This window comes from Actinomadura rayongensis (genome assembly GCF_009831215.1).
Taxonomy (GTDB): domain Bacteria; phylum Actinomycetota; class Actinomycetes; order Streptosporangiales; family Streptosporangiaceae; genus Spirillospora; species Spirillospora rayongensis.
The window spans coordinates 57,672-113,336 of record NZ_WUTW01000011.1 but is presented as its reverse complement, the minus strand read 5'-3'; the positions used below and the strand labels follow the sequence as shown (position 1 = coordinate 113,336).

General features: G+C 72.2%; 56 protein-coding genes, 1 tRNA gene and 1 pseudogene (1 of these 58 cut by a window edge). 24 read left to right on the top strand and 34 right to left on the bottom strand.

The annotated features are described in order from the left end of the window. A protein-coding gene (locus GQ466_RS29845) for an FAD-dependent monooxygenase (protein WP_337193679.1) crosses the window boundary here: on the bottom strand, positions 1-1,415 show its 5' portion. 103 nt of this gene lie to the left of the window's left edge; 1,415 of the gene's 1,518 nt are visible here — the first part of the coding sequence; the start codon lies at positions 1,413-1,415; its stop codon lies beyond the left edge, outside the window. A 98-nt stretch (positions 1,416-1,513) separates the two neighbouring features. Here GQ466_RS29845 and GQ466_RS29840 point away from each other — a divergent pair, with 98 nt between their 5' ends. Beyond that, positions 1,514-1,972, top strand: a complete 459-nt coding sequence (locus GQ466_RS29840; RefSeq protein ID WP_202421311.1) for a nuclear transport factor 2 family protein — start codon at positions 1,514-1,516, stop codon at positions 1,970-1,972. Here GQ466_RS29840 and GQ466_RS29835 read toward each other — a convergent pair. The 15 genes from GQ466_RS29835 to GQ466_RS29765 form a co-directional block, all read right to left on the bottom strand. Further along, on the bottom strand, positions 1,965-2,363 hold the full coding sequence (locus tag GQ466_RS29835) for a pyridoxamine 5'-phosphate oxidase family protein (RefSeq protein ID WP_161106417.1): 399 nt from the start codon (positions 2,361-2,363) through the stop codon (positions 1,965-1,967). The two genes, GQ466_RS29840 and GQ466_RS29835, sit on opposite strands and share 8 nt — an antisense overlap. A 23-nt stretch (positions 2,364-2,386) precedes the next feature. Further along, the gene (locus GQ466_RS29830; RefSeq protein ID WP_202421310.1) at positions 2,387-3,871 is read right to left on the bottom strand and encodes a DHA2 family efflux MFS transporter permease subunit; all 1,485 of its coding nucleotides are present in this window, start codon (positions 3,869-3,871) and stop codon (positions 2,387-2,389) included. A gap of 119 nt (positions 3,872-3,990) precedes the next feature. Continuing rightward, positions 3,991-5,754 carry an ATP-binding protein gene (locus tag GQ466_RS29825; protein WP_161106437.1) on the bottom strand — a complete coding sequence of 588 codons (1,764 nt, stop codon included), beginning with the start codon at positions 5,752-5,754 and terminating at the stop codon, positions 3,991-3,993. 5 nt (positions 5,755-5,759) lie between these two features. Beyond that, positions 5,760-6,290, bottom strand: a complete 531-nt coding sequence (locus tag GQ466_RS29820) for a flavin reductase (RefSeq protein ID WP_161106416.1) — start codon at positions 6,288-6,290, stop codon at positions 5,760-5,762. Next, positions 6,287-7,582, bottom strand: coding sequence for a cation:proton antiporter domain-containing protein (locus tag GQ466_RS29815; protein WP_161106415.1), 1,296 nt, complete (start codon positions 7,580-7,582; stop codon positions 6,287-6,289). Before GQ466_RS29815 ends, GQ466_RS29820 begins: the two co-directional genes overlap by 4 nt. Beyond that, on the bottom strand, positions 7,579-8,715 hold the full coding sequence (locus GQ466_RS29810) for an FAD-dependent monooxygenase (protein ID WP_161106414.1): 1,137 nt from the start codon (positions 8,713-8,715) through the stop codon (positions 7,579-7,581). Before GQ466_RS29810 ends, GQ466_RS29815 begins: the two co-directional genes overlap by 4 nt. A gap of 1 nt (position 8,716) precedes the next feature. Next, entirely contained in the window at positions 8,717-9,655 is a 939-nt protein-coding gene (locus GQ466_RS29805; protein WP_161106413.1) for an aromatase/cyclase, read from the bottom strand. A gap of 32 nt (positions 9,656-9,687) precedes the next feature. After that, the gene (locus GQ466_RS29800) at positions 9,688-10,470 is read right to left on the bottom strand and encodes an SDR family NAD(P)-dependent oxidoreductase (protein WP_161106412.1); all 783 of its coding nucleotides are present in this window, start codon (positions 10,468-10,470) and stop codon (positions 9,688-9,690) included. Then, a complete protein-coding gene (locus tag GQ466_RS29795; RefSeq protein ID WP_161106411.1) occupies positions 10,467-10,730 on the bottom strand; it encodes a phosphopantetheine-binding protein in 264 nt (87 codons plus the stop codon). The genes GQ466_RS29800 and GQ466_RS29795 overlap by 4 nt, the downstream gene beginning before the upstream one ends. Positions 10,731-10,733: 3 nt before the next feature. Continuing rightward, on the bottom strand, positions 10,734-11,963 hold the full coding sequence (locus GQ466_RS29790; protein ID WP_161106410.1) for a ketosynthase chain-length factor: 1,230 nt from the start codon (positions 11,961-11,963) through the stop codon (positions 10,734-10,736). Continuing rightward, a complete protein-coding gene (locus GQ466_RS29785; protein WP_161106409.1) occupies positions 11,960-13,207 on the bottom strand; it encodes a beta-ketoacyl-[acyl-carrier-protein] synthase family protein in 1,248 nt (415 codons plus the stop codon). The genes GQ466_RS29790 and GQ466_RS29785 overlap by 4 nt, the downstream gene beginning before the upstream one ends. A gap of 2 nt (positions 13,208-13,209) precedes the next feature. Then, positions 13,210-13,533, bottom strand: coding sequence for a TcmI family type II polyketide cyclase (locus GQ466_RS29780; protein ID WP_161106408.1), 324 nt, complete (start codon positions 13,531-13,533; stop codon positions 13,210-13,212). A gap of 12 nt (positions 13,534-13,545) precedes the next feature. Next, positions 13,546-15,021, bottom strand: coding sequence for an FAD-dependent monooxygenase (locus GQ466_RS29775; protein WP_161106407.1), 1,476 nt, complete (start codon positions 15,019-15,021; stop codon positions 13,546-13,548). Positions 15,022-15,102: 81 nt separating this feature from the next. After that, positions 15,103-15,291, bottom strand: a complete 189-nt coding sequence (locus GQ466_RS29770) for an acyl-CoA carboxylase epsilon subunit (protein WP_161106406.1) — start codon at positions 15,289-15,291, stop codon at positions 15,103-15,105. After that, positions 15,288-16,820, bottom strand: coding sequence for an acyl-CoA carboxylase subunit beta (locus GQ466_RS29765; protein WP_378186663.1), 1,533 nt, complete (start codon positions 16,818-16,820; stop codon positions 15,288-15,290). Before GQ466_RS29765 ends, GQ466_RS29770 begins: the two co-directional genes overlap by 4 nt. Before the next feature lie 228 nt (positions 16,821-17,048). Here GQ466_RS29765 and GQ466_RS29760 point away from each other — a divergent pair, with 228 nt between their 5' ends. Next, positions 17,049-17,240: a hypothetical protein gene (locus GQ466_RS29760; RefSeq protein WP_161106404.1), complete on the top strand. Its 192-nt coding sequence runs from the start codon at positions 17,049-17,051 to the stop codon at positions 17,238-17,240. Here the strand turns inward: GQ466_RS29760 and GQ466_RS29755 are convergent. Beyond that, the gene (locus GQ466_RS29755; protein WP_161106403.1) at positions 17,237-17,860 is read right to left on the bottom strand and encodes a TetR/AcrR family transcriptional regulator; all 624 of its coding nucleotides are present in this window, start codon (positions 17,858-17,860) and stop codon (positions 17,237-17,239) included. The two genes, GQ466_RS29760 and GQ466_RS29755, sit on opposite strands and share 4 nt — an antisense overlap. A gap of 200 nt (positions 17,861-18,060) precedes the next feature. Here GQ466_RS29755 and GQ466_RS29750 point away from each other — a divergent pair, with 200 nt between their 5' ends. From GQ466_RS29750 to GQ466_RS29740, 3 genes are all read left to right on the top strand, one after another. Beyond that, the gene (locus GQ466_RS29750; protein WP_161106402.1) at positions 18,061-19,728 is read left to right on the top strand and encodes an NAD(P)/FAD-dependent oxidoreductase; all 1,668 of its coding nucleotides are present in this window, start codon (positions 18,061-18,063) and stop codon (positions 19,726-19,728) included. A 470-nt stretch (positions 19,729-20,198) separates the two neighbouring features. Further along, on the top strand, positions 20,199-20,729 hold the full coding sequence (locus tag GQ466_RS29745) for a hypothetical protein (protein WP_161106401.1): 531 nt from the start codon (positions 20,199-20,201) through the stop codon (positions 20,727-20,729). Continuing rightward, positions 20,726-21,142, top strand: a complete 417-nt coding sequence (locus tag GQ466_RS29740) for a hypothetical protein (protein WP_161106400.1) — start codon at positions 20,726-20,728, stop codon at positions 21,140-21,142. Before GQ466_RS29745 ends, GQ466_RS29740 begins: the two co-directional genes overlap by 4 nt. A gap of 31 nt (positions 21,143-21,173) precedes the next feature. Here the strand turns inward: GQ466_RS29740 and GQ466_RS29735 are convergent, their stop codons facing one another. Continuing rightward, on the bottom strand, positions 21,174-21,899 hold the full coding sequence (locus tag GQ466_RS29735) for an XRE family transcriptional regulator (protein ID WP_161106399.1): 726 nt from the start codon (positions 21,897-21,899) through the stop codon (positions 21,174-21,176). A 592-nt stretch (positions 21,900-22,491) separates the two neighbouring features. On the opposite strand from GQ466_RS29735, the pseudogene GQ466_RS33215 reads away from it, so the two are divergent. From GQ466_RS33215 to GQ466_RS29720, 3 genes and pseudogenes are all read left to right on the top strand, one after another. Beyond that, positions 22,492-22,692, top strand: a pseudogene (locus tag GQ466_RS33215) (helix-turn-helix domain-containing protein); the annotation flags it as partial. 670 nt (positions 22,693-23,362) lie between these two features. After that, complete coding sequence (locus GQ466_RS29725; RefSeq protein WP_161106397.1) at positions 23,363-23,683, top strand: hypothetical protein; 321 nt, start codon at positions 23,363-23,365, stop codon at positions 23,681-23,683. Positions 23,684-24,080: 397 nt separating this feature from the next. Further along, positions 24,081-24,638, top strand: a complete 558-nt coding sequence (locus tag GQ466_RS29720) for an HD domain-containing protein (protein ID WP_161106396.1) — start codon at positions 24,081-24,083, stop codon at positions 24,636-24,638. On the opposite strand, the gene GQ466_RS29715 is transcribed toward GQ466_RS29720, so the two are convergent. Both GQ466_RS29715 and GQ466_RS29710 read right to left on the bottom strand, forming a co-directional pair. After that, complete coding sequence (locus GQ466_RS29715) at positions 24,631-25,107, bottom strand: NUDIX domain-containing protein (RefSeq protein WP_161106395.1); 477 nt, start codon at positions 25,105-25,107, stop codon at positions 24,631-24,633. The genes GQ466_RS29720 and GQ466_RS29715 overlap by 8 nt on opposite strands. A 1-nt stretch (position 25,108) precedes the next feature. Continuing rightward, a complete protein-coding gene (locus tag GQ466_RS29710) occupies positions 25,109-25,855 on the bottom strand; it encodes a helix-turn-helix domain-containing protein (protein ID WP_161106394.1) in 747 nt (248 codons plus the stop codon). Between the two features lie 165 nt (positions 25,856-26,020). On the opposite strand from GQ466_RS29710, the gene GQ466_RS29705 reads away from it, so the two are divergent. From GQ466_RS29705 to GQ466_RS29680, 6 genes are all read left to right on the top strand, one after another. Continuing rightward, positions 26,021-26,233 carry a hypothetical protein gene (locus tag GQ466_RS29705; protein WP_161106393.1) on the top strand — a complete coding sequence of 71 codons (213 nt, stop codon included), beginning with the start codon at positions 26,021-26,023 and terminating at the stop codon, positions 26,231-26,233. 151 nt (positions 26,234-26,384) lie between these two features. Beyond that, positions 26,385-26,570 carry a hypothetical protein gene (locus GQ466_RS29700; protein WP_161106392.1) on the top strand — a complete coding sequence of 62 codons (186 nt, stop codon included), beginning with the start codon at positions 26,385-26,387 and terminating at the stop codon, positions 26,568-26,570. Between the two features lie 13 nt (positions 26,571-26,583). Further along, positions 26,584-26,907, top strand: coding sequence for a hypothetical protein (locus GQ466_RS29695; RefSeq protein WP_161106391.1), 324 nt, complete (start codon positions 26,584-26,586; stop codon positions 26,905-26,907). Further along, positions 26,904-28,691, top strand: coding sequence for an FtsK/SpoIIIE domain-containing protein (locus GQ466_RS29690; protein WP_161106390.1), 1,788 nt, complete (start codon positions 26,904-26,906; stop codon positions 28,689-28,691). The genes GQ466_RS29695 and GQ466_RS29690 overlap by 4 nt, the downstream gene beginning before the upstream one ends. Positions 28,692-28,840: 149 nt before the next feature. Next, positions 28,841-29,041 (top strand): helix-turn-helix domain-containing protein, encoded by a 201-nt coding sequence (locus GQ466_RS29685; protein WP_161106389.1) that lies wholly within the window; start codon positions 28,841-28,843, stop codon positions 29,039-29,041. Between the two features lie 79 nt (positions 29,042-29,120). Continuing rightward, positions 29,121-30,299, top strand: coding sequence for a site-specific integrase (locus tag GQ466_RS29680; RefSeq protein WP_161106388.1), 1,179 nt, complete (start codon positions 29,121-29,123; stop codon positions 30,297-30,299). A 103-nt stretch (positions 30,300-30,402) separates the two neighbouring features. Here GQ466_RS29680 and GQ466_RS29675 read toward each other — a convergent pair. Further along, positions 30,403-30,476: transfer RNA gene (locus tag GQ466_RS29675), tRNA-Pro, on the bottom strand. 342 nt (positions 30,477-30,818) lie between these two features. Here GQ466_RS29675 and GQ466_RS29670 point away from each other — a divergent pair. Beyond that, a complete protein-coding gene (locus GQ466_RS29670) occupies positions 30,819-31,454 on the top strand; it encodes a serine hydrolase (protein WP_161106387.1) in 636 nt (211 codons plus the stop codon). A 187-nt stretch (positions 31,455-31,641) separates the two neighbouring features. Further along, positions 31,642-33,549, top strand: coding sequence for a SpoIIE family protein phosphatase (locus tag GQ466_RS29665; RefSeq protein WP_161106386.1), 1,908 nt, complete (start codon positions 31,642-31,644; stop codon positions 33,547-33,549). A gap of 3 nt (positions 33,550-33,552) precedes the next feature. On the opposite strand, the gene GQ466_RS29660 is transcribed toward GQ466_RS29665, so the two are convergent. After that, positions 33,553-33,987: a DUF6069 family protein gene (locus GQ466_RS29660; protein WP_161106385.1), complete on the bottom strand. Its 435-nt coding sequence runs from the start codon at positions 33,985-33,987 to the stop codon at positions 33,553-33,555. A gap of 91 nt (positions 33,988-34,078) precedes the next feature. Here GQ466_RS29660 and GQ466_RS29655 point away from each other — a divergent pair, with 91 nt between their 5' ends. The 3 genes from GQ466_RS29655 to GQ466_RS29645 all read left to right on the top strand — a co-directional run bounded on the left by GQ466_RS29655 (position 34,079) and on the right by GQ466_RS29645 (position 36,993). Next, the gene (locus tag GQ466_RS29655; protein WP_161106384.1) at positions 34,079-34,924 is read left to right on the top strand and encodes a helix-turn-helix transcriptional regulator; all 846 of its coding nucleotides are present in this window, start codon (positions 34,079-34,081) and stop codon (positions 34,922-34,924) included. Between the two features lie 114 nt (positions 34,925-35,038). Continuing rightward, a complete protein-coding gene (locus tag GQ466_RS29650) occupies positions 35,039-36,049 on the top strand; it encodes an aldo/keto reductase (protein WP_161106383.1) in 1,011 nt (336 codons plus the stop codon). Further along, positions 36,049-36,993 (top strand): quinone oxidoreductase family protein, encoded by a 945-nt coding sequence (locus GQ466_RS29645; RefSeq protein WP_161106382.1) that lies wholly within the window; start codon positions 36,049-36,051, stop codon positions 36,991-36,993. Before GQ466_RS29650 ends, GQ466_RS29645 begins: the two co-directional genes overlap by 1 nt. A gap of 1 nt (position 36,994) precedes the next feature. Here GQ466_RS29645 and GQ466_RS29640 read toward each other — a convergent pair whose 3' ends face one another. Beyond that, the gene (locus tag GQ466_RS29640) at positions 36,995-37,528 is read right to left on the bottom strand and encodes a peroxiredoxin-like family protein (RefSeq protein WP_161106381.1); all 534 of its coding nucleotides are present in this window, start codon (positions 37,526-37,528) and stop codon (positions 36,995-36,997) included. A gap of 69 nt (positions 37,529-37,597) precedes the next feature. Between GQ466_RS29640 and GQ466_RS29635 the strand changes: the two genes are divergently transcribed. The 3 genes from GQ466_RS29635 to GQ466_RS29625 all read left to right on the top strand — a co-directional run bounded on the left by GQ466_RS29635 (position 37,598) and on the right by GQ466_RS29625 (position 43,901). Beyond that, positions 37,598-38,245 (top strand): TetR/AcrR family transcriptional regulator, encoded by a 648-nt coding sequence (locus GQ466_RS29635; RefSeq protein ID WP_161106380.1) that lies wholly within the window; start codon positions 37,598-37,600, stop codon positions 38,243-38,245. Positions 38,246-38,357: 112 nt separating this feature from the next. Next, complete coding sequence (gene hrpA, locus GQ466_RS29630; RefSeq protein WP_202421307.1) at positions 38,358-42,290, top strand: ATP-dependent RNA helicase HrpA; 3,933 nt, start codon at positions 38,358-38,360, stop codon at positions 42,288-42,290. A 138-nt stretch (positions 42,291-42,428) separates the two neighbouring features. Further along, complete coding sequence (locus tag GQ466_RS29625) at positions 42,429-43,901, top strand: coiled-coil domain-containing protein (RefSeq protein ID WP_202421306.1); 1,473 nt, start codon at positions 42,429-42,431, stop codon at positions 43,899-43,901. Between the two features lie 15 nt (positions 43,902-43,916). Here GQ466_RS29625 and GQ466_RS29620 read toward each other — a convergent pair whose 3' ends face one another. From GQ466_RS29620 to GQ466_RS29610, 3 genes are all read right to left on the bottom strand, one after another. Then, positions 43,917-44,132 (bottom strand): hypothetical protein, encoded by a 216-nt coding sequence (locus GQ466_RS29620; protein WP_103562953.1) that lies wholly within the window; start codon positions 44,130-44,132, stop codon positions 43,917-43,919. A gap of 84 nt (positions 44,133-44,216) precedes the next feature. Next, positions 44,217-44,903 (bottom strand): hypothetical protein, encoded by a 687-nt coding sequence (locus GQ466_RS29615; protein ID WP_161106378.1) that lies wholly within the window; start codon positions 44,901-44,903, stop codon positions 44,217-44,219. A gap of 80 nt (positions 44,904-44,983) precedes the next feature. Beyond that, a complete protein-coding gene (locus tag GQ466_RS29610) occupies positions 44,984-45,499 on the bottom strand; it encodes a hypothetical protein (protein WP_161106377.1) in 516 nt (171 codons plus the stop codon). A 175-nt stretch (positions 45,500-45,674) separates the two neighbouring features. On the opposite strand from GQ466_RS29610, the gene GQ466_RS29605 reads away from it, so the two are divergent. Beyond that, the gene (locus GQ466_RS29605; protein WP_161106376.1) at positions 45,675-46,466 is read left to right on the top strand and encodes an ATP-binding cassette domain-containing protein; all 792 of its coding nucleotides are present in this window, start codon (positions 45,675-45,677) and stop codon (positions 46,464-46,466) included. A 265-nt stretch (positions 46,467-46,731) separates the two neighbouring features. On the opposite strand, the gene GQ466_RS29600 is transcribed toward GQ466_RS29605, so the two are convergent. Genes GQ466_RS29600 through GQ466_RS29580 form a run of 5 tightly spaced genes read right to left on the bottom strand, consistent with a single transcriptional unit; the run spans position 46,732 to position 51,770 of the window. Further along, positions 46,732-48,051 (bottom strand): AAA family ATPase, encoded by a 1,320-nt coding sequence (locus GQ466_RS29600; RefSeq protein WP_337193678.1) that lies wholly within the window; start codon positions 48,049-48,051, stop codon positions 46,732-46,734. Continuing rightward, positions 48,048-49,520, bottom strand: a complete 1,473-nt coding sequence (locus GQ466_RS29595) for a hypothetical protein (protein ID WP_161106375.1) — start codon at positions 49,518-49,520, stop codon at positions 48,048-48,050. The genes GQ466_RS29600 and GQ466_RS29595 overlap by 4 nt, the downstream gene beginning before the upstream one ends. After that, entirely contained in the window at positions 49,517-50,602 is a 1,086-nt protein-coding gene (locus tag GQ466_RS29590) for a hypothetical protein (protein ID WP_161106374.1), read from the bottom strand. The genes GQ466_RS29595 and GQ466_RS29590 overlap by 4 nt, the downstream gene beginning before the upstream one ends. Next, complete coding sequence (locus tag GQ466_RS29585; protein ID WP_161106373.1) at positions 50,599-51,348, bottom strand: hypothetical protein; 750 nt, start codon at positions 51,346-51,348, stop codon at positions 50,599-50,601. Before GQ466_RS29585 ends, GQ466_RS29590 begins: the two co-directional genes overlap by 4 nt. Positions 51,349-51,386: 38 nt before the next feature. Beyond that, positions 51,387-51,770 (bottom strand): VOC family protein, encoded by a 384-nt coding sequence (locus GQ466_RS29580; protein ID WP_161106372.1) that lies wholly within the window; start codon positions 51,768-51,770, stop codon positions 51,387-51,389. A gap of 49 nt (positions 51,771-51,819) precedes the next feature. Between GQ466_RS29580 and GQ466_RS29575 the strand changes: the two genes are divergently transcribed. Next, positions 51,820-52,431 carry a histidine phosphatase family protein gene (locus GQ466_RS29575; RefSeq protein ID WP_237418506.1) on the top strand — a complete coding sequence of 204 codons (612 nt, stop codon included), beginning with the start codon at positions 51,820-51,822 and terminating at the stop codon, positions 52,429-52,431. A 343-nt stretch (positions 52,432-52,774) separates the two neighbouring features. On the opposite strand, the gene GQ466_RS29570 is transcribed toward GQ466_RS29575, so the two are convergent. The 3 genes from GQ466_RS29570 to GQ466_RS29560 all read right to left on the bottom strand — a co-directional run bounded on the left by GQ466_RS29570 (position 52,775) and on the right by GQ466_RS29560 (position 55,542). After that, a complete protein-coding gene (locus GQ466_RS29570; RefSeq protein ID WP_161106370.1) occupies positions 52,775-53,803 on the bottom strand; it encodes a phosphotransferase in 1,029 nt (342 codons plus the stop codon). 83 nt (positions 53,804-53,886) lie between these two features. Then, positions 53,887-54,288: a nitroreductase family deazaflavin-dependent oxidoreductase gene (locus tag GQ466_RS29565; RefSeq protein ID WP_161106369.1), complete on the bottom strand. Its 402-nt coding sequence runs from the start codon at positions 54,286-54,288 to the stop codon at positions 53,887-53,889. A 348-nt stretch (positions 54,289-54,636) separates the two neighbouring features. After that, positions 54,637-55,542: a helix-turn-helix domain-containing protein gene (locus tag GQ466_RS29560; protein WP_161106368.1), complete on the bottom strand. Its 906-nt coding sequence runs from the start codon at positions 55,540-55,542 to the stop codon at positions 54,637-54,639. Between the last annotated feature and the right edge of the window lie 123 nt (positions 55,543-55,665).

Genomic DNA, 55,665 nt, shown 5'->3' with positions numbered 1-55,665 from the left:
GTGCCCGGCGTCAGCCAGGCGACGTATCCGTCGGGACGGACGAGCAGCGCGTCCAGCGGGGCCTTGCAGTCGTGCTGGTCGGCCCGGACGATGTCGAGCCGGTCCGCCCAGGGTTCGGCGAGGGCGGACAGGCCGGCGGCGTCGTCCAGGATGAGCAGCACGCCGCGTCCCTTGTGGAGGAGGTCGTAGTTGGTGGTCTTGCGGTCGGGCAGGACGAGTTCCTCGTTCGGCAGCCGGCGGCCGAGCAGCGGGTGCGCCCCGGGGCCGACGTCGTAGCGGATGTCGAGCCCCGTCACCATGCCGATCAGGTGCCGCTGGACGTCGGGGTAGAACATCAGCTCGCCGAAGACGTCGCGCAGCGGCTGCATCGCGTCGCCGTCGAGGTAGAGGAACCGCTGCACGAGGGTGTTGGCGACGATCCGCGCGCCGACCGGGTGCCGCTCGGCGTGGTAGGTGTCGAGCAGCTCGTCGGGCGCCTCGCCCTTGAGCACGGCGGCGAGCTTCCAGCCGAGGTTCACCGCGTCCTGCACGCCGGCGCTCATGCCCTGCGCGCCGATCGGCAGGTGGACGTGCGCCGCGTCGCCCGCGACGAACACCCGCCCGGCGCGGTAGCGCTCGGCCTGGCGGCTGGCGTCGGTGAACCAGCTCACCCACAGCGCCTCGCCGTCGTGGACGCGCTCGCCGCCGGTCAGCCGCTCGAAGCGGTCCGCGACCTCGGTGAACGACGGCGGGGTCGTCCGGCCGGTCGGGGCCATCGCGCGCTCGTAGGCGACGATGCGGTTCACGCCGTCGCCGAGCGGCAGCACCATCACCATGCCGCCGTCGACGCGCTCGCCGGCGAAGCGGGGACGCAGCTCGGGCCCGGACACGTCCGCCAGCCACACCTCGACGGTCGCCTCGGTGCCGGGGAAGCCGATCCCCGCGAGGTTGCGGACCGTGCTGCGCGCGCCGTCGCAGCCCACGACGTACTCGGCGCGCACCTCGCGCTCGCCGTCCGGCGTGCTCATCCGGACGGTGACGCCGTCGGCGTCGGTGCCGAGGCCGGTGACCTCGTGCTCGCGGTGGATCTTCACGCCCAGCTCGCCGATCCACGCGGTCAGCACGGCCTCGGTGCGGGCCTGGTGCACGCCGCGGGCGCCGTACGAGCCGTTGTCGACGGCCGTGAAGTCCATGAAGAACCCGCCGAAGTGCCCGAACGGAAGGGTTTCCAGGGTTCCGAAGCGGGGCAGGAGTCCGCGCTGGTCGAACTCCTCGATGGTGCGGGCGGAGAAGCCGAGCGCGCGCGACTGCTGCATCGGCTCGGCGAGCCGGTCCACGATCAGGGCCGGGATGCCGGCGAGCGCCAGCTCGCCGGCGAGCATGAGTCCGGTCGGTCCCGCACCGACGATGACGACACGGGGGTTCTCGTCGTCCACGATCTCTCCTTCAGGGGGGAGGGTCAGCCGTTCATGAGGTTTGTCAGGTCTTTCTGGGAGCGGTGGTGCGGGCGGGCGGCGCGGTTCATGCTCGGCGCATGAAGCAGATGCACAGCGACCTGACGAACATCGACCGGACGGACGTCGCCGAACTGCTCGCCCGCTACCTGGTCGGCCTGGACGCCGACCCCCTGGACGACGACTGGGCCGGCGGCCTGTTCACCGCCGACGCGATCGTGGAGTTCCCGATGAGCGCGCACCGCGGCCTCGCCGGGATGGCCGGCTACCACCGAGACGCGCTCGGGAACTTCGCGGCGACCCAGCACCTCGGATCGCCGCCGGTCGTCCAGGTGGCCGGCGACCGCGCCGGCCTGCGGGCGAATCTGACGTCGACGCACGTCCACCACGCCACCCGCGATGGCGGGCCGCCCGAACTCTTCCGGACCGGAACGCTGGTCGACGGGGACGCCGTCCGCACGGACGCGGGGTGGCGCCTCAGCCGGCTGTCGTTCCGCGTCCAGTGGATGGACGGGCGCCCGCCGGCGGGGTCTAGCTGATCCCGTCGAGCACGCGGTCGACGGCGATCTCGATGACGACGCGGTCCGGCGGGCTCGGCGGCGCGTAGGCGTAGCGCTTGGCGTACCAGCGCGCACCCTCCTCCACGCGCGCCCGCTCGCCGGACACCTCGGCCGTCCCCTCCATGGACAGGAACTTCGGCCCGGTGACCTGGCAGATCGTCGCGCGTCCGCCCGGGCTCGCGATCACGTTGCGCGCCTTGCGCGACGCGGCCCGGGTGAGGACGCGGACGAGTCCGGCGCCCGAGTCGTAGGTGAAGCAGACCGGCACGCTGTGCGGCGTGCCGTCGGGACGGAGCGTGGTGAGGACGCCGACCTGCGCGTCGCTCACGAACGTCTCGGCCCGTTTGGTCAACTTGACGATGTTGGTCATGCTGTCTCTCCGGGTCGGGACGGTCAGCCGATGACGGTGTCGGGACGTTCGGACGCGCGCATCATGGGCAGCAGCACCAGCGCGAGGACCAGCGCGGTGATCGCGAACCCGGCGCCGATGACGAACGCCTCGTGGAAGCCGGACGCCTGGGCGTCCTTGATGCGGTCGGCGTTGCCCGCCGCCGCGTCGCGCAGGTCCTTGATCTTGGCGAACGCGGCCGTCGCGACCACCGCGACGCCGAGCGCCCCGCCGCCCTCCTGGCTGGTGTTGATCAGCCCGGCGGCCAGGCCCGCCTCGTGCTGGCGGACGCCGATGAACGCCGCGACCTGGAGCGTCACGAACGACGCGCCGAGCCCGGCGCCCGCGACGATGAACGCGGGCAGGACGTGCGTGAGGTAGCTGCCGTCCTTCGGCAGCCGGGCCAGCATGATCAGCCCGGCGGCGCTGAGGAACATCCCGGTGAGCATGACCGGTTTCGCCGCGACCTTGGTGGTGATCGTCGAGGCGATGCCCGCGGCGATCGCGACGACCAGCGCGAGCGGCACGTAGGCCAGTCCCGTCTTGAGCGCCGAGTAGCCGAGGACGACCTGCATGAACAGGCTGGCGAAGAAGAACAGCGTGACCGTCGACCCGAACAGCAGGACGGTCGCGAGGTTGGCGGTCCGCATCGCGGTGTTGCGGAAGATGCCGAGCGGCATCAGCGGTTCCTTGGTGCGGCCCTCCACGACGAGGAACGCGGCGAGCAGGACCGCCGCGCCGGCGAGGCCGCCGATCGTCCGGCCGTCGCCCCAGCCGCGGTTGACGGTCTCGTTGAGCGTGTAGATGAGCAGGAGCAGCCCGGTGGTGAGCAGGATCGCGCCGGTCAGGTCGATGCGGTGGCGCCGTGTGGTGTCCTTGCTCTCGGGGGCGAGCAGCGGGGCGAGCAGCACCGCGATGATGCCGATCGGGACGTTGATGAAGAAGATCCAGCGCCAGCCGGGCCCCTGGGTGAGGATCCCGCCGAGCAGGACGCCCGCGACGGACGCGAGCCCGGTGAGGGCGCCCCAGATGCCGAGCGCGCGCGTCCGCTCGGGGCCCTCCTTGAAGGTGCTGGTCAGGATGCTGAGCGCGGCGGGCGCGATGAGCGCCGAGCCGAGGCCCTGGAAGCCGCGCGCGCCGATGAGGACGCCCGGGCTCTGGGAGATCCCGGCGACGAGCGAGCTGGCGGCGAACAGGAACAGGCCGATCTGGAGCATCCGGCGGCGCCCGACCACGTCGGCGAGCCGGCCGCCGAGGAGCAGGAAGCCGCCGAGGACCGTGCCATAGGCGGTGACGATGTACTGCAGGTCCGTCTCCGCCATGTCGAGGCTTTTCTGAATGTGCGCGAGCGCGACATTCACCACGGTGACGTCGAGGAAGACCATGAACTGGGCGACGCAGATGAACGCGAGCACGATCCCCGGCTTGTAGATGCGGCCGGGTGCGCTGGTTCTCGGCGGTGTGAGCGCCGGGGTGTCGGGACTGGCCACGAGCCGAACTCCTCTTAATCGGAAGGGGATTCCTCTTCAGGATAAGTAGAGCGCGGCCCGTTGGCCCTGTCAACGAATTCGGCGCGTCCCGGCCGGACGGTGACGACCCGCCCCGGCGCTCACCCCTCCGGCGCGGGCGGGTCGACGATCCGGCACACCGCAGCCCCCGCCGCGACCGTGGCCCCGGCCTGCGCGGACAGGTCCCGGACGGTCCCGGACCGGTGCGCCGTCAGGCCCTGTTCCATCTTCATCGCCTCCAGGACGAGCACGGTGTCCCCGGCCGCGACCGGGGCGCCGTCCGCGACCAGCACCTTCACGACCGTCCCCTGCATCGGGCTGACGAGCGCGTCGCCGCCCGTGACGGCGGTCCCGGCGCGGCGCGCGGCGCGGGCGGGGGCGGGGCGGCCCGCCGCGGGCACGAGGGCCGCGCCGAGCGCGTCGCGCAGCACGACCTCCAGCCGCCGTCCGCCGACCTCGACCGTCACCCGCCGGTGCCCGGTGTCGTCGGCCGGGGCGTCCGGGGCGTCGGCGTGCGGCGGGACGGCCCCGGCGAACTCCGTCTCGATCCAGCGGGTGTGGACGGTGAACGGCTCCCCGGTGAACGCGTCGTCGGCCAGCAGCGCCCGGTGGAACGGCACGACCGTCGGGATGCCCGCGACCTCCAGCTCCGCCAGCGCGCGCCGGGAGCGCTCGATCGCCTCCCGCCGCGTCCGCCCGGTGACGATCAGCTTGCCGATGAGCGAGTCGAACTCCGCCGGGACGGCCGCGCCCTCGACGTAGCCCGCGTCCAGCCGAACGCCCGGCCCCGACGGCGGACGGAACCGGGTCAGCGTCCCGGCGGCGGGCAGGAACCCGCGCCCGGCGTCCTCGGCGTTCAGCCGGAACTCGATCGAGTGGCCGCGCGCGGGCGGGTCGGACGGGTCCAGCACGCCGCCCTCGGCGATCCGGAACATCTCCCGGACGAGGTCGATCCCGGTCACCTCCTCGGTCACCGGGTGCTCGACCTGGAGCCGGGTGTTGACCTCCAGGAACGCGATCGTCCCGTCCGGGGCGAGCAGGAACTCGCACGTCCCGGCGCCGACGTAGCCCGCCTCGCGCAGCACCGCCCGCGACGCGGACACGAGGCTCTCGGCCTGGTCGTCGGTGAGGAAGGGCGCGGGCGCCTCCTCCACGAGCTTCTGGTGGCGGCGCTGGAGCGTGCAGTCGCGGGTGGAGACGACCATGACGTTGCCGTGTCGGTCGGCCAGGCACTGCGTCTCGACGTGCCGGCAGTTCTCCAGGTAGCGCTCCACGAAGCACTCGCCGCGCCCGAACGCCGCCACGGCCTCGCGGGTCGCGGCCTCGAACGCCGCCGGGATCTCCGCCAGCGTCCGCGCGACCCGCAGGCCGCGCCCGCCGCCGCCGAACGCGGCCTTCAGCGCGACCGGCAGCCCGTGCCGCCGCGCGAACTCCAGCACCTCGTCGGCGTCGGCGACCGGGCCGTCGGTGCCCGGGGCGAGCGGGGCGTTCACGCGGCGCGCGATGTCGCGCGCCCGGACCTTGTCGCCGAGCGCGGCGATGGCCTCGGGCGGCGGGCCGATCCAGGTGAGCCCGGCCGCCGCGACCGCCGTCGCGAAGTCGGCGTTCTCGGCGAGAAACCCGTAGCCCGGATGGACGGCGTCGGCGCCCGCCCGCGCCGCCACGGCCAGCAGCCCGGTGATGTCGAGGTAGGTCTCGGCGGGGCTGCGCCCGCCGAGCGCGTACGCCTCGTCGGCGGCCCGGACGTGCAGCGCGTCGACGTCCTGCTCGGCGTACACGGCGATCGAGGCCAGGCCCGCGTCGCGGCACGCCCGCGCGATCCGGACCGCGATCTCGCCCCGGTTGGCGATGAGGACCCGGCGGATCGGCGTCATCGGAGCCCGGCCCGGCGGCGCAGCGGGTTGTCCAGGCCGTGCAGCGAGCCGCCGAAGAACACCAGCGGGTCGCTGTCGGCGTCGTGGATCGCGAGGTCCACGACCTCGCCGACGAGGATCGAGTGGTCGCCGCCGCCGTACTCGGCGGTGAGCCGGCAGTCCAGGTAGGCCAGGGACTCGGCGAAGACCGGGGTCCCCGACGGGGTCCGCCGGTGGTCCACCTCGTCCAGCACGGCGGTGCTGCGCCGCGCGAACGCGTGCGCGAGCGTGCCCTGCTCGGCGTGCAGGAGGTTGACGGCGAACGACCGCGACCCGGTGATGATCTCCTGCAGCCGGGAGTCCCGGTGCAGGCAGAACAGGACGAGCGGCGGGTCGAGCGAGACCGAGGTGAACGAGTTGACGGTGGTGCCGGCGGCCACGCCGCCGTGCGCGCTGGTGATGACGGTGACGCCGGTGGCGAACAGGCCGCAGGTGCGGCGCAGCGCGGCGGCGTCGACGAGCCCGTCGGAGGGTCGTGCGGTGGTCACGGGTGTCCAGCTCCTTTCGCCGGCCGGGCGGGTACCGGCACCGGCGGGTCCGCCGCGTCCCCGCGCCGGGGCAGGAACGGCCCGGTCAGCGCGGTGGTGAGCACGGCCATCAGCACGAGGACGGTGAACATGCGGCCGTCGAGGACGCCGAGGCTCCTCGCGGCGTTCAGGATGATCAGTTCGGTCAGGCCGCGCGTGTTCATCAGCAGGCCGAGCGTCGTCGCGTCCCGCCAGCCGAGGCCGGCCAGCCGCGCCGGCACCAGCGCGCCGCCGATCTTCCCGGCGCACGCGCACACCAGGACGAGGGCGAGTTCGAGCAGTCCCGGGCCGTCCAGCGCGCCGACGTCGACGTTGAGGCCCGTGACGATGAAGAAGACGGGCAGCAGGAGCAGGATCACGTCGTCCAGGGGCCGCCGGACGTGCTCGGCGAGGACGCGGGCCGGTTCGCGCGGCATGACGAAGCCGAACAGGAACGCGCCGAAGATGGCGTGGACGCCGATCCAGGTCGTCAGCCACGACGACAGGAAGACGCCCGCGCACAGCAGCGTCAGCAGGGCGGGCCACCGCTCGGTGGCCGCCCAGCGCCAGACGACCCGGTTGAGCAGGGGCCGCACGACGACGGCCATGACGGCGAGGTAGAGCGCGAACAGCACGGCGATCCGGGCGAGTTCCGCACCGCTGCCGTCCGCGCTGACCAGCGCCGACACGTACGCCAGCAGGAACCAGGCGAGGACGTCGTCGATCGCCGCCCCGGCCAGCGCGACCGCGCCGATCCGGGTGTCGGCGAGGCTGCTCTCGGTGAGCATCCGCGCGAGGACGGGGAACGCGGTGACCGACAGCGCGATCCCGAGGAACAGGGCGAACGGCAGGAACCCGACGTGCTTGCCCGCGACGGTGTCGTGCCGCGCGTACAGGACCGCCGCCGCGCCGACGCCGAGCCCGAACGCCAGCACGGCCGACGACACCGACACGCCGAGCGCCGCGCCGACGTTGCCGCGGATGAGCCGCTTCTCGAACTCCCAGCCCACCGCGAACATGAACAGGACGAGGCCGACCTGCGCGACGGCCGACAGCAGCGGACGCACGTCGTCGGGGAAGATCCGCCGGGCCGGGTCGCCGGGCAGCGCGCCGAGCAGGCTCGGCCCGAGCGCGATGCCCGCGACCAGCTCCCCGACGACCGCGGGCTGGCGCACCGCCTTGGCGATCCGGCCGAACACCAGGCCCGCCAGCAGGACGAGCGCGATGCCCGCCAGCATGACGGCGATCCGCATGTCGGCGGCGTGGGCGCTCATCGCACCCCTTCCGCCACCCCGCTGACCCCGGCGGCCAGGAACTCCGCGGCGGGCGGGCGCTCCAGCAGCTCGGCCAGCACCGTCCGCACCGGCGTGACCTCGGGTCCGCCGAGCAGCAGCAGGGTCTGGGCCTCGACGTCGCGCTGGACGCGCGCGCCGACGGCGTGGCGTCCGGCGGCGTAGGCGTCCAGAACCGTGTCGCCGGCCGTGCCAGCGACGACCGCCGCGAGGCGGGGGACGAGCGCGGCGGCGTCCTGGAGCCCGAGGTTGAGCGCCTGCCCGCCGACCGGCATCTGCTCGTGGGCGGCGTCGCCCGCCAGCAGCACCCGGCCCGCGCGGTAGCGCTCGGCGAGCCGGCTGGCGTCGCCGAACGCGTCGCACCACAGGGGCTCGCCGCCGCTGACGTCCTCGCCGGTGACCCGCTCCCAGGTCGCGGCGAACTCGGCGAAGTCGGGCGGCCCCTCGCGGTCGCGGGCCGGGGTGCCGAACGCGTGCGTCATCAGGCGGGTGACGCCGTCGCGCGTCGCGGCGATCGCGAGGCCCGCCGGCAGGCGCTCGAAGCGCCGGTCGCGGACGTCGATCCCGCGCACGTCGGCCCGGAGGAGTTCCCGGGACGCCGCGCGGCCGGGGAACGCGATCCCGGCCAGCGCGCGGACGGTGCTGCCGACGCCGTCGCAGCCCACGACGTAGGAGCCGCGCACGACGGTCCCGTCCGACGCGGTCACGGTGACGCCGGTCGCGTCCTGCTCCAGCGCCTCCGCCGCCGCGCCGCGCCGGACGGGCACGCCGAGGTCGGCGAGCCACGCGCCGAACCTGGCCTCCAGCTCGGTCTGCGGGATCTTCCACTGCCCGGGGTACGGGGTCCCGCCGACCGCGCCGAGGTCGAGCGGGAGCCCCCCGAAGTGGCCGCGCGGCTCGCGGGGGAGCCCGCCGAGCCGGGACAGCGCGCCCAGCTCGGCGAGGACCTCCATCGTGCGGGCGTTGAGCGTCGAGGCGCGCGACTCGTCCATCGGCGCGGCACGCCGCTCCAGGACGAGCGTGCGCGCCCCGGCGGCGCGCAGCCCGCCCGCCAGCAGCAGCCCGACGGGCCCCGCGCCGACGACGATGACGTCAATGTCAACGTCGGTGCCCATGTCAGCGGCTCTCGGCGAACGTCCGGGCGTGGCCGAGCGTGGCCAGGCTGTTGGCGCTCAGCGCGCCCTGGACGTACGCGCGGGCGTCGGCGACGGTCGCGCCCGCGCCGAGGATCTTCTCCACCATGTCCGGGTTGAGCACGACGGTGTGCTCGGAGCTGGCGGTGGAGCCCGACCCGTCGTCGCGGAACAGCCACGTCCCGGTGTGGGCGGTCATGAGCGCGGGGACGGTCGTCTGCTTGTAGACGATCTTGTGGTGCGGGAAGCACACCCGGACGGACTCGGTCGTGTGCGTCGACCCGTCCTTGGCCCGCGTGTCCATCTTCAGCGTCTGGAGACCGGGCGTGGTCTCCGTCAGCTCCGCCCGCGCCACGTGCGGCAGCCGCTCGGGCCACAGCGCCGCCTCGTTGACGAACGCGAACGCGTCCGCGGCGGCCCCGGCGATCTGGACGGCGTCGGTGAAGGAGAACACCAGGTCGGCCGCCGCCAGCTCGGCGTGCCGCTTCAGCGACGCCAGCTCCGACCGGCTGTTGCGGTCGACGGCCCGGTCGATCCACAGCAGGTCGTGCGGGTCGTCGTCGACCGCGCGGTAGTCGTGGCCGAGCACCACCCGGCACGTCCCGCCCGGGCCGGGCTCGACCGTCCACGTCCCGCCCATCGCCGCGACCGGCGGCGAGGACACCTCCTGGCGGAACTCGATCCGCCGCGCGGCGGGGTCGACGCGGCGCCGGGACGTCCAGTTCTTCACCTCGCCGTTCGCGGTCGCCCAGATGTGGATCCGCTCGTCGCCGCCGCCCTCGGGCTCGCGCTCCACGTAGACGCTCGGCGGGAACACGTGCGGCCAGTCCTCCGCCCGCGCGAGCAGCCCGTAGACCAGGTCGGCGTCCGCCTCGATCGTCGTCTCGTGCTCCACCACGCGCTCGGCCGGTTTCGTCGTCATGTGCCTCTTCCCTTTCCGGTGGGACGCCGCTGTCAGAAGTTGCCGAGACCGCCGCAGACGTTGAGCGCCTGCGCGGTGATGGAGGACGCCGTGTCGGTGACGAGGTAGCCGACGAGCCCGGCCACCTCGTCGGGCGTGCTGTACCGGCCGAGCGGGATCTTGGCCTGGAACTTGCGCAGGATCTCGTCCTCGGAGGTGTCGTACGCGGCGGCGTAGCCCGCCCGCACCCGCTGCGCCATCGGCGTCTCGACGTAGCCCGGGCACACCGCGTTGACCGTGATGCCCGTCGGCGCCAGCTCGTTGCCGAGCGCCTTGGTGAACCCGACGACGCCGTGCTTGGACGCCGAGTACGGCGCGCCGAGCACGACGCCCTGCTTGCCCGCCGTCGAGGCGATGTTGACGATCCGGCCCCGGTCGAGGTTCCGCATCCCGCCCGTGGTCAGGACCTCGCGCGTCATGCGGAACACGCTGTTGAGGTTGGTGTCGATGACCGCGTCCCACAGCTCGTCGGCGATGTCGGCGGTGACGCCGCCGCCGCTGCGCCCGGCGTTGTTGACGAGCACGCCGACCGGCCCGTACCGCTCGACGGCGGCCCGGACGAACGCGGTGATGTCGGCGGCGGACGTGACGTCGCAGGCGCGTCCGTCCACGTCCAGGCTCTCGCCGGTGAGTTCCTTGACCGTCGCGGCCACCGACTCGGGCGTGCGGGCGCACAGGTACACCCGGTGGCCCGACTGCGCGAGCAGGCGCACGCAGGCCAGGCCGATGCCGCTCGTCGCGCCGGTGACGATCGCCGTCGTCGCGTCGCCGCTCATGCCGCGTCCGCCTCGGCGAGCACCTCGTTGACGGCGGTCAGCAGGTCGCGCGGGGTGGCGGCCTCGGTGATGAGGCCGTCGTCCAGCGTGATGCCGTGCGCGCGCTCGATCCGGCTGCCGGCCTCCAGCAGGGCCAGCGAGTCGTAGCCGATCGCCTCGAACTCCAGGTCCATGACGTCGCCGTCGAGGTCGATGTCCTGGACGTCGCCCGCGGCCTCCCGCAGGATGCGCCGCAGGTCGTCGATGGTGAGCTGAGCCACCTGTCACACCTCTTCTCTCACGATCAGTGCCGAGTTGTTGCCGTCGTAGCCGCGGGCGAGCACCAGGGCGGTGCGGACGGGCCGCCGCCTGGCCTCCCCGACGACGAGGTCGAGCCCGTATTCGGGCATCGGGTCGGTTCCGGTCGTCGGCGGGACGATCCCGTCGCGGATCGCGAGCAGCGCGCACGCGACCTGCAGCGCCGCCGCGCCCGCGTACAGCCGGCCGGTCATGGTCTGCGGCGCGGTGACCGGGACGCCGCGGCGTCCGAACACCGCGCCGATCGCCGCCGCTTCGGCCGCGTCCAGCTCGCGGACCCCGGCGGCGTCGGCGAACACGACGTCGACGTCGGCGGGGGTGATCCCGGCGTCGTCCAGCGCCAGATCGATCGCCCGCTTCAGGCCCGGTTCGCGGTCGCGTCCGTCCGGGCGCGGGTCGAACGTGGAGCCGTAGCCGGCGATGCGGCCGTAGGGACGCGCGCCGCGCTCGCGTGCGGGCTCGGCCGCCTCCAGGACGAGGAACGCGCCGCCCTCGCCGGGGACGTAGCCGGACGCCGTCGCGTCGAACGGGCGGTACCCGTCCGGGCTGAGCCGCTGGCTGGCCAGCTGCGCCACCCAGCCCCACGAGCACACCGCGCCGTCCACGCCGCCCGACAGCATCAGCCGGCTCGTGCCGCGCCGCACCTGGCGGCGGGCCTGCGCGACCGCGTCGAGCCCGCCCGCGTGGTCGGAGACGACCACGCCGCACGGCCCGCGCATGCTGTGCCGGATCGAGATCTGGCCGGTGTTGACGGCGTAGAACCACGCGAAGGACTGGTAGGCGCTGACGTGCCGCCCGCCCTTGCTCCACAGCGCCTGCAGCTCGCGCTGGCCGAACTCGAAGCCGCCCGCCGAACTGGCCGTGACGACGCCGAGGTCGTAGTCCGACCACTCGTCGGGGCGGACGCCCGCGTCCGCGAGCGCCCAGTCCGCCGTGACGAGCGCGAGCCGCGTCATGTGGTCGGTCTGCGGGAGCAGGCGGCTGGCCAGGTGGTCCTCGGGCACGAACCCGGGGACCTCCCCGGCCAGCGCGGTCGGGTAGCCCGAGGCGTCGAAGCGGCCGACGGGGCCGATCCCGCCGACGCCCGCGCACGTCGCCGCCCAGTAGTCGGAGGTGCCGAGGCCGTTCGGCGCCGTCACGCCGAGGCCCGTCACCACCACCTCGGCCCGCTTGGTCGCGGTTTTCGTGCCGGTCATGCGGCCCGCCGCAGGACCATGGCGCTCTGGAACCCGCCGAACCCGCTCCCGACCGTCAGGACGACGTCCGTGCGGTGCTCGCGCGCCGTCAGCGGGACATAGTCCAGATCGCATTCCGGGTCCGGGTTGTGGAGGTTCACCGTCGGCGGCACGACGTTGTGCTCGATCGCCAGCGCGCTCGCCGCGATCTCGATGGACCCGATCGCGCCCAGCGAGTGCCCGATCATCGACTTGATCGAGCTGACCGGCGTCCGGTACGCGTGCTCGCCGAGGCTGCGCTTGAACGCCGCCGTCTCGTGCCGGTCGTTCTGCCGGGTGCCGGAACCGTGCGCGTTGATGTAATGGATCGCGGTGGGGTCGAGGCGGGCCTCGTCCAGCGCGGCGGTGATCGCCTCGGCCATCTCGCGCCCGTCGGGGCGCAGGCCCGTCATGTGGTAGGCGTTGCACCGGTTGGCGAAGCCCGCGATCTCGGCGTAGATGTGCGCGCCGCGCGCCCTGGCCTGCTCGTACTCCTCCAGGACGAACATCGCCGAGCCCTCGCCGAGGACGAACCCGTTGCGGCTCGCGTCGAACGGCCGCGACGCGTGCTCGGGGTCGTCGTTGCGGGGCGTCGTCGCCTTGATCGCGTCGAAGCAGGCGACGGTGATGGGGGAGATCGGCGCGTCGGACGCGCCCGCCACCATCGTGTCGACCGAGCCCTCGCGGATCAGCTCCACCGCGTAGCCGACCGAGTCGAGCCCGGACGTGCAGCCGGTGGACACCACGGTGTTCGGGCCGGTCGCGTCCACCGCCCACGCGACCTCGCGGGAGAACGAACTCGGGACGAAGTAGTCGTAGAGGTGCGGGACGGCGTAGCGGTGGTCCACGAGGTCGAGCCGTCCGCCGTCGCTGACGATGCGGTACTCCTCGTCCAGCGAGGTGGTCGCGCCGACCGCGCTGCCGACCACGACGCCCGTCCGCTCCGGGTCCAGCGTCAGGCCGCTGTCGGCCACGGCCTCCCCGGCGGCGATGACCGCGAGCTGCGCGCCCCGGTCCATCCGACGGATCTCCTGCGGCGTGAGGCCGCACGCCTCGGCGTCCAGGTCGATCTCGGCGGCGACGCGCGACCGGAACGGCCCGGCGTCGAAGAACGAGATCGGCCGGGTCGCGGTGCGCCCCTCCTCCAGCAGGTTCCAGAAGTTCTTCACACCGACCCCGCCCGGGGCGAGCACTCCGATGCCGGTGATCACGACGCGTCGGTCCATCGTCAGTCGCTCCACTCGTAGAAGCGCTCGGCCATCGCGTCCGCCGGGGACCGCCAGGTCGCCGGGTCGTACGCCTCGATGAACGGGCGCAGGTCGGTGCTGATGCGCTGGAAGAGCGGGTGGTCCTTCGCCTTCTCGATGCGCTCGCCGCCGTCGTCGCCGTCGAAGTCCTGGAGGTGGAAGTACAGGCCCCGGTAGGCGAAGAGCTGCCGCCGGCGGGTGCCCATCAGGCCGGGCATCTCGGTCTGGTCGAACGCGCCGAACAACCGCGCCACGGCGGCGTTGTCCTCCGGCTTCATGCGGGCGACGATGAGGCTGCTGTGCATGCCTGGGGTCTCCTAACTCTCGGTGGGTCGTCCGAGCCAGCGGCCGAGGGCGCTGCTCAGGGGGATCGGGTCGGCGGCGGTCCAGGCGACGTAGCCGTCCGGCCGGACGAGCAGGGCGTCGCCGGACGCGAGCGGGTCGCCGGGGGCGAGGTCGTGCGGGGTCGCGGTGACGATCCGGAGCCGTCCGCCGGTCCACGGGGCGGCCTCGGCGCGCAGCGTCGCGTCGTCGGCGAAATCGAGCAGGACGGCCGTCGCGTCGTGCAGGACCTCGGCCGTCGTGACGAGCCCGTCGGGCGTCGCGAGCTTGCGCGGCGGGATCCGGCGGCCGAGCAGCGGGTGGTCGCCCGCGCCGACGTCGTAGCGGATGTCCAGCCCGCTGACCATGCCGGCCAGGTGGCGGGCGACGTCCGGGATCCGCATCAGCTCCTCGAACACCCCGCGCAGCGGCTCCACCTCGCTGCCGCCGAGGTAGATGAGGCCCTGGGCGCGCGTGTTGGCGAGCAGCCGCGTCCCGACCGGGTGCCGCTCGTCGTGGTAGGTGTCGAGCAGCTCCTGCGGGGCGTGGCCCGCGGCGACGGCCGCGAGCTTCCAGCCGAGGTTGAACGCGTCCTGGGCGCTGACGCTGAGGCCCTGGCCGCCCGCCGGGAGGTGCGTGTGCGCGGCGTCGCCCGCCAGCAGCACGTTCCCCTTGCGGTACCGCGTGACCTGCCGCGTCGCGTCGCCGAACGCGCTGACCCAGGTCGCCGTCGCCTCGTGCAGCGACTCGCCGGTGAGCCGCTTCCACGCGTCGGCGACCTCGTCGAAGGCCGGGCTGCGGTCGCCGCGCGCGGGCGGCGTCCCGTGCTCGCACACGATGATGCGGTCCACGCCGTCGCCGAGCGGCGCCGACATGACCATGCCGCCGGGGAGCCGTTCGCCGATCTGCCGGGCGCGGACGCCCGCGCCCACCACGTCGGCGAGGTACATCTCCATCGTCGCGTCCGAGCCGACGGCGTCGAAGTCGGCCAGGCTGCGGACCGTGCTCCGGCCGCCGTCGCAGCCGACGACGTAGCGGGCGCGCAGGATCGTCCGGCCGCGCGGGGTGTCGGCGGTCACCTCGACGAACTCGCCGTCGTCGTGCAGGCCCACCACCTCGGTGCTCCTGCGGATGTCGGCGCCCGTCTCGACGGCCCACGCCTCCAGGACGGCTTCCACCTGCGTCTGCGGGATGCCGCGCGCGCCGAAGTGGCAGTCCTCCAGCACGCTGTAGTCGAGCGGAATGCCGCCGAAGTGGCCGCGCGCGCTCGTCTCGATCGAACCGAACCGGGGCAGCAGCCCGCGCTGGTCGAACATCTCCACCACGCGGGCCGTGTAGCCGAGGCCGCGCGAGCGGGTGGAGCGCTCGGGCAGCCGTTCCAGCACGATGACGTCCACGCCGCCGAGTCGCAGCTCGGCGGCCAGCACGAGCCCGGTGGGACCCGCGCCGACCACGATGACCGGTGCGTCCATCGACGCCTCCTTGTCGCGAAAGGGTTTCGGGAACGCGCAAGGCCGGACCGAGCGGGTCGGTCCGGCCTTGCGCGGGCGGTGTCAGCGCGTCCCGGCGCGCCAGCTGCGGGGCGGGAGGAACACGGGCGGGAGCGGCGGGGGGCGATGGGTGGTCGGTGCGGGCTTGTCCTGTTCGGCCTGTTCGGCCTGCTCGGCCGCCGCGAGGACGGCGACGAGCGCGGCCAGCTCGGCGGGCGTCGGGTCGCCCCGGACGATGCGCAGCCCGGTCACAGCGGCGGGTTCCCGTGCTTGCGGGCCGGCGCGTCGGCGTGCTTGGCGCGCAGCGTCGCGAGCGCGCGGCACAGGACGGCCCGGGTCTGGCCCGGCTCGATGACGTCGTCCACCAGACCGCGCTCGGCCGCGTGGAACGGGTGCATCAGCTCGCTGCGGTACTCGGCGATGCGCGCGGCCCGGACGGCCGCCGGGTCGTCGGCCGCCGCGATGTCCCGGCGGAAGACGATCTCGGCCGCGCCCTCGGCGCCCATCACCGCGATCTCGTTGGACGGCCAGGCGAACGACAGGTCGGCGCCGATGGACCGCGAGTCCATGACGATGTACGCGCCGCCGTAGGCCTTGCGCATGATGACCTGGACGCGCGGGACGGTCGCGTTGCAGTACGCGTACAGCAGTTTCGCACCGTGCCGGATGATCCCGTCGTGCTCCTGCCGGACGCCGGGGAGGAAGCCCGGTACGTCCACGAGGCTGACGATCGGGATGTTGAAGGCGTCGCAGAACTGCACGAACCGCGCCGCCTTCTCGCTGGAGACGATGTCGAGCACCCCGGCGAGCCGCGCGGGCTGGTTCGCCACGATCCCGACGGTGTGGCCGTCGAGCCGCGCGAGCGTGCAGACGACGCTCGCCGCCCAGTCCGCGTGGACCTCCAGGTGCTCGCCGTCGTCCACGATCTCCGCGATGACCGCGCGGACGTCGTAGGAGCGCGTGGGCTCGTCCGGGACGATCTCGGCGAGCACCGGCGTCTCGCGGTCGGGCGCGTCCGCGCTCGGCACGGTCGGCGGGAGCTGCCGGTTGTTGTCCGGGAGCAGCGACAGGAGGTAGCGGACGTCCTGGAGGCACGCCTCCTCGTCGTCGTACACGAAGTGCGAGACCCCGGACTTCGACCCGTGGACCTCCGCGCCGCCCAGCTCGTCGTGGGTGACGTCCTCCCCGGTCACCGCCCGCACCACGTCCGGGCCGGTGATGAACATCTGCGCGGTGCCGCGGACCATGAACACGAAGTCGGTCAGCGCGGGCGAGTACGCCGCGCCGCCCGCGCACGGGCCGAGCATCACGCTGATCTGCGGGATCACCCCGGACGCCCGCGTGTTGCGGCGGAAGATGCCGCCGTACCCCGCGAGCGCCGTGACGCCCTCCTGGATGCGGGCGCCCGCGCCGTCGTTGAGGCTCACCAGCGGCGCGCCGGCCGCGATGGCGAGGTCCATCAGCTTGTGGATCTTCTGGGCGTGCGCCTCGCCGAGCGCCCCGCCGAACACGCGGAAGTCGTGCGCGTAGACGAAGACGCTCCGGCCGAGCACGGTGCCCCAGCCGGTCACGACCCCGTCGGAGTCGGGCCGGCGGCGCTCCATGCCGAACCCCGTGGCGCGGTGCCGCCGCAGGGCCTCGATCTCGGTGAAAGAGCCCTTGTCGAGGAGCAGCTCGATCCGTTCGTAGGCGGTGAGCTTTCCTTTGCCGTGCTGTCTTCTGGTGGCCTCGGAATCGGAACTCTGGCGTGCGGCCGACTTACGGTCGATCAACTCGGAGATAACGTCAGCAGTTGTGGGCACGAGTGACTCCTGTAGGAATCAGGATCTTCTCGGCGGGAGGAAGAGGCCGGGATCAGAGAGTGGGACCCGCACGGCCGTTCGGGCATGGCTCCGCCGCTGTGGAAAGTGTGACACACCGCCTGGAATCGTGTCAAACTCCTTTCGACGGTTCCCGACCCCCCTTTCGTCCGACCGCAGCGGTTCAGTTTCTCTCAACAGGAAGTTCACATGCCGGAAACACGGTTCGTCCCGACAAAGCTGGCGGCACTGGCCGCGAACGTTACCGAGGCAACCATCAGGAAATGGGCGAGCAGAGGGAAGCTGACACGGCACGGGACGCCGGGACGCGCCCTTTACGACATCGAGGAGTTGCTCGCCCTGCGCGCGGCGGCGCAGGAGCGGGCGGCGCGGCGCGGTTAGCGCGCGGCGGCGTCGTCGTGCCCGGCGGGCGCGGCCGGCCGACCGGCCGCCGTGCTCAGCCCGGCGACGACGATGTCGACGTAGCGGCGCCAGTCGCCGCTGCCCCGGTGGACGACCGCGGCGAGGCCGCAGGTGACCGACAGCAGGTCGGCGCCCGCGATGTCCTCGCGGATGCGCCCGGCGGCCTGGCCCCGGTCCACCAGCTCCATCAGCTCGGCCTCGAAGGCGGTGCGGAACTCGTCCGGCGGTCCGGTGTCGGAGCCGAGCGTGCTCTCCACCACACGGGAGAACACCAGGTCACGGCTCTCCACCTCGCCGATGTGGCGGAGCAGCTCGGTCATCGCGGCCAGGGGGTCGGCGGTGTCGCGGCACTGCGCGCGGTAGTACGCCACGATGTCGGCGAACCGCTGCTGCGCGGTGGCGCGGACGAGCGCCTCCTTGGTCGGGAAATGCCGGTACAGGGTGCCGACGCCGACGCCCGCGCGGCGCGCGACCTCGTCCATGTTGACGGCCTCGCCGCGCGTGCTGAACAGCCGGCGCGCCGTGTCGAGGATCTTCGCACGGTTGCGCTCGGCGTCCGCCCGCTGACGCTTGGGCTGGCGCTCGTCGGCCACAGACATCCGGAATCTCCCTCCGTCTGGGAGTCTACACGGTGCCCGGCGGGGCCCGCCGCAGGCCGCTGAGAAGGGCATTTCACGTTCGCCTGACATGGGCCGCACGCGGCTCTGTGGAAGTGCCCGCAGTTCTTGCATTGAACGCCTTGTCTCGTCCGCCGCCGTGTAGAAAAGATGGCTTTACAGGCGAAACGGCGGAGGTCCGCATGGCCGTGGCTCACCCTTCCGAAAAGATCACCTACGACGTCATCATTCTGGGTTCGGGAATCGCCGGGACCCTCCTCGGGACGATTTTGGCGCGGCACGGGGCCAAGGTGCTCCTGCTCGACGCCGCATCGCATCCGCGGTTCGCGATCGGCGAATCCACGATCCCGTACACCCTGGTCTCCATTCGCACGCTCGCCGAACGTTACGACGTCCCCGAGCTCGCGACGATCGCGACGTTCACCGGCAATACCCGGGCCATCGGCCCGCGTTTCGGCGTGAAGCGCCACTTCGGATTCCTGCTCCACCACGAGGGCCAGGAGCAGGACCCGAGGGAGGCGAACCAGTTCAACACGCCGAAGCAGCTCCTGCACGAGGCGGCGCACCTGTTCCGGCAGGACACCGACTCGTTCCTGTTCAACATCGCGATCGCCCGCGGGTGCGTCGCGCGGCAGAACTTCCTGGTCACCGACATCGACTTCGACGACACGGGCGTCTCGGTCGCCGGGCGCGACGGCGAGTACCGGGGCCGCTACCTCGTGGACGCGAGCGGCTTCCGCTCCCCGGTCGCCCAGAAGTTCGGCCTGCGCGAGGACCCGTGCCGCTTCAAGCACCACTCGCGGTCGATCTGGAACCACTCGCTGAACGTCACGCCGACCGACGACCTGTTCGACCACCCGCGCCGGCTCACCCCGCCCGTGCCGTGGTACCAGGGGACCGTCCACCACATGTTCGAGCGCGGCTGGGCGTGGGTCATCGGGTTCGACAACAACAAGGTGTCGCGCAACCCGCTGTGCAGCGTCGGGATGACCGTCGACCCGCGCTACTACCCGAAGCCCGACAACCTCTCGCCCGAGGAGGACTTCTACGAGCTGGCGGGACGGTTCCCCGACATCGCCCGGCAGTTCGAGGGCATGAAGCCCGTCCGGGAGTGGACCTCGACGGGACGGCTGCAGTACTCGTCCAGCACGACCGTCGGCGACCGCTGGCTGCTGCTGTCCCACGCGGCCGGCTTCCTCGACCCGCTGTTCTCGCGCGGCCTGTCGAACACCACCGAGGCCGTCAACGTCATCGCGTGGCGCCTCCTGCGGGCCGTCAAGGACGGCGACTTCTCCGCCGACCGGTTCGCCTACGTCGACAAGCTCCAGCAGGGCCTGTTCGACTACAACGACTCGCTGGTGAACTCGGCCTTCATCTCCTGGACCGACTACGACCTGTGGTCGGCCGTCTTCCGCATGTGGACGACGGGCGCGAACTCGGGCGTCCTGCGCCTGCAGCGCGCGCTCAGCAAGTACCGCGCCGACGGCCGCGAACAACACCTGCTGGACCTGGAGAAGGCCGCCTACCCGGGCCTCTACTGGCCCGACCACGACGGCTTCGCCGAACTCTACGAGACGATGGTCAAGCAGTGCGAGGCGGTGGAAGCCGGCGCCACGACCCCCCGCGAGGCCGCGGACCTGCTCTACGACCGCCTCCAGTCCGCCCCCTTCGTCCCGAAGCACTTCGGCTTCGTGGAGCGCGACGTCCAGTTCCTCCACCCCGACCCGGTGAAGTTCCTGCGCATGCTCAACTGGGCGCGCAAGCACGGCGACCCCGACACCTACGACATGATCGCCGTCAACGGCCGCGAGGTCGTCAAGGCCCGCCTGAAGGGCCGCAAACTCTTCTGACCCCGCCGCCCGCCAGGCCGCCCGCCAACCCCCGGGCGGCCCAGCGCGCGCCCGGGCGCGGATCGCGCCCGAGAAATGGAAAAGGGCCTTGAGGTGGTCCCTCAAAGCCCTTCTGACCTGCTCATTACGCTGTCGGGACGGCGGGATTTGAACCCACGACCCCTTGACCCCCAGTGACCTCAGGCCAGTCGATCAAGGTCGATCCAAGCCGACCGGGGAGCCCCTCACCAGCCCGTCCCATCTAGGCTTGTCGTCCACTGTCCGCCTACGCCGTACAACGTTGGCTCCCCGCATGGCTCCCCATGCACGGGCTCTAGCGCCCCGCATGTGCAGGTAAGTCTGATCATTCAGAAGCTAACGCTCGGCGCGATGTAGCGGTCGATGCCCCGACCTCAGGTTGGATGCTCCGTGGCGCAAGCCGTGATCGAGCGCATGGCGCGATGGAGTGGGATGTGATTATAGTTGGGCGCATGCTCATCGCGTCGGTCAGTTTGTCTAAGCTTAGCTGGATGGATTGGCTAAATATTATCGCGTTTCTCCTAACGATTGTCGGACTTGGTGCCACTTGGAAGCAGGCAAGAGATGCGAAGACGGCGTCGGAGCAGACCAAGATCGCGATGAGTGAGGCTCAAAATCAGGTTCGATCAAACCAACTCCTTATCCTGATCCCCCAATTGAGATGGACGGCATCTGAGCTAGATATTGCAATCAAGGACGATGATCCGGAACTGGCGTTGCGCCAGCTTGAACACTGGATGTGGCAGGTGGGTCATATAAGGGGCATAGTAGATTCCTTGGAGGGCGAACATGGTGCCGTAAAGACTAAACTGCAAAAAAGTGTTACCCTGGCGTCCAGGGCTGGTGGTGCACTTATGGGAGACGGAATCTTTGTAAAAGATGCATGCATGAAGGCCCGTAGTGCAATTGGCGATGCATGTAATGCGTTGATTCCAATGGTCGGAAGTCGATCAACTCAGGTATCCCGGGAGGTTGAATCATGACGGATGCAAGTATGACTGCCCGTGGCCGAATGGTTGACTTGGTTGAGCGGCTGATCGACCGCACGAGGAATGGCAATATTGAATGGACCGCAGCCGACAATACTGAGCGAGCTTTTGCGTTCTCTGGGCCAAATTCTGCAGTAACGATAGAGTCCAGAAGGAGGGATGGGTCTGACGGAGTTAATAATTACGAATTGAGTTTGTATAATGAACGGGGTTCGGTCGTTATGACCTTGCGAAGCACGTGGTTCCGCGAGCGCTCACTTATTGGCCTGGGGCAAGGGATCGAAGTCGCTGCAAATTGGAACGGCATGCTCGAAACTCTATATGAAGAAGCTCGCAGAGTTGCTTTGGATGTGGATGACGTCTTGGATGATCTGATTTCCTCATTGGAGGACGAGTCGGCGGATTGATGGTGTTGTTTGATGTCGGTCGGCGCACGCATTAAGCGGATGAGTTCGACCAGATGCGTTTGAAGCTTTCGCAGTAAATCGCGAAAATGCTCAGCCTCTCCTGATTGCGCAGATGTAGGACGGGTGCTTGGGCTGCAGGCACGCCTAGTATGTGTGGGTTGGAAATAATTTCATTGTCGGAACGGTAGATAGAGTTGTACAGGGCAGTGTCGTGTAGGCGTAGGTGGACACCTTCGATGTCGCGTAGCGGCTGGTAGAGGGTTAGGGCGTTGCGGATTTTGGCGGACATGGCGTCGCCGATGCCTTCGGCTTCGCCTCGTTCGGCAATGTTGTGGCCGTCAGGGTCGCCTAGGAGGATGCGGACGGTGACGCCTTCGCGGGCCTTCTTGGCGATGGTGTTGAGAAGGCCGGTGTCCTCGGCGAGGAACAGGCCCGCGTAGGCGAGGATGTCGATTTCCTGTTCCGCGCCTTCGAAGAGGTCTTGCCAGACGGTGCGGGGGACGGCCCAGCGGTGCGGGTACGTGGCGATGATTCCGGGACTGCCGTAGTTGGGTCGGCGGGTGCGTTGGGTGGGTTCGGGCCATAGGTCTTGCTTGTTGGCGTTGATGAGTCGCGCCAGGGCCTCGCGGTGGCGTGGGTGGGGGACGCGGCCGGCGATCCATCGGTCGACGGTTTTGGGATCTACCGCGAGGCGGGACGCGATCTGGTCGCGGGTGAGGCCGCAATCGGCGATGGCGTCGCGGAGCTGTTCGTTCACCGGACCTCCCGGAACGTCGGTTACGCGTGACGCTAGCAGAAGACGTCCCTAGACGTCCCTCGATAGTGGTGGAGACGTTCTGGTGAGGGCGTGAGGCTCGATCCACTCGGAGACCGGCGCAGACGGTGTCCGAACTTCGAACCCCACGCCTACTAGGAGGCGCCATGTCCTTCCATCGCCCTCGCGAGCCGGTGCGGTGCCGGATGATGTCCCGTCGCTCGGAACTCAGCCTCGAACACTGGTTGCTCCCGTCGTCCGGCTGAAAGTCCGTGGCTCATAACCGGGCCGACAAGTCAGGGACCGAGCGTGAGCAGCCCGGAAGCGGTCGAACGTCGCCGGGCCGCCCGTCCGCTCGGCTGGCCTGATCACCTGCCAGTCGTCCAGGTCGCGTACCGGACGCTCCTGATTCGTCGCTTCGGCTGGTGAGTCGATCCCGCGCCGACCCGTCCCGCTCGGAGGGGACAGGACAGGTCGGCTGTCCGGCCGCCGGGCGCACAGATCGACAACGGAGCCGTCCGGCGGCTCGGACGCTTTTCCCGCCAATGTTCCCAACCGATCCACGGCCATCGAGCCGTCTCTCACATGGAAAGTCATGAGCGAACCGAACGAACCCGAGCAGCCGACCCTCTACACGCCCTCGGAGGTGGCGCAGTTCTTCCGCGTCGACCCCAAGACCGTCACCCGGTGGGCGCGGACGGGGACGCTGAACCCGATCACGCTGCCGTCGGGACACCGGCGGTACCCCGCCACCGAGATCCACGAACTGCTCAAGATCGGCAACGCCAAGGAGCCCGCCGCGCCGCGCCCCGAGGCCGAGTTCGTGCCCGGCCTCCGCGCGCTGGCCGTGCTCCAGAGCATCGTCCGCGACTACTTCGACGGCGACGTCGACGCGGTCGTCAACGCACTCAGGCGTAGCTGAAACGCCCCCGCCTGACGGGCGGACCCAGATAGCGCGGCGGGACTGGGACAGTCTCCAGCTTTGCCACGCACTCGCGCAGCGAGATGGAGGCTGTCCCAGTCCCCGCGACGCCGCAACAAGCGCGCCCAAGAGTGTCCGCCATTTCCCGATGTATCGGAACCGCATGGCGCTACAGCTCCCGCTTCACGTGGCGGAAGGTCAGCCTTCGGGCCGTCGATCACCGCCGCAGATTGGAAACAGGCATGAGAAGAGCAACCGGCTCCCCGCAGTCCGTCCAGAATTTCGGCGGCGACGTTTCGCCCAGTCCGAAGGATCCACAGAGGCCCGGAAGGTCGGGACGCGAGAGTCGGTGGGCAGAGCCGTCCGTGTCTGCTGACGGTACGTGGACGTGTCGACTTCGTCGTCCGCTCACCTACGCCGAGGAACAGGCGGGGCTGCTGTACGTCGTCTTCGGTGCTACACGAGCCGAAGTTCATCGCCTCATGCAGCGACAGGACGAGTACGCCGAACGGCTCGTCATTCCCGCATACCGTCACCGGGAGACGTGCTGATGAACGGCCATGAAGACATCCGCGAAAGCGAGTCGCCGGGGACAGCATCTCCTGGTCATGCGGCCCGCTGCCTTCGGGCGGATCTCCTCAACGCCTACGACAGCGTTGGAGCCGCCTACCAGGAGGCCATGAGGCGCGCGGGGCTACTGACCGGAATGATTAGGACGGTCAATGCCCTCGCCGGCGCGCAGCTTCGTGATGTCTACACAGATGCGGAATGCGAAGCCGTGCCGAGTTGCTTGCGCTGCAAGCGTGCAACGGCATGCGAGATGAGCGAGCTTGAAGTGAAGCGCTCCGGAGAACGGCCGTCCTGATGGACGAAGAGTGTGAGAGCACACGTGTCGATGTCGTCCCAGTCGATCAGTTGCGCCAGGCTGCGGCCAGGCAGATCGAGGAGCAGTTCCCTGGCATCCTTGCGTGGCACGGATCTCGGACGGGGTCTTATTGGGCTTTCATCCGGCGCGGTGCCTGGTGCCGTCTCATCGAGGCTCCCACTCCGGAACTGCTTGCGCTTTCCGTCGCCGGCACGCTTGGACGCCTTGCCGAGGCGGCTCGGGATTGAAACGCCGGCGTGTCCGGTTCCGGCGGGCCGGTCGTGCCCGTTCTGGATCCGCTCCTCTCACCGGCTGAGGACGTACCATGCGGCAGACGTCCCTAGAAGGTCCAGCCGCGTCCGTGGACGTCAGGCCGCCGTTTCGTAACGTCGAGGGCATGGACGACAACATCGCCGCTTGGGCACGCGAGCTTGCCCGTAAGCATCTTGAAGGCCCGTTGCCTCGCCGTTGGGCGCACACGCAGGGCGTCGCGCGTCAGGCTCGGACGCTCGTGCCTCTCCTCGGTGAGCGCGCTGGCCTGCTTGAAGCTTCCGCATGGCTGCATGACGTCGGGTATGCGCCCGATCTCTCGGTGACCGGCTTCCATCCGCTCGACGGCGCGCGGTACCTGCGCGACGTCCACCAGGCCGACGAGCACCTGTGCCAGCTCATCGCGCACCACACGTGTGCTCTGCTGGAGGCGCGTGAGCGGGGGCTCGGGAATGACCTTGTCGCGGAGTTCGGCGAGACTCCGCCGGAACTGTTCGATCCGCTGATCTACTGCGACATGACGACGGGGCCGGACGGTGAGAACCTCTCCGTCGAACGGCGCATCGCTGAGATTCAGGCCCGGTACGGCGCGGGCCACCTCGTGTTCCGGTTCATCACCGCTGCGGCGCCCACGCTGATCGACGCCGTTCACCGGGTCGAAAGCGCCTTGCGGCCCGTCAGTTGACGACCGGCTTGCGCACGTCCGTGAGGTAGTCGCCGAGCCGCAGGCGCATTGAGCGGTCCATCTGGCGGTTGGTGATCTCGGCTCGTGGGATCCATTGGACGTCGCGCGACTCGTCGCTCGTCTGCGGGCTTCCGCCGATGGCGCGGCCGGTCAGCAGGATCGAGAACTCTTGCCGAACCTCGTCGTTGCTCGTGTAGTGGATGAGGTGCTTGGGGTCGCTGTAAATCCCTACGAGGCCGGTGATCTCGCAGTCGATGCCTGTTTCTTCTTTCGCCTCGCGGACGGCGGCTTGGGCGACGGACTCGCCCAGGTCGATGGCTCCGCCAGGGACGGCCCAGTTGTCGTTGTCGGTGCGGCGGATCATCAGGATTTCGCCTGCGTCGTTTTCTACGACGACGTTCACGGACGGGACGAGGCTGTTGGGCTCGGGTGCGTCCGGGTCGTCGTAATAGTCGATCCTGCGGCCCACGTCAGCCCTCCGGGTCGAACGGCGTCGCGCCGTCCCACACGCGGTCGAAGCTTTCCAAATAGGTGTTCACCAGGCTCCCACCTGCGATCTTGCGCAGGTGCCAGACGGGCGCGTGCGGCGCCGTCACGCCGTAGACGTGGGTGTTGACGAGAATCTGATCGTCCGCACGGTAGATCGAGTTGTAGAGGACCGTGCTGTGCAAGCGGAATTCGATCCCGTCGCGGCCGAACAGCGGCTTGTAGAGGACCATCGCGTTGCGGATCTTCGCGGCCATCGCATCGTCAACGCCCTCGTCCGCTCCGCGTTCGGCCACGTGTCGGCTGTCGGGGTCGCCGAGCAGGATGCGCACCCGGACGCCTGCATCTGCCTTCTCAGCGAAGGTGCGCAGAACGCCGTTGTCCTCGGACAGGAACAGACCCGCGTAAACCAGCACGCCGATCTCTTGTTGCGCGGTGGCGAACAGACGTCCCCATGCGTCCCGGGGGACTGACCAGCGGTGCGGGTAGATCGTGATCAACTCGCTGTTGGACGCTGACGCCGTCTGTTCGCTGGTGAGCGCGTCGGGCCACAGGTACGTCTCATCGAGGCCGAGTTGTGAAGCCACAGCGTAACGATGCTTTCGGTACGGCGTCCGGCCTTGGGTGATCCACCGTTCGACCGTCTTCTGATCGACGCCGATGCCTTCGGCGAGCGTGGCCACCGTGATGCCTCGTTCGAGCAGCGCCGCGCGCAACCGTTCGTTCGCCATCCACCCGACCGCATCGACAGGACGTCTCAGGACGCGGTCAACTCTATGAGGACGTCCCGAGCACGTCCAGTCAGGTAGTGATCTCGTCCCGCTGGTCAGGCGCACTCTCGATCACGTCAACACCGGACGCCCGAACCGGGCGCCACGTGAAAGAGGTGATCGACCATGATTCTCGTTCTGGCCGTCGGAGCCGCCATCTTCCTCGGTGGGGCCGTCCTCGGCGTCTTCGTCATGCTCGTCGTCGGTATCCACGCCGAGGAGCGCCGCGCGCTGCGTCGTGACCCGCGCCGTTCGCGGGTCGCGTCGGCGTCATGCCGCGTCCTGACCACGCGCACCGAGGACGACGCGCACACCGTCCGCGTTCCGGCGGGGCGGTGACCGTTGCGTCTTCCCGTCGCCGTTACCGCCTTCGCCTGCCCCTGCGGAGCCCGTCGCGAACCGGGCAACCGGCGCTGTCGCAAGTGCCGAGCCCGCTCCCGCTGGCGGCGCCGCAGGGGTCCGCACCTGTCCGGGCCGTGGAACTGACGCGATGACCGTCACGGTTCCGCTCGTCGCCATCCTCGGCGCCGGCGTGTGGTTCCTCTGGCGCTACATGGGACTGCGCGTCTGGCACATCGCCGTCTGCCTGCTGTTCGGGTTCTTCCTCGCCGCCACCAGCGCGGCACCGGAGATCCGACGCTTCGTCTCCGCGCTGCTCACCCTCACCCAACGCTGAAGGAGGGATGCCCGTGCCCAACCGTCCTCACCGCACCACGCTCGACCTCCAGGAGGCCCGCAACCGCAACCGCATCGCCCGCGAAACCCTCGCCCACCTGTCCGACGCCATGCCCCGGCTCACGACCGTATGGCTTCGCCTCGACCACGCGCTCACGAACGCCTCACTGCTCATCGCCGAGGCCGGCGAACTCCGCCGAGACAGCGCCAATCTCGCCGCTGCAGCCCGCGCCACCCTCCACGCTCATCACGACGCTGAGCCCGACCCGCTGTACTACCTGCGTGACGAGCTGCGCGCGCAGGGGTTCCTTCCGCCTGACGGCTGGGGGCGCGCATGAGCCGCGCCCGGCAGATGCGGCGGCATGCGCGCACGATGCGCCGCAACGGTCTTCAGCCCGTCGTCCTCATCAACGGCGACGAACGTCTTCCCGACCTCGCCATCGTCCTTGTCGGCCGTGCGCTCTGGCGGTACCGGTCCGAACTCGCGCCCCTGTACGCGACGTCTGCGCTCGTCGTCGGCGCGGCCGTCCTTCACTTCGAACATCCCGGATGGTGGCCGTACCTGCTCGGGTTCGGCACCGCGCTCGCGTCGGCGTCCGCAGGTATCGGTGAGCGGGTCGGGCTCACCCGTCGTGGCGAACGCCTCTACGCCGCGCTTGTGGCATTCGCCGCCGGTGCGTGGTTGGCTTCGGCCGTCGCGCTCGGACCGCTGTGGACGCCGTTGCCGCAACTGCTGGTCTGCGGTGCGTTCGTGCTGGCGCTGCCGTGGTGGGCGCATCGGCGACGGCGCGCACGCGTCCGCGTGGACCGACAGTTGGCCGCGTGGCCCGACATCGCTCGCACCATCGGGCTACCTGGCTCGGCTGTCCAATCGGCGATGGCGGACGTGTGGGGATGGCGGGCGCGGTTCGCGCTCGCCCGTGGGCAGACGCTCGCCGACGTCACCGGCAAGGTCCCTGCCATCGAGTCGGCTCTCGGCACTTTCCGGGGAGCTGTACGGGTTATGCCTACGCGGGACGGTAAGGCCAACCGCTTCGAGTTGCGCGTACTCGACACCGATCCGCACGCCGACGCCATCGCTTGGCCCGGACCGTCCGTCTCCTCGATCGCCGAACCGATCGACTTGGGGCCGTTCGAGGACGCAACCGCCGCACGCGTGTCGTTCCTGCGTCGTCACGCCCTCATCGGAGGCGTCGCCGGCTCAGGCAAGAGCGGCGGAATCAACGTCCTGATGGGCAACCTCGTCGCCTGCCCCGACGTCGTCGTCTGGGCCGTCGACCTCAAACGCGGCATGGAACTCCAGCCATGGGCATCGTGCATCGACCGCTTGGCGACCACGCCCGAACAGGCCCGGACCCTGCTGCGCGACGCCGTCGCCGTTCTCGAAGCGCGTGCGTCGGCGCTCGCCACGCAGGGACGGCGCGTGTGGGAACCATCCCCGGACATGCCCGCGCTCGTCATCGTCATCGACGAGTACGCCGAACTCACCGACGACGCACCCGACGCCATTCCCGACACCGACTCCATCGCCCGACGCGGCCGAGCCGTCGCAGTAACCCTCATCGCCGCCACCCAGCGACCGACCCAAAAGGCGATGGGCAAGGGAGCCGTCCGCTCGCAGATGGACGTCCGGATGAGCTTCCGCGTCCGCGAACGCAAGGACGTCGACCTCATCCTCGGACAAGGAATGCTGAACGCCGGATGGCACGCCCACACCCTTAACGCTCCCGGCAAGTTCCTCATCAGCGCGCCGGACCACGACGTTCCGCGCCGTGCCCGCGCCTACCTGCTCACCGACAAAACCGTCACCCGCACCGCCGACCACTACGCCGACCACCGACCCGAACTCGACACCGTCTCCCGCACGGCGATCGAGGAAGCGCACAACGGGCCGTCCCTCGACACCGCGCCCGACGAAGGGCAGGCCGACGACTCAGAAGCCGTCCTGTGGGACCTGCTCTCCACGGCACCCGACGAGGGATGCACCGTCCCTCACCTCGTCACGGCGACCGGCCGTAGCCGTCCCTGGATCTACCAACGGCTTCGTGAACTCGCCGACGCCGGTCGCGTCACTCAGGTCTCGCGCGGACACTGGCGCAGCGTCACCGACGACTCTCCGTGACTTGTCTACGTCTACGTCTCGCGTGCGCCTGCACGTATGGCGCATCGACAAGCCGTAGACAAAGACGAAGACAATCACCCAACGTGACGAACGGAGATCATCGCTACGACCTACACGACCCGAGAGCGCTCGGGAGAACGGAGGTGGTCATGCAGGCATACACCGTCGAGCAGGTCGCCGAGATCCTGCAGATCGGGCGGGACAAGGTCTATGCCCTCATCCGGACGGGCCGACTCCAGAGCATCAAGATCGACCGCCTTCGCCGGATCACTGATCAGCACCTCGCCGACTTCGTCGCCTCGCTCGAAGTCCCCGACGAGCAAGGGACGTCTTGGGACGTCTTGGGCTAGTGTGGTGAGTGGTCGCCGTCGCTAGCAGGAACAACGGCGACCACCTACCCACTCGGAACGAGGAAGGATTCCCCCACAGTTGAAGATCATCATCGGCAAGTACGAGGGGACGATCTATCCCGAGGGAGACCGGTTCACCGGGGCCGTCTCCCTCGGGTTCACCCCCGATGGCAAGCGCAAGCGGATCAAGCGGAAGGGCCGCACCAAGGCCGAGGTCAAGGACAAGCTCAAGAAGGCCGTGGAAGCGCTGGAGTCCGGCATCAAGGTCCCCGCGAACTACACGGTCGGCAGGGCTGTCGAGGACTGGCTCGACAAGGGGATCAAAGGACTCGACCCCGACACGGTCTCCAACTACCGGGCGCTTGCCGAGAAGCACATCATTCCGTTGATCGGCAAGCCGCTCCTCGGCGACTTGGAAGCGGACGACGTTGACACCTGGCTCGACGGGCTCACCGAAACGCTTTCGACGCGGACACTCCGACTCGTCCACGGCATCCTCAAGCGGACGATTCGGCAAGCGCAGGCGCGGAGCTATGTGCTCCGGAACGTCGCCGAACTGGTCACGACGCCGAAGGGGCGCGAGGGGCGTCCGAGCAAGGCGCTCACACTCGAACAGGCGACCGTAGTGCTCAAGCACGCCGAGTCGTCTCGGCTGCACGGCTACGTCGTCGTCAGCCTCATGACTGGCATCCGGACGGAGGAGGCCCGCGCGCTCCGTTGGGATCACGTCGTCGCGTGGGTGGACGAGCGGAAGGCGTGGTGTCCGGTCACCGAAGCGGGCTTCGAGCACAAGCGGTTCGCCCTCTACGTCTGGCGGTCCGTGCGGAAGCACGGTGACACGAAGACGGAGAGGTCGCGCCGGACGCTGGAGATCCCGCAGCAAGCGGCGGAGGCACTGAGGAAACACCACACGCGTCAGGCCGCCCATCGGCTCAGGGCGGGCGACGCCTGGCAGGCCAACGGCCTCGTCTTCTGCTCGCCGACCGGTACGCCGCTCGACGCGGCTAACGTGCGGCGTGCGTTCCGGCTCATCACCAAGAAGGCGGGCATCGGGGAGGCGTGGACGCCTCGCGAACTGCGGCACTCGTTCGTCTCGATCATGAGCGACAGCGGTGTTCCGATCGAGAACATCGCCGACCTCTGCGGCCACTCGTCCACGGCGGTCACAGAAGAGGTCTACCGGCACCAGCTCAAGCCGGTCATCACCAAGGGCGCCGAGGCGATGAACGTCGTGTTCGGCGCGAGCAAGTCCGCGTAGGTCTGATGTGAGTGGCTCCCCGTTTGGCTCCCGAGAAGCTTTGAACGTCGAAAAAGGGTCCCGAGGCTCAGCCTCAAGACCCTTTTGACCTGCGGTTACTCTGTCGGGACGGCGGGATTTGAACCCACGACCCCTTGACCCCCAGTCAAGTGCGCTGCCAAACTGCGCTACGTCCCGGTGCCCGCCGCAGCAGGCGTGATTACTCTAGCGCAGTCGGCAGCGCACTGCGTACTTCGTTTGGCGAGGGTGGTCGGGGTGGGGGGTTCGGTCGGGCGGGGTTGTGTTGTGGCCGCGGTGGTGTTGGTTGGGGCTGTTGGGTGTTCTGGGGGTGGGGGGTCTGGTGCTTCGCCTGCTGTGACCTCGGCGTCTACGCGGGTTGTGGCTTCGCCGTCGGTGGTGCGGCGGGTTGCGCCTGAGGGGCCTCGTGGGGTCAAGGTGGGGTATGTCGTTTTTGATCGGGCGACGCGGGCTGTCGTGCTGCAGCGGAATCCTCGTCTGACGTTCCGGTCGGCGTCCGTCGTGAAGTTGCTCATCGCGCTCGACTACCTGCGGGGGCGGGGGCGGGTGCCTGTGGGGGATCAGCGGTTGTTGCGGGTCATGTTGCGGTCTAGTGACGACAAAGCTGCGACCGCCTTGTGGAAGCGGGGTGGGCAGGGAGCGATCGTTCGGCGTCAGGCCGCGCGGATCGGGCTGCGGGATACGGCTCCGCCGCCTGCTGCTTTGCCTGGGTTCTGGGGGTATACGGCGTTGAGTGCGGCGGATGTCGTTGCCGTCTACCGGTTTCTGCTGGAGCGGGCTCCGGCGCGGGATCGGGAGTTGGTGCTGGGGCATCTGCGGCGGTCCACGCGGTGCGGGACGGACGGGTTCGACCAGTCGTTCGGGATACCGTCCGCGACGAAGCGGCCGTGGGCGGTGAAGCAGGGGTGGTCCGGGTTCGGGGAGCGTCCGGTCGCGCCTTGTCGGCCGGCCGCTGAGGGCTTGTTCCGGAGGGTGGATCTCGGGTTGGGGCGGCCTGTTCTGCATACGACCGGGCTGGTCGAGCATGAGCGGCGCATCGTCGTGATCCTCACGCTGCAGCCTGCGGGGGCGGGGTTCGGGGAGTCGGCGGCGCGGCTGACGGCCTTCACGAGGAAGATCGAAAAGGCCGCCGGATGAGGTGCGGGACGCGCGCGGACGGGTAAGGATCATGAAGCGGAAGACGTCCTGCGGCGGCGGGGCGACGCAAGAAAACGCAGTGCAAAAACCTGGCATGAGGACGAAATTGCCAGAGGCCGCCCTTCCTCGACCTATGTACCTTTTCTAGGACGAGAGGTCACACGAGAAGGGGGACGGGGGAGCACGCGTGAGCGCTGACGACGGCACGCCTCCTGCGGACGAGGGCTCCGCCGACGCCCGCTCCGCGGATCTCTCCGACCTGCGCGGCGCCGTCCGGGACCGGGCGCTCATCGCGGAGGCGCGCGGCGCGCTCGCCAGCCGGCTCGGCGTCCCGCCGGGCGAGGCGCTCCAGCACCTGATCTGGCTGGCCCGCGACATGGACCTGGAGCTGGCCGAGGCGGCGGCGCTGGTGGCGCGCGCTCCGGGCGGCGAGGAGTCCACGCCGGACGTGCCGCCGACCCCGGCGCCGGAGGTCGAGGAGTCGCTCAACGCGCGTCCGCCCGGCGAGAAGGACCGCGAGGAGGTGCTGCGGTCGGTCACGGCCGCCAACACCTCCGGCGACGCCGAGACGATCGCCGCGCTCCCCGAGGACGTGCACGCCAGGGCCGTCCTGGACGCCACCCTCGACAGCGCCGCGCACCTGGTGCCCGTCCGCCGCGACGACGGACGCGTCTACGACTTCCTCTACGCCGATCTGAACGACACGGCCCGCGACCTGTTCGGCCGGGGCGCCGACGAGCTGCGCGGACGCCGGCTGCTGCGGATGGACCCGGGCACCGCGCTGTCCGGCCTGTTCGACGCGTTCGTGAACGTCCTGGAGAAGGGCGAGCCGTACCACGGCGGTCCGCTGGTGTACTCGACGGCGCAGGAGGGCGTCTCCAAGTCGTCGCGAATGACGGTGCGGGTCGTGCGCGTCCCGACGGGCATCTGCCAGACCTGGCGCTACCACTTCGAGGAGGACCGGGCGCGCCGCCGGCTGAACCGCGTCGAGCGCCTCGGCCGGCTCGGGTTCGGCGAGTGGGACCTGATCAGCGGCGAGGTGGAGTGGTCCACCCAGATGGCGGCGAACTACGGGGTGTCGGTGTCGGAGGCGCCGCCGTCGCCGGGCGATCTGGCGAAGGTCGTGGCGCCCGCCGACATCCCGCTCGTCGAGGACGCCCTCCAGACGCTGTTCACGCGGCTGGAGCCGGTCGAGGTGGAGCACCGCGTCGCGCTGTCGGGCGGACGCTACCGGTCGCTGTGGGTGTTCGCCGAACCGGTGCTGGACAGCGGCGGCCTGCCCGTCTCGGTCAACATCGTGTCGCAGGACATCACCCGGCGGCGCCGCATCGAGCGCGCGCTGACCCAGACGCGCCGCCAGATGCAGCGCCAGCAGGCGCGGACGGCCGAGCAGCAGCGGCTCGCGGTGACGCTGCGGCGCGCGATCCTGCCCGACGACAACGACGTCCGGCAGCTTCCGGGGCTGCGCGTCGCGGTGCGCAGCCTGGCGGCCGAGACCGCCGCGCGGATCGGCGGGGACTGGTTCGCGACCCGCGAGCTGCCGGACGGGACGGGCCTGTTCGCGATCGGCGACGTCGCGGGCCACGGGCTTCCGGCGGCCGAGGCGATGGCGCGCAGCCGCAACGGCCTCCTCGGGCTGGCCTCGACGGGCGAGCCGCCCGGACGGCTCGTCGGCTGGCTGAACGAGCTGGTCAACGACACCGAGCCGACGACGGGCACCGCGCTGGTCGGACGGTACGACCCGGACGGGAACACGCTCGGTTGGGCGTCGGCGGGCCATCTGCCGCCGATCCTGCTGCGCGGCGGGACGGCCGTGCAGCTCCAGGGCGAGCCCGACCCGATGCTCGGCGCGGTCGCGGGCGTGGAGTACACGACGCACGAGATCCGCCTGTACCCCGACGACATCGTGTTCCTCTACACCGACGGGCTGGTGGAGCGCCGCGACGCCGATCTCACCGACGGCATCAACCGGCTCACCGACCTGCTCCGCGAGAGCCCGGCCGACCTGGCGCAGGTGATGGACCGCGCGCTGACGGGCATGCGCCCGGACCGGTCGGCCGACGACACGACGCTGTTCGCCGTCCGGGTGGAGTGAGCGTCAGGGCCGGGACGCGGACACCGCGACGGACGTCAGCAGCGACCCGATCGCCAGCCCGGTGAGCCCCGCGATCACGGCCCCGGCCAGTTCGCCCGGCAGCGACATGTCGAGCGTGAACGGCCACACCATCGCCACGACGGTCGCGAGCGCGACGATCCAGCCGAAGAACCGGCGCGGGCTCGGCGTCGTCGCCATGAGCAGGTGCAGGACGGCGGTCGCGACCAGCGCGGCGACGGCCCCGGTGAGCGCGACCCCGAGCGCGGACGCGTCGGCGACGCGGTTCTCCCCGGCCGGGAGCCAGACGGGGATGTCGAGCACGCCGCGCGCGACGAGCACGCCGACGGCGCCGACGAACCCGGCGACGACGGCGGTCGCGACGCCGCCCGCCCAGAGTCGTCCGGCCTGGACGCCGGAACGGCCGTCTCCGTAGGTCATGCCCGGTTCGTTCCCCGCCGGGACCGGCCCGGACGCCCGGCGGCGGCAGCCTTGGCCGGGTCTTTGCCGCGCCGCCGGTTAGGGTGACGGCATGACCGCCTCCCCGGACGCACGGCGCCGCGATGACCTCCGCGACTTCCTGCGGTCGCGGCGCGCCCGCCTCACCCCGGCCGACGTTGGGATGCCGTCGTCGGGACGGCGGCGGACCCCTGGCCTGCGCCGCGAGGAGGTCGCGGTCCTCGCGGGCGTCGGCGTGTCCTGGTACACGTGGCTGGAGCAGGGCCGCGACATCAAGGTGTCCGGCGACGTCCTGGACGCCATCGCGGGCGCGCTCCGCTTGGACCGCGCCGAACGCGAGCACCTGTACCTGCTGGCCGGGCTGAACCCGCCGCGCGCGGAGCCGGAGGCCGTGACGCCGACGCCCGAGCTGCGGCAGGTGCTGGACGCCTGGTCGCCCCGTCCGGGCTACATCCGCGACCGGCACTGGAACTTCCTTGTGATCAACGACGCGGCCCGGGCGTGCTTCGGCTACGGCGACACCGATCACAACTGCCTGGTCACGTTCTTCACGAGCGCCCGCTACCGGCGGATGAACGCCCACTGGGCCGAGTCCGCGCCCGGCGTCGTCGCCCGGTTCCGCGCCGACGCGGCCCGCTTCCCCGAGGACCCCGAGTTCGCGCGGATCGCCGCCGACCTCGCCGCCGTCAGCCCCGAGTTCGCCGACCTGTGGGACCGGCACGAGGTGACCGCGCACGCGCAGGCCGTGAAGGCGATCCGGCACCCGGAGGCGGGCGAGATGGTCTTCGACGCGGTCGTGCTCGCGCTGCCCGACGCGCCGGGCTGCAACCTGGTGCTGCACCACCCGCATCCCGGCACCGGGACCGACGAGCGCCTCGAACGCCTGATGGCGCGGATCCGGCTGGCGAACCCGGCCTGACAAACTGGTGGTGCCACACCCAGGATCAACCGCGTCTGTTCCCCTCCGGGCGGGCCGAGCATGATCGTGACCGGAGCGGCGCCCCGCCGCTCCGTTGCCGGAGGGAGAGCACAGATGCGCACACGGGAGTTCGCGGGCACGCCGGTCGGCGCGGTCGGGCTGGGCTGCATGGGCATGAGCTGGGCGTACTCGGCGTCCGAGCGGGACGACGACACGTCGGTCGCGCTGATCCGCCAGGCGTTCGACCTCGGCGTGACGTTCATCGACACCGCCCAGATCTACGGCGTCGGGCACAACGAGACGCTGGTCGGACGCGCGCTGGCCGGGGGTCGCGCGGACGTGGTCGTCGCGACGAAGACGGGGCTGGTCGCGGACCGTCCCGACCCGGCGGCGATGCGCCGCCTCGCCACCCCCGAGCACGTGAAGGCGTCGGCGGAGGACAGCCTGCGGCGGCTCGGCGTCGACGTCATCGACCTGTACTACCTGCACCGCATCGACCCGCAGGTGCCGCTGGCCGACACCTACGGCGCGATGGCCGAGCTGGTCGCCGAGGGCAAGGTCAAGCACCTCGGGCTGTCGGAGGTGACGGTCGCGCAGGCGGCGGAGGCGCACGTGATCCACCCGGTCGCGGCGATCCAGTCGGAGCTGTCGCTGTGGACGCGCGACGCGCTCGGCGCGCCCGGCGGCATCGCGGGCGGCGGCGCGGACCAGGACTCGTCCACGGCGACCGAGGTCGGGGACGTCGTCGGCTGGTGCCGCGAGAACGGCGCGGCGTTCGTGCCGTTCTCGCCGCTCGGCCGGGGCTTCCTCACCGGGACGGTCACGTCCGCCGACCTGGCCGACGACGACTTCCGGTCCCGCAACCCGCGCTTCCAGGAGGAGGCGATGAAGGCCAACCAGCGGATCGTGGACGCGGTCCGCGCCGTCGCGGCCCGGCACGGCGCCACGCCCGCGCAGGTGGCCATCGCGTGGACGCTCGCGCAGGGCGAGCACGTCCTCCCGATCCCGGGCACGAAGAAGGAGAAGTACCTGCGGGAGAACGCCGGGGCCGCCGACCTGGACCTGACCGCCACCGACCTCGCCGAACTGGACGCGCTCCCCGCGCCCGCCGGCGGACGGTACTGATGCGCGCCGTCGTCATCCCCGAGTTCGGCGCGGCGGGCGTGCTGCGCGTCGCCGACGTGGCCGCGCCCGAACCGGGGCCGGGCGAGGTCGCGATCGACGTGGCGTACGCGGGTGCCAACTTCGCCGAGATCCTGTACCGGCGGGGGCTGGTGGACGTGCCGCTCCCGTTCGTGCCGGGCATCGAGGTCGCGGGCCGCGTCCGCGCGACCGGCCCGGACGTCGTGGGCCTCGCGCCGGGGACGCCGGTCGCCGCGCTGACGATCGTCGACGGCGGCGGGTACGCCGAGGTGGCGGTGACGTCGGCGGAGCTGGTCGTCCCGCTGGACGGGCTGGCGGCCGAGACGGCGGCTGGCCTGCCGTCCAACGGGACGACCGCGTTCCTCGCCCTGGACCGGGTCGCGCGAATCGAGCCGGGGGAGAGCGTGCTCGTCCACGCCGCGGCCGGGGGCGTCGGCGGGATGCTCGGGCAGGCCGCGCGGCTGCTCGGCGCGGGCCGGGTCGTCGGGACGGTCGGCTCCCCGGCCAAGTTCGAGACGGCGCGCGCGTTCGGCTACGACGAGGTCGTCCTGCGCGACGCGCCGCTCGCCGAGCGGTTCGACGTGGTCGTGGACATGGTCGGCGGCCCGGCGCGGCGCGCGAGCCTGGACCTGCTCGCGCCGATGGGGCGGCTGGTCGTCCTCGGCAACGCCTCGGGGGCCGACGACGTCGGCGTCCCGGCGAACGAGCTGTGGCTGTCGAACAAGACCGTGTCGGGGTTCAACATGGCCGACTTCGCGGCGCGGTTCCCCGCCGAGGCGGGCCGGGCGCTGCGCCGGGCCGTCGCGGCGGCGGCCGGGGGCGGGCTGCGGCTCGTCCACGAGACGCTGCCGCTGGACGCGGCGGCCGAGGCGCACCGCCGGATCGAGTCGGGGAGCACGACCGGCAAGCTCGTCCTCGCCGTGTGAGTCAGCGGGCCAGGGCGAGGATCTCGTCCACCGGCCACTGGTCGCCGGCGTGCCGTCCGAGCTTGTGCGCGACGACCGTGCCGTCCGGCGCGACGAGGAAGTCGCCGGGCAACCCGAGCCGCCCGCCGGACGGGCGGGCGGCCGGGAGCCGGTCGCGCCCCCGCGCCGCCCGGACGGACGAGGCCGCGACCGCCCGCGCGATCGTCGGCCACACGCGCGGGTCGAGCAGCGCCCGCGGCCCGCGCTCCACGCCGAACTCCCGGTAGAGGGCGCGGCCGGGGTCGGCGACGACGGCGAACGGCAGGTCCGCGGTGTGCTCGCGCAGCTCGTCGGCGGGGGAGTGGAAGACGGCGACCTCCCGGATCCCGGCCCGCTCGATCTCGTCGTGCCGGACGGCCACCGACCGCAGGTGCAGGTTGCACACCGGGCACCCGGCGAACCGGCGGAACTGCAGGTGGACGAGCCGGCCGGGGTCCGGAATCGGTACTGGCGGCCCGTGGACGGCGGCCAGCTCGCGGAAGGGAACCTCGCGCATCGGCGCTCCTCTGTAGGTGTATGGCGTACACCTACGAGCGTAAGCGTATGCCGTACGCTGTCAAGTCCGATGCCTCGTCCCCGTTCCCTGACCCGGCCGCAGATCGCCGCCGCCGCGCTCGCCGTCCTGGACCGCGACGGCCTCGCCGCGCTGACCATGCGCGCCGTCGCCCGGGAGACCGGCGTCAGCACGATGGCCCTCTACCGCTACGTCGAGGACCGCGACGAGCTGGAGGAGATGATGGTCGACGCGGTCTTCGCCGCCGTCGACACGACGCCCCCGCCGCCCGGCCGCTGGCGGGACCGCGTCGCCGACCTCGCCGAGCGCGTCCGCGCCGCCGTCGCCGCGCATCCGGCGATCCTGCCGCTGACCGTCGCGCACCGGCACCGCTCGCCGGGGCTGCTGCGCTGGTCGGAGACCGTCCTGGAGGTCCTGACCGGCGCGGGCGTCACCGGCGCCGCCCGCGTGGTGGCGCTGCGCTCGCTGACGGCCTACGTGATCGGCGCCGTCCAGCTCGAACACCTCGGCCCGCTCGCGGGACCCGGCACCGGCGCGATCGCCGCCCTGCCCGCCGACGCGTTCCCCCTGATGGCCGCGACCGCCCGCGACGCCGCCCGCATCGACGCCGCCGCCGAGTTCCGGCGCGGCCTGGACCTGCTGCTCGGGGGAATGGACGCCCCCGGCACGGCGTTGGCAGCCGAGGAGCACCGGCCGTAAAACGGGTCGCCGCGCCCGGCGGTCCGGCGCTACCGTGCGGAGGTCGTGCGGCGGCCGGTCGAGGGACCCGGCGCGCCGCCGCCTATCCTGCTCTGTGGTTATGAGGTCTTCGTTGAGTTCGCCGCTCGCCGATCTGCGGGCGCGCCTGCCCGAGCTCGCCCCGTTCGACCGGCACCGGCTGCGGCGCCGACTGGACGGCGCGCAGAATCTGCGCGACGAGCGGCGGCGCGCCGGGGTGGTCGCCCAGATCGCCGCCGAGGTCGAGGCCGCCGAGGCGCGGATCGCCCGGCGGCGCGCGGCCGTGCCCGCCGTGACCTATCCGGCGGAGCTGCCGGTCAGCCAGAAGAAGGACGACATCGCCGCCGCGATCCGCGACCACCAGGTCGTCATCGTCGCCGGTGAGACCGGGTCCGGCAAGACGACGCAGCTCCCCAAGATCTGCCTGGAGCTCGGCCGGGGCGTGCTCGGCTCCATCGGCCACACCCAGCCGAGGCGGCTCGCCGCCCGGACCGTCGCCGACCGCATCGCCGAGGAACTGGGCACCGAACTCGGCGAGGCCGTCGGCTACAAGGTCCGCTTCACGGACCGGTCCAGCGACGACACGCTCGTCAAGCTCATGACCGACGGCATCCTGCTCGCCGAGATCCAGACCGACCGGCTGCTGCGCCGCTACGACACGCTGATCATCGACGAGGCGCACGAGCGCAGCCTCAACATCGACTTCCTGCTCGGCTACCTGCGCGAGATCCTGCCGCGCCGGCCCGACCTCAAGATCATCATCACGTCGGCGACGATCGACCCCGAGCGGTTCTCGCGGCACTTCGGCGATGCCCCGATCGTGGAGGTCTCCGGCCGCACCTACCCGGTCGAGGTCCGGTACCGTCCGCTCGCCGAGGACGGCGACGACGCCGACCAGATCCAGGGCATCCTGGACGCCGTCGACGAGCTGGAGCGCGAGGCCCCCGGCGACGTCCTCGTCTTCCTCAGCGGCGAGCGCGAGATCCGCGACACGGCCGACGCCCTGGACAAGCACCTGCGGCACCGGCGCGGCCCCGCGACCGAGGTCCTGCCGCTGTACGCGCGGCTGTCGTCGGCCGAGCAGCACCGGGTGTTCCAGCCGCACCGGGGACGCCGGATCGTCCTGTCCACGAACGTCGCCGAGACGTCGCTGACCGTCCCCGGCATCAAGTACGTCATCGACCCGGGCACCGCGCGGATCTCCCGCTACAGCCACCGGCTGAAGGTGCAGCGGCTGCCGATCGAGCCGGTGTCGCAGGCGTCGGCGAACCAGCGCAAGGGCCGCTGCGGACGCGTGTCGGAGGGCATCTGCATCCGGCTGTACTCCGAGGACGACTTCGAGAGCCGTCCGGAGTTCACCGACCCGGAGATCCTGCGCACCAACCTCGCGTCGGTCATCCTGCAGATGACGGCGCTCGGGCTCGGCGACATCGCCGCGTTCCCGTTCGTGGAGCCGCCGGACCGCCGCAACGTCAAGGCCGGCGTCGACCTGCTGCACGAACTCGGCGCGCTGGACCCGGCCGAGAAGGACCCGAAGAAGCGGCTCACCGAGACCGGACGGCGCCTCGCGCAGCTCCCCATCGACCCGCGCCTCGGCCGGATGGTGCTGGCGGCCGACGCCAACGGCTGCGTCCGCGAGGTGCTGGTCATCGCGGCGGCGCTGTCCATCCAGGACCCGCGCGAGCGTCCCGCCGACCAGCAGCAGGCCGCCGACGAGCACCACCGCCGCTTCGCCGACCCCACCTCGGACTTCCTGTCCTACCTGAACCTCTGGAACTACCTGCGCGAGCAGCAGCGCGAGCTGTCGGGCAGTCGGTTCCGCAGGCTGTGCAAGAACGAGTTCCTGCACTACCTGCGCGTCCGCGAGTGGCAGGACCTGCACTCCCAGCTCGCCCAGGTCGCCAAGGGCCTCGGCGTGACGGTCAACAGCGCCGACGCGCCGCCCGACCGCGTCCACGTGTCCCTGCTGGCGGGCCTGCTGTCCCACATCGGGCTGATGGACACCGACACCAAGGACGAGCCGCGCGACAAGCGCCGCCGCGGGCAGGAGTACCTGGGCGCGCGCGGCGCCAAGTTCGCCGTGTTCCCCGGGTCGGCGCTGTTCAAGAAGCCGCCGCGCTGGATCATGTCGGCGGAGCTGGTCGAGACGTCCCGGCTGTGGGCGCGCACCAACGCCAAGATCGAGCCGGAGTGGGTCGAGCCGCTGGCCGGCCATCTGGTGAAGCGCACCTACAGCGAGCCGCACTGGTCCAAGAAGCAGGCGGCCGTGATGGCGTACGAGACGGTCACGCTGTACGGCGTGCCGATCGTCGCGCGCCGCCGCGTCAACTACGGCGCGATCGAGCCCGACCTGGCCCGCGAGCTGTTCCTGCGCCACGCGCTGGTCGAGGGCGACTGGCAGACGCACCACAAGTTCTTCCACGACAACCGCGCGCTCCTGGACGAGGTCGAGGAGATGGAGCACCGCGCCCGCCGCCGCGACATCCTCGTGGACGACGAGACGCTGTTCTCCTTCTACGACGCGCGCGTCCCCGCCGACGTCGTGTCCGGACGCCACTTCGACGCCTGGTGGAAGCAGGCCCGCCGCACCGAGCCCGACCTGCTCAACTTCGAGAAGTCGATGCTCATCAACGCGAGCGCCGGCGACGTCAGCGAGGACGACTACCCCGACACGTGGAAGCAGGGGCCGCTGCGGCTGCGGCTGACCTACCAGTTCGAGCCGGGCGCCGCCGCCGACGGCGTGACCGTCCACGTCCCGCTGCAGATCCTCAACCAGGTGCGGCCGGACGGCTTCGACTGGCAGGTCCCGGGGCTGCGCGCCGAGCTGGTCACCGAGCTGATCCGGTCGCTGCCCAAGCAGCTGCGGGTCAACTTCGTCCCGGCGCCGGACTTCGCGCGCCGCGTCCTGGAACGCGTCGCGCCGCGCACCGAACCGCTGCTGGACGCCCTCGAACGCGAGCTGACCGCGCTCGGCGGCGTGCCCGTCGCGCGCGAGGCGTGGGACCCGTCCCGGCTGCCCGCGCACCTGCGGCTGACGTTCCGCGTCGTGGACGCTTCCGGACGCACGGTCGCCGAGGACACCGACCTCGACGCGCTCAAACGGCGGCTCGCGCGCGAGATGCGCGGCACGCTGGCCCAGGCGGCGTCGGCGGGCGGGATCGAGCGGACCGGGCTGACGTCCTTCCCGTCCGGCGAGCTGCCCCGCACCTACGAGCGGCGCCAGGACGGCTACGCGGTCAAGGCGTACCCCGCGCTCACCGACGAAGGGGAGTCGGTCGCCGTCCGGATGTACGAGACCGAGGCCGAGCAGCGGCGCGCGATGTGGCGCGGCACCCGGCGGCTCGTGCTGCTCAACGCGCCGTCGCCCGCCAAGCAGATCCGCGCCGGGCTCGGCAACCGTGCCAAGCTGGCGCTCAGCCACAGCCCGCACGGCTCGGTGGACGCCCTGTTCGCCGACTGCGTCACCGCCGCCGCCGACGCGCTCATCGCCGACGCCGGGGGACCGGCCTGGGACGAAGCGGGCTTCACCCGGCTGTACGACCGCGTCCGCGCCGACCTCTACGACGTCACGGCGGGCATCGTCGCGCAGGTCGAGCGGATCCTCGCCGCGTCCCACGAGATCGACCGGCGGCTGCGCGGGACGGTGAGCCTCACGCTCGTCCCGGCCCTCACCGACGCGCGCGCCCGGCTGGCGGCGCTCGTCCATCCGGGGTTCGTCACCGACACCGGACGGCAGCGGCTGCCCGACCTCGCCCGCTACCTCAGGGCGCTGGAGATCCGGCTGGAGAAGCTCCCCGAGAACCCCGGCCGCGACCGGCAGCTCGCCCACCAGGCCGAGACGCTGGACCACGAGTACGAGGCCGCGCTGCGCCGCCTGCCGCCCGCCCGGCGCGACGACGAGGCCGCCCGCGCCGTCCGGTGGATGCTGGAGGAGTACCGGGTGAGCCTGTTCGCCCAGCAGCTCGGCACCCGCTTCCCCGTGTCGGACAAGCGGATCCGCAAGGCGCTGGCGCAGCTCACCGGCTGACTGTCCGGATGCGGCTACGCGTCCAGGTGAGGACGCGCCGTCGCGGGGCCGTGGCCTGGGCGCTTGCGATGCTCACAAAACAAACATCCGCCCCTCAGACCACTGCGTTCCCGGCTACTTGCCCGTAAGGTGCCTTCCATGCCGAACAGTGATGAGCGCGACAGCAACGGCCCCGAGGAGGGGGCCGGGGCCGCCGGGGGCCGGGTGACCGGTGACGGCCCGCCGCGCGACTCCGCCACCCCTGTCCCGAGCCCGGCGGGCGACTCCGCCGTGGCCCGCGTGGGCGACCCCGTCACCATCTGGCCCTGCGCGAACTGCGGACGTCCCGTGCCGCAGCCGCAGGGCGCCGTCCGGACCGTCCGCTACTGCCTGGACGACGACGGCGCCTGCGCCAGCGAGGCCCGCGAGCGCCGCGAGCGCGGCCGGGACGCCCCCGGGCTGACCGGCCAGGTCGCCGCCGCGTGGGAGATGGTCGAGCGGATGGAGAAGGCCGCCGACCTGCTCGCCGACTCCCTCACCGCCGAACTCAGCGTCGCGGGCGTCGAGCGCCGCGTCGCCGAGGTCCGCGCCGAGGCCGCCCGCGAGCTGGCCACCGCGCAGAGCGAGCGCGACATCTCCCAGCGCCGCGCCGACGAGGCCCGCCAGGAGTCCGCCGGCGCCCGCGAGCGCGCGGCGGCGGCCGAGGCCGAGGCCGGCCGCGCCCGCGAGGAGGCCCGCGCCGCGCTCGCCAAGCGCGACGCCGCGCAGCAGGCGTGGGAGGAGGCCCACGAGATCGCGCAGCAGGCCATGACGGCCAAGCTCGCCGCCGAGAGCGAGCGCGACCGCATCGCCGCCCGCGAGACCGAGCTGCTCGCCGCACTGGAGGCCGCCCGCGCCGAACTCGTCGCGCTGCACGCCCGGGCCGCCGAGAGCGAGAGCGCCGCCGAGGCGCAGCGCGTCGAGGCCGCCGTCGCGCGGCAGGCCGCCGAGGACCTGCGCGCCGCCATGCGCGACGGGGAGGCCCAGCGCCAGCGCGCGCTGCAGGCCGCCAGCCAGGCCGACGCCGAGCGCGCCGCCGCCGAGCGCGCCCGCGCCGAGGCCGAGACCGAGGCCGCGCGGGCCGGTGCCCGCGTCGAGGAGGCCGGCCGGGACCGCGACGCGGCGCTGGCGCGGGCCAACGCCGCCCTCGCCGAACGCGACCAGCTCACCGCGAAGATCAACGACCAGTCGGTGCAGCTCCGCCAGCTCGCCCAGTCGGTCGCCGAGCAGCGCGCCGCGCTCACCGCGCTCGCCGAGGAGCGCGACGCCGCGCGCGCCGAGGCCGACCGGGCGCGCCGCCAGATCGACACGTTCACGCACAACACGCTGTCGTCCAACGTTCCGCCGGCCACGCGGCCGGGGGGCGCGCCCGCGCCGCTGGGCCAGCCGCTCGGGCAGGCGCCGTCCGGTCACCCGCCGGGCGCGTTCCCGCCCCCGCAGGGCCCGCCGCACGCCGCGCCCACGCACGCCGCGCACCCGCAGGCCGCGCCGCCGCCCGAACCGTCCCCGCCGTCGGAGCACCGGCCCTACCAGGGCACCGGGCGGCTCAACGGGGCCGGCGACCGCGAGGATCCGCTGTTCACCGGCCCCTGATCGGGCGCGCGATCGTCACCGGGGCCAGGCGACGGCCAGCACCACCAGCCCGCACCCGGTGACGATCAGCAGCGTGCTCGCCCTGTCGCGGAACGCCGCCGCGCTCAGCTCGGCCGCGCGGCGGCGCAGCGGCGGCGCGTCGAACAGGGCGTGGCGGGCGCGCTCCCACGTCATGCCGAGGCACACGCACAGCGCCGCGAGGGCGACGATCAGCAGTCCGTTCACGTTCATCGGTCCGGCCTCCCGGGGTCTCCCCACCGAGTGGAACCCGGACGCGCGTCGCACACCGTGTCCGGTGACGCGTTTTCGGCCGATTCAGGCGAAACGGGCCGGATCCACCTCGACCCAGATCTGCTCCGCGCGGCCGAGCAGCCGCCCGTCCGCCCCGTAGAGCGCGGTCGCCGCGTGCTGCTTGCGCCCCTCCCGGCTGCGCGCGAGGCCGAGGACGAGGCAGTCCTCGCCGGGCTCGGGCAGCTCCAGCACCCGCGCGGTCATCGTGCCGAGCACGGCGGGACGTCCGACCGGGTCGAACGACCAGCCGCCCGGGCAGTCCAGTGCGGCCCACACCAGCTCGGGCGTGACCGGGCCGTCCGGCCGCCACGGCGCGGCGACCGTCCCCTCGCCGACCGGGCCGGGGGACAGCAGCAGCCCGTCGCCCGGCGCGCGCTCGGTGCCGCAGACGAAGCAGTGCGGGAACGGGTGGTTCTCGATCGCGCGGAACTTCTCCGCCGCCTCGGCGGCGACGGCGACGGGCACCGGCGGGGGCGGGGGAACGACGATCGCGCCCGCCAGCGCCTCGGCGACCAGGTCGTCGCCGTCCCACAGCCACGCGCCCTGCCACCGGTCGTCGGCGGGGGACACCCGCAGCGCGGTCTCCAGCGGCGGCGGGCGCCGCAGGGTGACGGTCACGGTGTCGGACGGGACGTGGGCGGCGAGCAGCCCGGCGACGTACCCCCCGTTGCCGGAACCGCCGGGACCGCGGAAGCGCTCGGCGATGATCACCCTGAACCCCCCGGAGTCAGTCGAACAGACCGACCATTCTAGTGAGCCGGGGAACGTTCCGATCGTGCAACGCGTGTGTTTCAGATCGCCCGCGACGGCGTCGGACGTCCCGGGCGCGTCGTGAAGAACACCGACAGCGAACCGCGCAGCCGCGCCCGGACCGTCGCCTCGTCCACCGCCGCGCGGGCCGGGACGGGCGTGCGCTCCAGCGCCCGTTCGATGATCCGCTCGATCCCGCGGTCGGCGACGAGCACCGAGCACGTGTCGCACGCGTACCAGGGATAGAGCATGTTCAGCACCGCGACGGCCGTGTCGTCGTCGGACAGGCCGCTGGTGTCCAGCTCGACCTCGAAGATGTCGGTGTCCTCGGGGTCGAGCGTCGGGTAGTAGAGCCAGTGCGCGTCGTCCTCGCCGCAGAAGTCGCAGGCCCGCGCGGGCGGGCGCGGCGTGCCCACCGCCAGCTCCAGTTCGTGGTCCCAGGGCTCGACCCGGCGGTTGTGCCGGTAGCCGACGGCGTCGAGCGAGCCCTCGCGGTTGTGGGTCACATCGTGCACCTCACCGCCGCAGTGGGCGCACATGAAGCCGATGTCCTCCATGTCCCTCCCCGAGTCGCCGAGGCACCGGGTCACACAGTATCCGGCCGTGCGGGTCCGTCCTACCCGGCCGCGGCGCCGTCCACGCGGGCGGGTAACGTCGGACGTACCGCGTTCCCCGTTCCGCGCCCCGGCGACCCCGGCAGGCCCCGTTTCCGCCGCCTGGAGGTCCCGTCCCGTGCCGCCGTCCGTCGTCCTCAACGCCGACAAGATCGATCTCGTCCGTGAGCGCCGCCTGCTGCTGGACCAGGTGTCGCTGACCGTCCTCACCGGCGAGCACTGGGCGCTGCTCGGCGCGAACGGCGCGGGAAAGAGCACGCTCCTCGGCATCCTCGGCGCCTACACGCACCCGACGCGCGGCACCGCCGAGATCCTCGGGCACCGGCTCGGCCGGGTGAACGTCCACGACCTGCGCGCGCTCATCGGCCACGTCAACCCGCGGCACCCGCTGGAGTCGGCGCGGACGGTCCGGGAGGTCGTCCTGACCGGCGTCACCGGGACGATCGAGCTGGTCCCGCGCTGGACGCCGTCGGACGCCGACCTGGCGCGCGCCGCCGAGCTGATCGCACTGCTCGGCCTCGCGCACCGCGCCGAGGCCCGCTGGCCGACGCTGTCGCAGGGGGAGCGGGGCCGCGCGCTCATCGCCCGCGCCCTCATGCCCGACCCGCGCCTGCTGCTCCTGGACGAGCCCGCGACCGGCCTTGACGTCGCCGCCCGCGAGCTGCTGCTGACCAGCATCGACGAGCTGCGCGCGAGCCGTCCGGGGCTGACGAGCGTCCTCGTCACCCACCATCTGGAGGAGCTGCCGAGCACCACGACGCACGCGCTGCTGCTGCGCGAGGGACGGGTGCTGGCGTCCGGCGCGGCCGACGACGTCCTCACGACCGAGCTGGTCAGCGCATGCTTCGACCACCCGATCGCGATCGCACGCCGCGACGGCCGCTGGTCGGCCACCGCCGGCCGCCGCTGACCCGTCAGGCGTGCGCCGCCACGCGGTGCTGCGCGAGATGGGCCAGGATCGCCTCGCTCGCCTGACCCGTCGGGCGTGCGCCGCGACGCGGTGCTGCGCGAGATGGGCCGGGATCGCCTGGTTCGGCTGACCCGTCGGGCGTGCGCCGCGACGCGGTGCTGCGCGAGATGGGCCGGGATCGCCTGGTTCGGCTGACCCGCCGGGCGTGCGCCGCGACGCGGTGCTGGGCGAGGTGGGCCAGGATCGCTCGGTTCGGGCTGACCCGTCAGGCGTGCGCCGCGACGCGGTGCTGGGCGAGGTGGGCCAAGATCGCCTGGTTCGCTTCCCAGCCGTCCGGGAACCGTACGGGCACGCCGAGGCGGACGGGCTCGGCGGACGGATGGGCGTCGAGCAACTCGGGAATCCCGGCGCGCGCGACCACCAGGCACGCGTGGCGGTGTCGGGACGTCAGCACGCACAGCCGTCCCGACTCCAGGTGGAACGCCGTCGCGTCCCGGCGGCCCGACAGCGGATGCAGCACGACCGTCACGTCGTACTCGCGGCCCTGCAGCCGGTTCGCCGTGTCGACCGTGATGCCCGTGCCGTGCGGCCCGAGCGCGGCGCGGATCGCGGCGACCTGGTCGCGGTGCGCCGCGCCGATCGCGATCCGGTCCGCCCGGACGGGCTGCGACCCCCGCTCGGAGTGCGCGACCGGCCCGCGCTGCAGCACCCGGACCGCGAGCGCCGCCGTCGCCTGGACGGCCTCGGCGTCGGTGCGCAGCGCGTGCCGCGCGGGCAGCTCGTACAGCGCCCAGCCGGACCGAGCCGCCTCGTCCAGCGCATGGTCGTAGGACGTGCCCATCCCGCCCGCGCCGTACTCCAGCCGCCGGTCGCCGGGGCCGGTGCCGGAGCGGAACCCGGTGAACGGGTAGAACGCGCGCGACACCACCGGCGCGGCGGACGCGGGCAGCCGCCACGACACCGGCAGCCGGTGGACCGGCAACTCGGGGTTGTGGGCCAGCAGCACGGCCACCGCGCTGCGCATCGGATCCCAGGTCAGGCCCGCCCAGCGCTCCACCTCGACGGACGAGAACGGGTCGAGCTGACCGGGGTCGCCGACGAACAGCGCCCGCTCGAACCGGCCCGCGATGCGCAGCAGCATGTCCGAGCGCATCTGGTACGCCTCGTCCACGATCGCCCACGGCCACGAGCCGTCCGACAGCGTCGCCCACTTCGCGGCGGTCGCGATGACGACGGCGCGGTCGGCGAGGTCGTCGGCCTTCTGCGCCACCTTCACCGACGGGCACGCGAGGACCCGGTCGGGCGGCAGGTAGCCCGCCGCCGACAGCCGTCCGACGGTCAGCGCGGGGTGCTCGGCGGCGATCCGCTCGATGAGGTCGTCCACCTGCTCGTTCGTCTGCGCGACGATCATCAGCCGCTCGCCCGCCGCCGCCAGGTGCCCCGCCGCGCGCACCACCAGCGTGGACTTGCCCGCGCCGGGCGGCGAGTCGACCACGACGCCGCGATGGGAGCCGTCGAGGTCGGCGAGGACGTCGTCGACCACCGCCCCGGCGGCGGCCGACGGATCGAGGTCCTGGACGGTCACGACCACTCCTCCGCCGCGTCCGCGTCCGACGGGACGTACTCGGCGGGCGGCCCACCGTGCGTCCACGGCGTGTCCTCGCGCTCGGGGAACCGCGCCGGGCCGAACGACGCGTCGGTGAGCGAGGTGAAGCACACGCGGTCGCCCGGGGCGGGCACCGTCCCCGGCTCGGGGACGAGCTTCCTGCCGAGCCCCCCGGTCAGCTCCACCAGCACGCCGCCGGTGCCGTACTCCACGATTCTCCCTTTCAGGGCCGGACGCTCCGCGCTGCACACCGCCGTCCCCGCGTCCAGCCGGACGGGGTCCTCGGTCGCGACCCGCACCCGGGGACGCAGCTTAGGGCGTTTGCCCGACTCGTCCAGCCGGGTGGGGTCCGCCTCGGTGACGACGCCGCCGAACGCCTGCCCGTTCAGCCGGTGCTCGGCCATGACCAGCGGATCGTCGAAGGCGCGCTGCGCGTCGTAGGCGTCCTGCGCCCGCTCCAGCGCGTGCAGCCGCCGCGCCGCCGCGACCGCCGTGTCCCGACGGGCCTGCGGGACGCCCTCGGCGAACGTCTGGTGGAACAGCGTGAACGCGTCCCGGTCGCGCTCCCAGCGGCGCGGCACGCTCGCGCCCTCCGGCAGCGCGCGCAGCAGGTCCATCGCGTGCCACACCAGGTCCCACGTTGGGGTGAGCTGCCCAGCCAGTGCCGCGCGGACCCGCTCCTCGGCGCGCGGGTCGCCGTCCGTCGCGTCGTAGGCCGCGACCGCCGGGGCCAGCACCTCGTTGTCGAACGTCGGATCGGTGGCCGGGCCGGCGGGCGGGCAGCGCACCGGGTCCTCGGCGCGGGCGGCGGCGGCCGGGCCGTCCAGGCCGTCCGGCGGGTCGATCCAGCCGAGCAGGGCGGCGAGGTTGCCGTCCTCCAGCGCGCTCTGCCCGGTCGCCCAGTGCAGCCGCAGCGCCTCGGTCGCCGCGAGCAGCAGCGACGAGCCCGGCCGGTCGTGCCGCTCGGCGAACCACGTCGCCCAGCGACCGAGCGCCGGGACGGACGGCTCCACCGCGTGCGGGCCCTCGGTGCTGCGGAACCGCGTCGAGCGGCCCAGCAGCCGCAGGAACGCCACCCCGCCCGTGTTCGGGACGATCACCTGCGGCGCCTCGGTGTACCGGACGCGTTCGGTGCCGTCCTTGGCGGGCGGCAGCTCCTCCGCCGCGCCGCGCGACGCCTCCACGTGCTCCAGCACCACTTTGGCCAGCTCCGCCGCGAACGCGAACCGCAGATCCCGGTTGCGCGGCTGCGGGACGGCCAACAGCGTCGGATCGGCGCGGTCGGTGCCGAGCATGACGGCCAGCGGCGCCGCCGCCTCACCGGCGAGCCGGAGAGGGATCAGGACGAGCGGCGCGTCCGCCAGATGGCAGTGCCGGACGGTCGCGATCGGCACGGCCCGCCGCGCGTCCACCGCCTCCAGGCGCGCGAGCGCCGCCAGCGCGCTCACGCCGCGCCGCCGAGCGCCTCGGCGCGCAGCCGCGCCGCCGTCCGCAGCAGCGCCGCCGTCTCGGCCAGCTCGGCGGGCGGGTCGGCCGCGCCGCGCGCCAGGTCGAGCGCCGCTTCGACCGTGTCGACGCCGCCGAGATCGTCGCGGACGCCCCGGCCGAGCGCGCCCGTCGCCCCGCAGGCGCGCGCCTCGTCGCGGCAGAAGTACGCCAGCTCGCAGCCCGCCGCGCAGTCGGGGGCGTACCGGGCCTCGACCGTGCGGACGGCCGCGCCGAGCCCGTCGTCCAGCGCGAACGACAGGTCCGGCGGGAGGCCGTTGAGGATCGCGTCCACCCGGGTCAGGCGGTCGAGCTGGCGGCGCAGCACCGCGAGCTGCGGCCGGACGTCCAGCGGCGTCGCCGACGGACGGTTGGAGAAGTTCTCCGGGCACACCAGGAACACCTCGTGCGACACGCGCTGCGGGTCGTGGCCGAGGTCCGCGACCAATTCGCGCAGGGCCAGCACGTAGACCGCCGCCTGCCGGGCCGCCGCCGCGACCTGCTCCGGCTCGGCCTGGCCGTCGACCACCGCGAACGACTTGATCTCCACGACGTGGAACCGGCCGGCGAGCTGGAACGCGATCACGTCTGGTTCCAGGTAGGCGGGCGTGCCGCCGATGTCCAGGCGGAGCAGCGGGTGGTCGAACAGGGTGCCCTGCGCGTCGTCGAGCGCCCTGGCCAGGAGTTTCCTGGTGCGCGCGTGGCGGAACTCCCGGCCGCCCTCGTCGTCCAGGTCGTCGTAGCCGACCTCGCCGACGTCCAGGCCGAGCCGGTCGCGCAACAGGGCCAGCAGCTCGGCGCAGCCGTCGGCCTTGACCTGCGCCTCGAACGCGTTCCCGCGTGTGATCGCGAACTGCGACTGGCCGAACGGCGTGCCGAACCCGAGGTGGCGGGCGACGGCGTCCTTGTCGACCCCGGCGGCGTCCAGCAGGCCGCGGCGCGCGCAGCCGGGGTTGGCGGTGAGCGCGGCGATCGTCCGGGCGTCGTGGTTGCGCGGGGGCGCTCCGGCGCGCAACCGGTCCAGCGCGGGCGCGGTGTCGGTCATCGTCGTTCTCCGTGGGGTCGGCCCGTCCGGTCGTGCGCGGACCCGAACAGGCGCTCGGCGGCGTCGAGGCCGGCCGCCCGGCGCGCCGCCCGCGCCCGGTCGCGGCGGTCGGCGGTCGCGTGGACGTCGAGTTCCGCGCGCGCCGCGGCGATCAGGTCCGCCGGGTCGACTGTACCGACGGCGCCGCCCGCCGCACCCGGAATCCCCGCCGCGAAACGCCGCAGCAGGTGCTGCGCCGCATCGGCGTGCTGCGCGTGCTCCGCGACGCGGACGGCGGCGGTCAGGAAGTCGGTGCGGCGGCTGAGCGGGCCGACCACGCGCCGCTCCAGCGGCCACGTGCTCACCGCGAGCAGCCCGCGCGCCGGGGTCAGCAGATCGGCCGTGAGCGCCGCGCACACATAGAACGGACGGGCGTTCGGTGCTTTGCGGAAAGCTCGTTCCTCGGCGCGCCGCAGGACGCCGAGCCGCGCGGCGGGTATCGGCGCCGCGAAGAACGCCGCGTGCACCGCGCCGACGAGCTTCGGCCCGGCGGGGACGCCGAGCAGTTCCAGCGCGCGGTGCGCCTGCGCACGGACGTCCGCCCGGTCGCGCTCCGCCCTCAGCCGTTCGCCACCTTCGGCCGCGCGCAGCTCGGCGCGCAGCGTCCGCGCCGCCGTCCGGTCGCCCGCCGCGACCGCCCGGCGGACCGCCGCCCGCAACGCCGCGACGCGCTCCTGCTGCGCGGCGGCGGGCACGTCGGGGGACATGGCGTGGACTGTAGCGCGGGCCTCCGACAAACCGTCGGTCATCCCCGCTGGTCACGGCGCAGCGGATGGTCGCCCGGCACCTCCACCAGCACGATTCGGACGCCGTCGGGGTCCTCGATCCACATCTCCACCAGCCCCCACGGCTCGGTGCGCGGCTCCCGGACGATCGTCGCGCCCGCCGCCGCGAGCCGCTTGTGCTCGGCCGCCACGTCGCGGACCTGCAGCCACAGCATCGTCCCGCTCGTTGCCTCCCCGTGGCCCGACACCTCCAGGAACCCCGGGCCGAGGAAGAAGACGGTGCCGGGATCGTCGCGCGGACCGAACTCGCGATACACGGCCAAGCCCAAGACGTCCCGGTAGAACTCGCGGGTGCGCGCGGGATCGGCGGGCCGCAACAGGACGCGGCTGCTCAGTACCTCCATGCGATCATCCTCTCGCGGACCCGCGCCCGGTCATGCCAGCATGAGGCCCATGCCCGCGACCCTGCTGATCCGGCACGGCGAGAGCGAGTCCAACGCCGGCCTCCCGACGTACGGCCCGGGAGCCGCGCCGCTCACCGCCCTGGGCCGCGCCCAAGCCGCCACCATCGCGGAGTCGTTCACCGCGCCGCCCTCACTCCTCGTCGTGTCACCGTTCCTGCGTGCCCGCGAGACGGCCGCGCCGACGCGCGCACGCTTCCCGTCCGTCCCGTGCGAGGAATGGCCCGTCCAGGAGTTCACCTACCTGGGCGCCCTGCACGGCCCGGGAACCTCGATCGAGCAACGCCGACCGCACGCGGCGGCCTACTGGGCACGCGCCGACCCGTCCCTCGTCCTCGGCGGCGACGGCGAGTCGTTCACCGCCCTCATCGCCCGGGCCCGCGCCTTCCTCGACCGCCTGTCCACCCTGCCGGACGACGCGACGGTAGCGGTCTTCACCCACCGCATCTTCCTGCTGGCCGTGACATGGACCCTGGACACGGGAACCACCACACCCGACAGCCCAGCCATGCGCGCCTTCCACCACTACGCCGAGTCCACCCCCACCCCGAACGCCTGCATCCGCCCCCTCGCCCTACCGACGGCCAACCGCACCCACCCATAACCAGCCCCCCGACCGGCCGGACTCCACACACGCGCCCGCACGGCAATCCCGCACGCGACCGCTCACCCGCACCAACGCGCGGCACCGTACCCGCCATCGGAGCCCGGTCTCGCCTGGAGCGATCGCGCCCGGACGCGCCTCGCACATCCCTGACCTGCAGCCCCTCGCCCGCAGGCGGCGATGCCGCCGCGGCCAGTGCGCGCATGACCGTGCACTGCGGGCTCGTGCGCGACCGTTCGCCCGTGTGCGGCGGCGCTTGTTCGAGCGGTTTCTGCGGGTGGCCGTCGGTCGGCGCCGCGCGGACGCTTTCGGTGGGCGGCGCTTGTGCGTCGGGGGAGGGGCGTCAGCCGAAGGCGGGGTTGTCGACCGGCTCGGCGCCGTAGGCGGCGGGGAAGGCGTCGAGCGTCAGGTCCAGGTGCGCCGACCACCAGGCCACCAGTGCTGCGGCGCCCGCCGGTTCGCGTTCGCCGTCGACGTAGCGGTGCCGCAGCGGGGCGACGTCGCACAGCCGCTCCCACCAGGCGCGGTGGACGGCCGCCTGGATCTGGCCGGCGTCCAGCGGGAACGCCGACCGGTGGCCGCGCACGAACGCCCGCACCCGCTCCAGGTCCAGGCCGCGCTCGTCGCCGGTGGCGAACAGGCTCGCGGCGGCGCGGACGACCTCGCCCGCCACGGGGCCGGTCGTCAGCGCGTCCCAGCCGAGCACCGCCGTGACGTTCCCCGAGCCGCCGTAGCGCAGGCGGCGGGCGTCGAACGCGCCGTGCAGGTGCCCGACGGTGCTGACGTCCAGCTCCGGCGGCTGGTGGTCGGCGAACTCCACCAGCAGCGCGCGACGCTCGGCGAGGCGGCGCTCGGTGAGCGCGGCGAAGTCCGTCCCGTCGGCGGGGACGGCCGCCAGCAGCCGGTCGATCTCGGCGACCGCGCCGGCCGCGCGCGGCGTCGGCACCAGCATCTCCTGCTGGACGGGCGGCGTGTGCTCGTCCAGCGCGGCGTGCAGCAGGCCGAGCAGTTCCCCGAGCCGTTCGCACTGCGCGTACGTCAGCTCCAGGCCGCCGCGCCGCCGCCCCGCGACCCACGGGTACAGGACGTAGCCGGTGCCGCCCGCGACCACGAGCGTCCGGCCGGTGCGGGACGGGACGGGCGCCAGCACCGGGAGGCCCGCCGCGTCCAGCGCGGCGGTCACCCGGTGCCGGAACGCGATGCGCCGCCGGTCGGGGGCGGGATAGGCCTTCAGCAGGAAGCCGTCCGGGCCGGCGCCGATCCGCCACGCGCGCTCCGCGACCCGCACCGGCGCCTGTGCCGCGTCGAGCGCCCAGCGGCGCAGCGGGAGCGACGGCGGTTCGGTGTCGCTTGCGCTCTGTGACGTCGGCACGCAGCACCCCGGAGACGATCGAACGGATGTTCCCCGCCGACGCTACACGCCGTGGCGCGCGGCGTGGAAGGGAACGCGCGCGCTCAGACGCGTTCGAGGACGACGACCGGAATCTGCCGGTCCGTCTTCTCCTGGTACTCGTCGTAGGCGGGCCAGACGGCCGCCATCTTCGGCCAGAGCCGCGTCCGCTCGTCCTCGCTCGCGGTGCGGGCGCGCGCGGGGAACACCTCGTCCCGGACCTGCACGGTCACCCGGTCGTTGCGCAGGATGTTCTCGTACCACTGCGGATGCTCGTCCGAGCCGCCCTTGGACGCGACGACCACGTACGCGTCGCCGTCGGGCTGGTAGATCAGCGGCGTCGTGTATTCGCGGCCGGTCACCCGTCCCGTCGTGGTGAGAAGCAGCGTGACCGTGCCGTTCCAGTCGTGGCCGATCTTGCCGCCGGTCTCCTGGTACTTCTCGACGTGCTCTCTGCCGTACAGCATGGACCGTACCTCTCTCCGTAGTTGATCTTCACGGGTTCCGTCGCGTCGATACCCCGGACGCGCGCGTCCGACGCTCCCGACGGGTTTTTCGGGGAAATTTCAACGGCTCGCGCGCCGTGCGGCCGGAGCGGAGCCGACGCGAAACCGGGCCGTCGGAGTTCGCCGCCGTGGAAGATCCACATTCGTCCGGGCGGCGGTGATGGAACGCGCCGTGATCGACCGCCGATGCATGACGCGGCCCTGTCATCCGAGTGAATAGACCCGGTCGGGAATTGGCGGCATGATCGACGCTCCGGCCCTGTGGCACAGGGATTTCCGGGTGCCGCGGGGGCGTCGCCGGCGGCCGGCTCAGACGTCGCGCAGGACGTCGCGGAGGAAGACGATCGAGTCGTCGGGACGCGCCGCCGTGATGCACAGGTGGTTCATGGCGCGCATGTAGGTGTCCACGTCGGACGGCTTGTCGAGGTACAGCGCGCTCGTGAGCTGCTCCAGGAACACCACGTCCGACAGGCCGGGCTCGGCGAACCGCAGGATCGTGAACGGGCCGCCCGCCGCCGCGTGGCCGCCCGCGCTGAACGGCACGACCTGCAGCGTCACGTTCGGCAGCTCCGACAGTTCCAGCAGGTGCTCGATCTGACGGTGCAGCACGGCCCGTCCGCCCAGCGGACGGCGCAGGACGCCCTCGTCGACGACCGTCCACAGCGTCGGCGCGCCCGGCTCGGTGAACCGGCGCTGGCGCGTCATCAGCAGGTGGATCCGCGGGTCGACGTCCTCCTCCTCGGAGGCGTCGGGGAAGCCCAGGCGGATGACGGCGCGGGCGTAGTCCTCCGTCTGGAGCAGGCTCGGCATGAACTGCAGCTCGTAGCTGCGCAGTAGCGACGCGGCCTCCTCCAGCCCGAGGTAGGTCTCGAACCAGCCCGCGAGGACGTCGCCGTACTGGTGCCACCAGCCCGGCGTGTTCGCCTCGCGCGCCAGTTCCAGCAGCGACGACCGTTCGGCCTGGTCCTCGACGCCGTACAGGGTCAGCAGGTCGGCGACGTCGCGCTCCTTGAACCCGACCCGGCCCAGCTCCATCCGGCTGATCTTGGAGTGCGAGCCGCGGATCTCGTAGCCCGCCTGTTCGGTCGAGATGCCCCGGTCCTCGCGCAGCCGGCGCAGCTTGTTGCCCAGCAGAATGCGGAGGACGGTCGGCCCGCCGCGGCGCGGGTAGCCGAGCAACTCTCCGCCGGTCGGGCCGTCGCCGTTCGAGGGCATCGAGACAGCAGCATCCTGGGGCAAGGTTCACCAGCCGGTCGGTTGGTCCACGTGCAGGGGGCGGAAAGGGCAACGTCCATCGTAGGGGATCACGGCCTCTAGCGGGAGGCGTCAGATGATCAC

Coding starts and splice junctions, on each gene's coding strand:
- GQ466_RS29580 (WP_161106372.1), bottom strand. CDS start 51,770: ATGGAGGTACTGAGCAGCCGCGTCCTGTTGCGGCCCGCCGATCCCGCG.
- GQ466_RS29560 (WP_161106368.1), bottom strand. CDS start 55,542: ATGCCCTCGAACGGCGACGGCCCGACCGGCGGAGAGTTGCTCGGCTAC.
- GQ466_RS29610 (WP_161106377.1), bottom strand. CDS start 45,499: ATGGAGGACATCGGCTTCATGTGCGCCCACTGCGGCGGTGAGGTGCAC.
- GQ466_RS29640 (WP_161106381.1), bottom strand. CDS start 37,528: ATGCGCGAGGTTCCCTTCCGCGAGCTGGCCGCCGTCCACGGGCCGCCA.
- GQ466_RS29685 (WP_161106389.1), top strand. CDS start 28,841: ATGCAGGCATACACCGTCGAGCAGGTCGCCGAGATCCTGCAGATCGGG.
- GQ466_RS29785 (WP_161106409.1), bottom strand. CDS start 13,207: ATGGACCGACGCGTCGTGATCACCGGCATCGGAGTGCTCGCCCCGGGC.
- GQ466_RS29655 (WP_161106384.1), top strand. CDS start 34,079: ATGACCGCCTCCCCGGACGCACGGCGCCGCGATGACCTCCGCGACTTC.
- GQ466_RS29645 (WP_161106382.1), top strand. CDS start 36,049: ATGCGCGCCGTCGTCATCCCCGAGTTCGGCGCGGCGGGCGTGCTGCGC.
- GQ466_RS29810 (WP_161106414.1), bottom strand. CDS start 8,715: ATGGGCACCGACGTTGACATTGACGTCATCGTCGTCGGCGCGGGGCCC.
- GQ466_RS29650 (WP_161106383.1), top strand. CDS start 35,039: ATGCGCACACGGGAGTTCGCGGGCACGCCGGTCGGCGCGGTCGGGCTG.
- GQ466_RS29750 (WP_161106402.1), top strand. CDS start 18,061: ATGGCCGTGGCTCACCCTTCCGAAAAGATCACCTACGACGTCATCATT.
- GQ466_RS29805 (WP_161106413.1), bottom strand. CDS start 9,655: ATGACGACGAAACCGGCCGAGCGCGTGGTGGAGCACGAGACGACGATC.
- GQ466_RS29620 (WP_103562953.1), bottom strand. CDS start 44,132: ATGAACGTGAACGGACTGCTGATCGTCGCCCTCGCGGCGCTGTGCGTG.
- GQ466_RS29635 (WP_161106380.1), top strand. CDS start 37,598: ATGCCTCGTCCCCGTTCCCTGACCCGGCCGCAGATCGCCGCCGCCGCG.
- GQ466_RS29705 (WP_161106393.1), top strand. CDS start 26,021: ATGATTCTCGTTCTGGCCGTCGGAGCCGCCATCTTCCTCGGTGGGGCC.
- GQ466_RS29840 (WP_202421311.1), top strand. CDS start 1,514: ATGAAGCAGATGCACAGCGACCTGACGAACATCGACCGGACGGACGTC.
- GQ466_RS29740 (WP_161106400.1), top strand. CDS start 20,726: ATGACGGATGCAAGTATGACTGCCCGTGGCCGAATGGTTGACTTGGTT.
- GQ466_RS29720 (WP_161106396.1), top strand. CDS start 24,081: ATGGACGACAACATCGCCGCTTGGGCACGCGAGCTTGCCCGTAAGCAT.
- GQ466_RS29690 (WP_161106390.1), top strand. CDS start 26,904: ATGAGCCGCGCCCGGCAGATGCGGCGGCATGCGCGCACGATGCGCCGC.
- GQ466_RS29790 (WP_161106410.1), bottom strand. CDS start 11,963: ATGACCGGCACGAAAACCGCGACCAAGCGGGCCGAGGTGGTGGTGACG.
- GQ466_RS29590 (WP_161106374.1), bottom strand. CDS start 50,602: ATGACCGACACCGCGCCCGCGCTGGACCGGTTGCGCGCCGGAGCGCCC.
- GQ466_RS29780 (WP_161106408.1), bottom strand. CDS start 13,533: ATGCACAGCAGCCTCATCGTCGCCCGCATGAAGCCGGAGGACAACGCC.
- GQ466_RS29800 (WP_161106412.1), bottom strand. CDS start 10,470: ATGAGCGGCGACGCGACGACGGCGATCGTCACCGGCGCGACGAGCGGC.
- GQ466_RS29835 (WP_161106417.1), bottom strand. CDS start 2,363: ATGACCAACATCGTCAAGTTGACCAAACGGGCCGAGACGTTCGTGAGC.
- GQ466_RS29585 (WP_161106373.1), bottom strand. CDS start 51,348: ATGTCCCCCGACGTGCCCGCCGCCGCGCAGCAGGAGCGCGTCGCGGCG.
- GQ466_RS29625 (WP_202421306.1), top strand. CDS start 42,429: ATGCCGAACAGTGATGAGCGCGACAGCAACGGCCCCGAGGAGGGGGCC.
- GQ466_RS29760 (WP_161106404.1), top strand. CDS start 17,049: ATGCCGGAAACACGGTTCGTCCCGACAAAGCTGGCGGCACTGGCCGCG.
- GQ466_RS29575 (WP_237418506.1), top strand. CDS start 51,820: ATGCCCGCGACCCTGCTGATCCGGCACGGCGAGAGCGAGTCCAACGCC.
- GQ466_RS29660 (WP_161106385.1), bottom strand. CDS start 33,987: ATGACCTACGGAGACGGCCGTTCCGGCGTCCAGGCCGGACGACTCTGG.
- GQ466_RS29815 (WP_161106415.1), bottom strand. CDS start 7,582: ATGAGCGCCCACGCCGCCGACATGCGGATCGCCGTCATGCTGGCGGGC.
- GQ466_RS29565 (WP_161106369.1), bottom strand. CDS start 54,288: ATGCTGTACGGCAGAGAGCACGTCGAGAAGTACCAGGAGACCGGCGGC.
- GQ466_RS29745 (WP_161106401.1), top strand. CDS start 20,199: ATGCTCATCGCGTCGGTCAGTTTGTCTAAGCTTAGCTGGATGGATTGG.
- GQ466_RS29775 (WP_161106407.1), bottom strand. CDS start 15,021: ATGGACGCACCGGTCATCGTGGTCGGCGCGGGTCCCACCGGGCTCGTG.
- GQ466_RS29755 (WP_161106403.1), bottom strand. CDS start 17,860: ATGTCTGTGGCCGACGAGCGCCAGCCCAAGCGTCAGCGGGCGGACGCC.
- GQ466_RS29710 (WP_161106394.1), bottom strand. CDS start 25,855: ATGGCGAACGAACGGTTGCGCGCGGCGCTGCTCGAACGAGGCATCACG.
- GQ466_RS29700 (WP_161106392.1), top strand. CDS start 26,385: ATGACCGTCACGGTTCCGCTCGTCGCCATCCTCGGCGCCGGCGTGTGG.